Source organism: Pseudomonas sp. FG13, assembly GCF_057809755.1.
The window spans coordinates 1-43,607 of record NZ_JBMDKO010000046.1 but is presented as its reverse complement, the minus strand read 5'-3'; the positions used below and the strand labels follow the sequence as shown (position 1 = coordinate 43,607).

Below are 43,607 nucleotides of genomic sequence, written 5' to 3'. Positions count from 1 at the left end.
CGAGCAGGCTCGCTCCCACAGTGTGATGGGTGTTGTTGCAGATATCGCGGTTGGCGCAGATCAAGTGTGGGAGCGAGCCTGCTCGCGATAGCGGTGGGTCAGCTTGCACTGATGTTGGATATGCCGCCTTCGCGAGCAAGCCCGCTCCCACAGAGGGAGCGGGTGTCAGCGTGCTCCAAGGGGTAGTCTTTCAGACCGTGTCGCGCGCCACCTGGGGGCGTGTTTCGACGACCTTTCCGATTGACTGTTCAAACCGGTCCAGGACCATGTCGACTTCACCCTCGGTGATGGTCAGGGGCGGCAGGAATCTGAGGACCGCGCCGTGGCGTCCTCCGGTTTCCATCATCAAGCCATTGTCGAAGCACTTGAGCTTGATGGCGTGTGCCAGGGCGCCATCCGCCTGGCCGGCGCGTTGGGTGGTGGTCGGTTGGGTGATTTCCACGCCGATCATCAAGCCGCGACCGCGGATGTCGCCGATGAAGGGAAACCGCCGCGCGATCTCCTGGAGACCGTTCTCCAGCCGCTTGCCCATCCGGGCGGCATTCGCGACGAGGTTGTCTTTCCTGATCTGGCGCATGGTCGCAGCCCCGGCGACCATCGCCACCTGATTGCCACGAAACGTCCCTGCATGCATTCCCGGGCCCCAGGTGTCCAGGTGTTCGGCATAGACCACGACAGCCAGGGGATAGCCGCCACCGATGGCTTTTGACAGCACCAGGATGTCCGGCACGATACCCGCGTGCTCGATGGCAAAGGTGCTGCCGGTACGGCCCAGGCCGGTCTGGACTTCGTCGACGATCAACAGGATGTCCTGCTCCAGGGTGATTTCCCGCAGCGCCCGCAGCCAGTTGGCCGAGGCCGGGATACAGCCGCCTTCGCCTTGCACCACCTCGACGATCACCGCCGCCGGTTTGGCAACGCCTCCCTCAGGGTCCGACAGCACGGTGCGGATATAGTCGATGGACAACTGATCGGTGTGTGCGCCATCGGTACCGAAGGGGCAGCGGAATCGATAGGGGAACGGCAGGAAGTGCGTGCCCTGGGCGATAAGGCCGTCACCGGTTTTTGGCGACAGCTTGCCCATCGCCGACAGGGCCCCTGCGGTCATTCCGTGATACCCGCCGTGAAAAGCCATCAACGGCGAGCGCCGGGTGTAATGGCGTGCCAGCTTGATGGCGGCCTCGACCGCATCCGAGCCGCTGGGCCCGCAGAACAGGATCTTGCTGGTCTCGCACATGTTCGCCGGCAGCATCGAGAACAGCTCCTGCACGAACGCATGCTTGGCCGGTGTCGCCAGGTCGAGGGCCTGCTGCAGATGATCGCTGGCGAGAAACGCCATCACGGCGTCGCGGACTTCCGGCGGGTTGTGCCCCAAGGCCAGGGTTCCGGCGTTCGACAGGCAATCGAGAAATTCCTGGCCGCTGGCGTCCTTGATCCGCATCCCCTTGCCGCTGACAAATAGCCGCTGGAAAGTCTGCGCATAGGTTCGCGCATTCGACTCGATATTTTCGAGGTAACTGAGTGCTTCCATGTTCGATCATCCGTTGGCTATGGAAAGGGAGGGGCGCAGGACATCCGCAGGTTCTGCGCAAGACCCTGTGGGAGCGAGCCTGCTCGCGATAGCGGTAGGGCCGTCGCATCGAGGGTGCATGTACCGCCGCTATCGCGAGCAGGCTCGCTCCCACAGGGGGTGGTATTCGCAAGTCCGGGCCATTTCAGCAGGCCTCTGAATTTATCGCGAGCTTTCTGGCCGGCACCTGTCCCCGTTTCCCACGCCAGACACAAAACCGGCCCCAGGGTTAAATAACCGAATCAAATCTGCCGCGTCCCCGAACGGTTCGTTCACTTTTGCCAGGCCTCCAAAGAACCTATGCATGCCTTCAAGCCCCGGGAAAACCTACTGCTGGCGACTCTGTGTGCGGCGCTGCTGAGTGGCTGCGTATTGGGCCCGGATTATCGGGTGCCGGCCGTCCCGGTTGCGACCCAGTGGCAGGCCCCCTTGCCCCATGGTGCGTCCGTGGCCGCCTTGGCTGACTGGTGGCAGCAGTTCGACGACCCGGCATTGGCCGAGCTGCTGCGCCTGGCCGAAGCCGACAGCCCGTCGATGGATCAGGCATGGGCCAATATCGCGCTGGCACGGGCGACCGCAGACAGCGATGCGGCCGATGCCATGCCCAGGGTCGATGGCCGGTTATCCAAAGGTCGTGGCGGCCAACAGACGGGGACCCAGCGCCTGGGTGGTTCAGGTGCTTCCGCCGAGCTGGACGCGGCATGGGAGATCGACCTGTTCGGCAAGCTGCGGCGCAATAACGAAGCGGCCCGTTCGCGGGTCGAGGCGCGGGTGGACGACTGGCATGACGCTCGGGTCTCACTGGCGGCACAGGTGGGCGACTACTACGTGCAATACCGTGGCTGCCAGAAACTGGTGCTGGCCTACAGGGATCAGGCTCAGTCGCAACAGGACACGACGCGCATCACCCGTCAGTCGTTCAGTGCCGGCTTCACGTCGTCCGCCGACGCCGCCCTGGCCGATGCCAGTGCCGCCAGCAGCGCGGCAGCTTTGGTCCAGCAGCAAAGCGAATGCGAGGTGTTGCTCAAGAGCCTGGTGGCGCTGACCGGGGGCGATGAAGAGCGGCTGATCGGCGTGCTCGGCAAGACCCCGGCGCAACTGCCGGAGCCCGCCGGACTCAACGTGCTGCAGATTCCTGCCGACATGCTGCGCCAGCGCCCGGATGTAGCCTCCAGCGAACGAGAGCTGGCGGCGGCAAATGCCGAGATCGGCGTGGCCCAGGCCGACCGGCTGCCGAGCCTGAGCCTGTCCGGCACCTTTTCGGTCGGCAACACGGTGGGGCAGCACAACCGTTCCTGGTCGCTGGGCCCGGTGTTGTCGGTCCCACTGCTAGACGGTGGCAAACGTCGCGCGGCGGTGGACGGTGCCAGGGCTTCTTACGACGCGGCCCTCGCGGTTTATCGCCAGACGCTGCGCACCAGTGTCATGGAAGTCGAACAGGCGCTGGTACGCCTCGATGCGGCGCGGCGACGGGAGTCCGATGTCGAGCGTTCCACCGCCGGCTTTCGTGAGTCGTTCGAGGCCATCGACCGCAATTGGCAGGCTGGCAGCGTCAGTCTGCTCGACCGCGAAACCGCGCGCCGCCAGGCGCTGACCGCGGAAATCGAATTGATCACCTTGCAACAGGATCAGGTTCGCTACTGGATCGCCCTGTACAAAGCTCTGGGCGGCGGATGGCAAGCCAGTCAGCCCCTGGCTCGGCACCCGACATCGAATGGAGAAGGCGTGTGAGGCCGACGTTGCGAAAAATCCTGCTGACCATCGTCGTGCTCGCGGTCGTGGCGATCCTGCTGACGTTTCGCCGTGGCGCCGAGCCGGTCGCGGCCGCCCCCAGCATCAGCAGCCTGAGCGTGGAGGTGGTCCAGGTCCGCCCCCAGCTCTGGCCGCAACTGTTGTTCGCCAACGGTGCACTGGCACCCTGGCAGGAGGCCGTCATTAATGCCGAGACCAGTGGTCTGCGTATCGCCAGCCTCGATGCCGATGTAGGCAGCCGGGTAAAGAAGGGTCAATTGCTGGCGACGCTGGCCTCTGACACGGTGCTTGCCGAGGAAAGCAAGCAGAAGGCATTGGTCGCCCAGGCAGTGGCGAACCTGGAACAGGCCCGGTCCAATGACCGACGTGCCCGGGTCGTCGGCCAGGGCGGCGCCTTGTCGGAGCAGCAGCGCGAAGACTATCGCATCAAGGTAGCGTTGGCCGAGGCTGATCTGGCCGGAGCCCGGGCGGAATTGCAGAGCACCCGGATCAGGCTCCGGCAGACCCGCATCGTGGCAGTGGACGACGGCATCATCTCCGCGCGCACCGCGCTGCTCGGCAAAGTGTTGTCCGCCGGCGACGAGCTGTTTCGCCTGGTACGCGACGGTCGCATCGAATGGCAGGCCGAGCTGGACGCCCGCCAGTTGGCCCAGGTCCAGGCCGGTCAGGTTGCCCGACTGACGCTGCCTGGCGGGCAGAGCCTGGAAGGGCAGGTACGGTTGGTGTCGCCTACCTTGAGCACCAAGACCAGCCGCGCTCTGGTGTACATCTCCCTGCCCACCGGCAGCCCCGCCCAGGCCGGCATGTACGCCAGCGGTCAGATCGAACTGGCACCCCGCGAAGCCCTCACGGTGCCGGACACGGCGGTGATCCTGCGTGATGGCCGCTCTTATGTGTTCACCCTCAACGACGACATGCATGTGGTCCAGCGACCGGTGGTGGTGGGCAGGCGAATGCACGAGGCGGTGGAGATTCTCAGTGGCCTGGATGATCAGGCAGCCCGTATCGTGCGCGCCGGTGGCGCCTTCCTCAATGACGGCGCGAGTGTGACCCTCGTGCAATCCCAGGTCGCTCAGCCATGAATATCTCAGCCTTGTCGATCCGTTATCCGGTCCCGGCGGTGATGCTGTTCATTCTGCTTACGCTCTTCGGTCTGTTGGGCTTTGGCAAGCTAGCCATCCAGGACTTTCCGGACATGGACCTGCCGGTGGTGGTGATCAGCGCCTCGTTGGAGGGGGCGGCCCCCGAACAGCTGGAAACCGAGGTGGCGCGCAAGATCGAGGACAAGCTCACGTCCTTGCGCCTGCTCAAGCATGTGACGACCGTGATCACCGACGGGGCCGTCAGCATCAGCGTCAGTTTCGACATCGACAAGGACGGCAACGAGGCGCTCAACGAAGTGCGCAACGCGGTCGACAGCGCCATGCCGCAGTTGCCGGCCAGCCTGGATACGCCTTCGGTTTCGCGGCTGACCACCAGTGCGTCGCCGCTGCTGACCTATGTCATCGCCTCCGACGCCCTGGATGAGGAAGCGCTGTCGTGGTTTGTCGATAATGAGCTGAGCAAACAGCTGCTGTCGGTGCCGGGCGTGGCCTTGATTTCACGTATCGGCGGGGTTGATCGGGAGGTCCAGGTCAATCTCGATCCGGCCTTGATGGCCGGGTTGGGCATTCGTGTCGCGGACGTCGCTGCGCAGCTGAGGGCGATGCAAAAGGACAATTCCGGTGGCCAGGGTAATCTGGGCAGCGGCCAGCAGGCCGTGCGCACCCTGGGGGCCATCGATGATCCGGCTGTTCTCGGCACCATCGATATTCCCAGCGGCGATGGGCGTCTGCTGGCATTGAACCAACTGGCGGACATTCGCGACACCCACGCCGAGCGCAGCAGCCGGGCTTTTCGCGATGGCAAGCCGGTGATCGGTTTTCAGATCACCCGGTCACTGGGGTTCTCCGATATCGGTGTGGCCAACGACGTGCGCAAGCGCATGACCGAGTTTGTGCAGCAGCATCCCAATGTGCGCATCGACGAGGCCAGCGATACGGTCAAGGCCGTGCTCGCCAACTACCACGACTCGATGAACCTGTTGTACGAAGGCATGCTGTTGGCGGTGCTGGTGGTCTGGTGGTTCCTGCGGGACTGGCGCGCCACGCTGATCGTCGCCACCGCGTTGCCGTTGTCGATCATCCCCACCTTTGGCGTGATGTACTTGGCCGGGTTCACGCTCAATGCCGTCTCCCTGCTGGCCCTGGCGCTGGTCATCGGCGTGTTGGTGGACGATGCCATCGTCGAAATCGAGAACATTGCCCGGCACCTGCGCATGGGCAAGACGCCGCTTCAGGCGGCCACCGAAGCTGCGGACGAGATCGGCCTGGCGGTGCTCGCCACGACCGCCACCCTGGTCGCGGTGTTTCTGCCCACGGCCTTCATGGGCGGGGTGGCTGGCAAACTGTTTCGCCAGTTTGGTGTGACCGCCTCGGTGGCGCTGTTGTTTTCGCTGCTGGTGGCCCGGGTCCTGACCCCGATGATGGCGGCCTATTTCCTCAAGGCCAAGACCGATACCGAGCACGACGGCCCGTTGATGACCCGCTACCTGGGCTGGATCCATGCCAGTCTGTCCCGCCGCAAAACCACGATGGTCCTGGCCAGCCTGTTTTTTATCGGAGCCCTCGCACTGGTGCCGTTGTTGCCCACCAGTTTCCTGCCGGCCCAGGACGTCGGTCGCAGCCGGATAACCCTGGAATTGCCTCCCGGTACGACGCTGGAGCAAACCACCGGGATGGCGTTGCAGGCCAGCGAAAGGCTGAGCGAGATGCCCCAGGTCAAGCATGTGTTCATCTCGGTGGGGACGGCCAGCAATTCGGGGGCCGGGCCGGCCGATATAACCGGCGCCGGCGATGCCATCCTGACGGTGGATCTGGTGGACCGGAACCAGCGCGATCTCAAGCAGGTGCAAGTCGAAGCGCAGATGCGCGAGGTGCTGCGTACATTGCCCGGAGTACGGATCAATGTCGGGGGCGACGGGAGCGGCGAGAAACTCAATATCGTCCTGGCCAGCGACGACGGAGACCTGTTGGAGCGAACGGCAAGTGCGCTGGAACCGCAACTGCGCGAGCTGCACGGGATCGGCAACGTCACCTCCAGCAGCGCCCTGCAACGCCCGGAAATCCAGATGCGCCCGGACTTCGCCCGCGCGGCGGAGTTGGGGATCACCAGCCAGGAGATCGCCGATACCTTGCGCATGGCGACCTACGGCGAATATTCCTCGCAACTGGGGAAAATCAATTTGTCGCAGCGCCAGGTCGATGTGCGGGTACGGATGGATTCGCTGCTGCGCGACGATTTGCAGAGTATCAACCAGCTACGGGTGACCGGCCGTGACGGCCAAGTCGCCCTGTCCTCGCTGGGAGAGATCAGCATGGGCAGTGGACCGGCGCAGATCAGTCGGCTCGATCGCTTGCGCAATATCACCCTGTCCATCGAACTCAACGGGCGCAACCTGGGTGAAGTCATGGCCGAGGCCAGCCAACTACCGGCGATGCGCAATCTTCCACCCGAGGTAAAAAGGGTGGAGCAGGGCGAGTTGCAACTGATGACTGAGTTGTTCGGGAGCTTCAGCCTGGCCATGGCCATCGGTGTGTTCTGTATCTACTCGGTCCTGGTGTTGCTGTTCCACGATTTCCTGCAGCCGGCCACGATTCTATCGGCGCTGCCGCTCTCCTTGGGCGGCGCTCTGGTGGCGTTGTTGGTATGCAATTTCAGCTTTTCCCTGCCATCGGTCATCGGTTTGCTGATGCTGATGGGGATCGTGACCAAGAACTCCATTCTGTTGGTGGAGTACGCGATCATGGCTCGCCGCGATTATGGCCTGGGTCGATATGACGCGTTGGTGGATGCCTGCCACAAGCGTGCCCGCCCCATCCTGATGACCACCATCGCAATGGGCGCAGGCATGCTGCCCACCGCGCTGGGCATGGGTGAAGACCCCAGCTTCAGGCAGCCGATGGCTGTGGTGGTCATGGGCGGCTTGCTGACTTCGACGCTGTTGAGTCTGTTGGTGGTGCCGGTGATTTTCACTTATGTCGACGATGTGTTGGAGTGGTTGAAACACCGCACGCGCAGGTCAACGGGCAAGACAGTGGAAGGCGGGAATGCGAGGGTGTAAATCATCCCCCAACACCCGCTCGATTGCAGTGACCGAGCAAAGGTTGGGGGGACGTTTTATACAGCTTGGCGAATAGCGGGGGCACCATTCCACTCGATGCCCGATGGCGTGGCATCCATCGAGTGCATCCAGCGGATGAGCGAGCGGCGTCCACCAATGCCCATTTTTATGGCAGCACGTTTCAGATAACTTTCGACGGTGTTGACTTTCAGGTTGAGTTGTTCCGCCAGCTCCGGGGCAGTGCGACCGGCCAGTAAACCTACACACACTTCGGTTTCACGGGAGGACAAGCTCAATCCGGACAAAGCCAGTCGGTCGGCGAATCTCTGGCGTAGTGCTTCCATCCCGCCGTTTTCCGGACCTTCCAATGGGAGGCAAGCATCCTGTCGGTTGACCTCAGCTGGCACCAGGGCGGCAACATGCTCTTCGACCATGGGCAACAGAAGGGAGGAAAAATCTTTCAGCAGCGCATGTTCCTGTGCAGTAAAGCCGCTGGAGAAAGGTGAGCGGTAGACGGAAAGAACGTAGCGGATGCCGTTTTTTCGGGTGGTCAGGTGCAGTTGGGTGGTGGTGTTGTGACGGGGAAGGCTGTCCGATTGTTCACGATTGAGCAGACAGCGAGAAAAATTGGGGACTTTGTGAGGAGTCGAATCCTCGAAGAAAATATCATCGGCCAGGAAAAAAGGCTTTGCGGTATGAGCATCTATGACAGCGTCGATGCAGGCGCTGTCCATACCAACGCCGCCTATGCTGGAAGTGCTGGGTTCAGAAATATGGCTCGATCCTATCCTTTGCTCGGTAATATGCGTTGCATCGACAGGTATTTCGGTAAGTATCAGATCGTGCAACAAACGAGGAAAGTTGCGGCTTCCAGTACTGGCAATCACTTTGCCAACATGCGGGAATAGTCGTTGTAGGTTCATCCTTTCTCCAATTTCATGCCAGAGTCTTGGTGTTATAGATGCAGCTCAGTATGCATGTGTTTTTTTGCTGGAATGTTTCGGTCGGTGAATGTTTGGTCGATATCAAAGGGTTTATGGGAGGTGTCTGACGAACGGCTGGCCATAAGGAATTGTTCGTGGACGGTGATTGTCTGGATGGCATTCTTTCTGAGCACTTCTGTATAAGTGCCAGGCGTGCATGGCAGGGTGCCGTAGATGATGGTTTCTCCCTTTGAGCCCAACGCAGTGTTGTGCCTGGCAACGGTCCATCCGGAGCGTTTCAGGATTTTTTCCATCATGGTGTCAACGACAATTTCATAGGTGTCTATATTTTGCAGTTGTGCAAACTTTATCATTGACAGGAAAAGTGCCACCGTGCGAACGTCTATGTTGGCCTGGGTGACTTCTCCTGCTGAGGCTTTATCTGCCGAAAGTGCAAATCGGGTGGCTTCCCAACAGTGATTTGAGTGCGGCCTGATGTTGCCTTCGGGGAGAATGAAACTTAGAGCGCCACTCATGAGAGTCGGTTTGTTGGATGGGCGTAAACGTACACAGCCGGTGACACGTTCATGGGTGTGAGTATAAATATAGAATGCGTCAGGATCGTCATATTCATCCCATTCGTAATCGGTGCCCTGATAACTTTCAATGTCCCACTTCTTTCTGTCGATGAAGGCGGTTTTACGAATGGCAAGTATCTGCTGTAGCGTCTGGGGTGGGATTTTTGAGTAGGAAGCGATGCGGGTAGATACGCCGGAAAGATGATGAATACAGGAGGAGTAGTTCATGGATGACGTTTCTTGGTTGTGGGTGAAGCTACTGTTAACTTTGCACTAAATCATTTCAACTGTCCTAAAGTACAGTGTGTGATTTTGTAGAGTGTATAGTCTAATTAGTTGCTGGATAAATGCGATGAATAGTGTTCGGAAAGAGGATGGGAGAGGGTGGTTTAGTATCGTCTAGAGTCCAAAAAAGTACCGGATTGAAATAAGCGCTAGATGTCGTTGAGAGGCAGCAAGGCGGCGGATCCAGGCAGGGAGTGAGTGTCTGTTTTTTTGACGGTAGCCTAAAAGGTCGATAACACACTGATAGCTCTTGGGTCGAAAAATTGACGCCAGGATCAAGGTAAGTAACCAGCTTGTAATAGAGGTGTGGGAGCGTTCTTAAATAGCAGGTCGCAGCCCCTGCTGGATGTTTAAACGACTGTATGAGTAGTAGGTGGAAAGTACAATCGAGTGCTGGCGTGACTTTAGTGTAACTGCTCTAAGTACGGGGAAATTGGTCTGATGTCATACAACTAAAAAGTTGATGTTGTGTGTAGAAGACCTTTCCAAACCTGAAAAAGACGAGCCATCGCGGCTCCTGGCATGGATGACCTTATGTCTTATATCGCGTTTTCACTGATGACTGTCTTGCTGGTTCCAGGACCGACAAATTCATTGCTGCTGCAAACCGGGATAAAGAGAGGGTTGAACGCCCGCTCCATGAGGTTTGTCGTGGCCGAATGGCTGGCTTATGTCATTCAGATGACGATATGGGGGGTGTCCATCGATCTTTTGATGACTGATCATTCCTGGGTGGTCATTGCGACCAAATGCTTTGCAGTGTGCTTTTTGTTTTATATTTCCCTGAAACTGTGGTTTTCGGTAAAGGATCATCTTCCTGGCAACTCGGTGGGTATCAATGTGCCTGACCTGTTTGTGGCGACGTTGACCAATCCGAAAGGGCTGTTCTTCGTTTCCTTTGTTGCACCGACTGGAACGTTTCTGTCGCTGAACAACTACCTGCCATTCATGATGCTGTTCACGGCTATTATCTTTCCGGTCGGACTGGTCTGGATCGCGATCGGCGCCTTTTGTGGACGTAAGCTCCACACCATTGTTTCCGGCCGGCTTTTGAGTCGGGCTATTTCGTTGGTGATTGGTTTGTTCGCATGCGGGATGCTTTTCAACATCGCATCACAGGTTTTGTTCGCCTGAGTGTGTGTTCGGTAATGTCGGGCATGGCGTCGGGTCTCGACAAGACCGTCGCCGGCATCGTAGGGGCTATGAGGAAGGGGAGTTAAACGAAGTTAAGCTGCACCGCTTTGATCATTGCTTGTTTGACATTGGTGCAATCCATTTTCTCGGTCATCTGTTTTGCATGAAACTTCACCGTTCGCTCGGTGATGTTCATGATCAAGCCTATCTCCTTGTAGTTTTTCCCCAGTGCGAGCCAGCGCAGGAATTCAATTTCCCTGGGGGATAGTTTCAAGTTGCTTTCACTGGCGATTTCCATGGGCCGATATTGATTGGCGATGACGCTGAGAGTTTTGATGATGAACAGGTTCGAGCGGACGATGGTGGGGAAGTCGGGATCATTCTCTTCTGAAGACAGATGAAGGGAGCCGAATGCTCGACCGGGTTCATGGATGGGAACGGTGTAACCCTGTTTGATGCCGTAGGAGGCTGACTGGTCGAATATCTCGGGGTTGTTGTCTATTTCCGCCGGTATTTCATTCCAGAAAAAAGGTATAGCGGTGATGGCCGTATTAGCCATGACCGGATCTGATTTGTAGAGTGAGTTCTTGCGGTAGGTGTCCACCCATTCGGATGGGTAGTTGCTATAGATGGAAACCTTGGAGTTGTTGGACGGTGTGGGCTCCAGATGGACGTAGGCGAACTTATCGATCCCCAGCTTGGAAAATATCCATCCCAGTATCTCGGTGTACTCCTCTTCGCTCACGCCCGAGATGTTGTTCTCCACCTCTTGGATTAAATTGAATAGATGACTTGAAATGGGCTTGAGCATGATGAGCGAGCTCGAAAGTTTGAATGTAGGACTTTGACGTAGCCAGGCTCTATACCTTTAGAGTCGCCAAATGGGAGTGAAAGTTTTCAGAGCCGGCTCAACAACGACACGAACAGGTCGGGGCTTTGCTCAGTGCTACGAAGGCGCTCGGGGCGAGAGGCATCTCCCTGTTCATCAGGGGGATTATCAAGGGGTGGTCATGCTGTTCCAGCACCCCATGATGTTGCTGCTTTGATCGATGAATCGATGTCATTGTGCCTCCTGGCAAGTACGGCCTCACACCATGGGCAGCGAGACCGCTAGTTAAACTATATGTACTGAAACGATTAACTGGGAGGTAGTATAGACAGCTTTTCCGATACAGCCAGTGACATTGAAAAAGCTTTAATTTTCAGGCTGCAATGCCCTTTTCAGGAACCCTGCCGTTCGACTCTGGGCACAGTCGACCACCTGGCCTGGCGTTCCGCAAACCACCATTTTCCCACCCTGGGAACCCGCTCCCGGGCCAATATCGATGACCCAGTCGCTTTGCGCCACCACCCGCATGTCATGCTCCACCACGACCACCGTATGACCGTCATCCACCAGGCGATTCAACTGCACGAGCAGGCGATCCACATCCTGGGGGTGCAGTCCGTTGGTCGGTTCATCCAGTACGTACAACGTAGCCCCTCGGGCTTTGCGCTGCAGTTCCGTTGCCAACTTGATGCGTTGCGCCTCGCCGCCGGACAGTTCCGTGGCCGGTTGGCCCAGGCGCAGGTAGCCTAATCCGATATCCTGCAGGATCTGCAACGCGCGTTTTGGCGCCGCTTGCCCGGCAAATACCTCGAGCGCCTGGTTGACGGTCAATTGCAATACCTGTGCGATGTTCAATCCCTGCCAGTTCACGGTCAGCGTCTGCGGGTTGTAGCGCGCACCTTGGCAGGTCGGGCAGGGTGCATACACGCTGGGCATGAACAGCAACTCGACACTGACAAAGCCTTCACCTTCGCAGGTTTCGCAACGGCCCTTGGCGACGTTGAAAGAAAACCTTCCGGCATCGAATCCCAGTTCACGGGCCTGCTCCGTCGCGGCAAACAACTTGCGCACGTGGTCGAACAAGCCGGTGTAGGTGGCGAGGTTGGAGCGCGGCGTGCGGCCAATGGGTTTCTGGTCCACCCGGACCAGACGCTTGATGGCGTCGAGTCCGGCGGTGACACGTCCGCCGCTGGCTTGTTCGGGTTCGTCTTCCAGGCTTGCCTCATCCGGTTCGGCGTCGTGGCTGGCCAGGCCCAGGTGGGTACCTACCAGGTCCAGCAGGGCTTGGCTGACCAGACTGGATTTACCAGAGCCGGAAATGCCGGTCACGGCGGTGAAGCAACCGAGGGGAAACGCTGCGCTCAGGTTATCGAGATTGTTGCGGGTGATGCCCTCCAGGCGCAACCAGTCGTCCGGCGCTCGAGGACTGCGCGAGACATGAGTCTTTTCGGCAAAGAGATAAGCGCGGGTTCGCGACTCGGGTACTTGGGCAAGCCCACCAGGCGGGCCGCTGTAGAGAATCTTGCCACCCTGTTCACCCGCATCCGGGCCCACGTCGACCAGCCAGTCGGCGCGGCGCATGGTGTCCAGGTCGTGTTCGACCACGAACACGGAATTGCCAGCGGCCTTGAGACGTTGCAGGGCGTCGAACAGCGCCTCGCTGTCGGCAGGGTGCAGGCCGGCGGAAGGCTCGTCCAGCACATAGATTACCCCGAACAGCTGGGAGTTGAGCTGGGTTGCCAGGCGCAGGCGTTGCAGCTCGCCGGAAGACAGCGTCGGGGTGCTGCGCTCCAGGGCCAGGTAGCCCAGGCCGAGGTCGATCAGGGTGACGATCCGCTCCAGCAATTCGGCGGCAATGCGTTGCGCGGCCAAGCGTTTTTCCAGGGACAGATTGGGCGTATGGCGCGCGTCCGGCCCGCCTGCGTGGGGGCTTTCGCCCCTGGCAGCCCGTTGCTCGCGAGCCTCTCGGGTTTGCCGGTGCGTGAGGACGTCGGTCGATTCTTCGGGTTGCTCCAGATAATCCGCAGCCGTTACACCCTTGAGCACATCGGCCAGTTCCAACAGGGAGAGGTGCGACAGCTCGGCAATGTCCAGGCCGGCGAACGTGACGGTCAGTGCCTGGCGCTTGAGGCGTTTGCCGGCGCATTCGGGGCAGGCACTGGCGCGCATGTATTGCGCCACGCGTTTGCGCATCTGGGCACTTTGCGAGTGCATGAAGGTATGCAGCAGGTAGCGCCGGGCGCCACTGAAAGTGCCCTGGTAACTGGGTTCGAGTTTGCGTTTGAGGGCGGCGCGGGTCTGGGCCGGCGTAAGCCCGGCGTATACCGGGACAGTGGGAGTCTCTTCGGTGAAGAGGATCCAGTCGCGCTGCTTTTTCGGCAGGTCGCGCCATGGGATATCGACGTCGTAGCCCAGGGTCACCAGGATATCCCGCAGGTTCTGCCCCTGCCAGGCCATCGGCCAGGCTGCGACTGCGCGCTCGCGGATGGTCAACGAAGGGTCCGGTACCATGGACTCCTCGGTCACTTCGTAGACTCGCCCCAGGCCATGGCATTGCGGGCATGCGCCCTGTGGCGTATTGGGCGAGAAGTCCTCGGCATAGAGCATCGGCTGGTCGGCCGGATAGCTGCCCGCCCGGGAGTACAGCATGCGAATCAGGCTCGACAAGGTGGTGACGCTGCCCACCGAGGATCGCGCACTGGGCGTACCGCGTTGCTGCTGCAAAGCCACCGCCGGCGGCAGCCCCTCGATGCTGCCCACGTCCGGCACGCCCACCTGGTCGATCAGACGCCGCGCATACGGCGCGACGGATTCGAAGTAGCGACGCTGGGCCTCCGCGTAGAGCGTCGAGAAGGCTAGCGACGACTTGCCCGAGCCCGACACGCCGGTAAACACCACCAGGGCATCGCGCGGGATATCGACATCAATGTTCTTGAGGTTGTGTTCGCGCGCGCCACGCACCCGGACGAAACCGCTGTACTCGAGTGGTGGGGCAGAGCTATCCAGGCTGGCGCGTGGGGGCATCGGGTGTTCCTTGTGGTTCAGTGCGACCTTAACCCGTCAAGGTGGCGCGGCGAAACTGCATCGCTCGACGAGTGCAAAATGCAATCTGAGTCACAGCGATGAAAATCATGCGACAGGCTTCAGCGGTTTTCGTGCGATAAAAATTTACTAGCGCTGAGAGAAATGCGAAAAGCTTCTCAGTTTTCCCATGGATATGGACTTCTCATGCCTCGATCGAAACGCCTCATTACGCTGTTTGTCGCGCTGCTGGGCGTTGCCGGGCTGTGGTACATGTGGATACTCGCCAGCGCCAAGCTGGAATGGGGTGGTGCCAGCCCGGACCGGCAACAGCTCGGCGCGGTGAAGGATACCCGACTGCGGGCGATGACCCAGTACTGCACGGGCGTCGCCGTGACCGGGCAAAGCACCTGGCTGGTCGGGCGCCTGGACGGTGACGCCAACCAGTTGAAACCCGGCGCCGAGGTGGTGAACCTGGACGCTGTGGTCTATGGCAGACCTAAAGCGCCAGAGCCGGGAGGGTATTACGCCAATCTAATCGTCCGTGAAGAAGAAACCTCCTTCATTTCACGCCTGGATGCCCAGGGGCAGTTCCAACTGGTGGCTCACGTCAGCGGCGCGGCTTGCCTGGTCGCCAGTCCGGACGGCGCCAGTGTATTCCTGCTGACCGGCCTGGACCGGCCTGAAGGTGCCAACGCCGACGACGTCAGCCAGACCGTGGTCTTGCGCAGCGACGATCAGGGCAAGCACTGGACCTGGTTGAGCAAAGGCTGGTTTGCCGGCGCCGACTCGTTGGCCTGGAATCTGAAGCCGTATTTTCACGGCGCGGATGAAGTCTGGGCCTGGGGCCAGCCGGCCACTGCCGATGACTTCGGCGGCGAGACGACCCCGGGTGTCGTTCCCACCGGGGTCTTCTATTCTGCCGATCGTGGCATGAGCAGCACACCGATCGTGGCGTCCGAGTCGTTGCTGGTGTCCGCTGAGTCAGTGCACGAAAAACACCCCGGCATCACTGAATGGCGCACTGACCTGGGCGAGCAAGGGGAGGTGCGAACCAACGTCCTGCAGTTGGATGACCGGCATGCGTTCATCTGGGTGTCCCAGCGCTTCTGGGCCAGCAACCCCGACGGCGTCAGCAACAACCTTGCGTTCAACCTGACTACCCGTGCCCGTTTGCAGCGTGAGGCGGGGGAGTGGCGGGTAGTGGAGGTACAGCGTGAGGACAATCTGTTTGTCAGCATGCTGATCCAGAACGACAGCGGACGGGTCATCGGACTGATCGACCAAGGCAACGGTGGCCGCGACGTTATCGCCGAACTGGACACCGGCGCGCTGACTTGGCGCACCTTGAGCGAGTTGCCTAGCCCGTTTGCACCCCTGGCCTCGGAGAGCCGGGTGCGCGAGGAGCATTTCTGGGTTGGGCAAAACAGCCTGCTGATCAACACCACCAGCGCATACCACCCGCCGCGCTGGCTCTACTGGTGGTCGGACGCGACCATTTCGGCCGACGGGGTGTTCTACTCCAACGACTGGGGCCAGTCCTGGAAACGCCTGGCCATTGATGGCTACCTGGGCATCGTCGGGTTTCAGCCGGCACAGGACCGGGTGATCTGGGGCAACGGCAATTGGTTCGACAATCATGATGGCGGGCTTTATTCCTATGGCTTGCACTGAATGATTGTCTGATTTGCGTTGTCTGGCCTGGCGCTTCGCGAGCAGGCTCGCTCCCACAGTGGATTTTCGGTGGTGCGGTATTGATGCCGGACGCCGGACCTGTGGGAGCGAGCCTGCTCGCGATGGCGGTGGCACATTCACCAGGGATGCAGACTGGATCGACGCCTTCGCGGGCAAGCCCGCTCCCACAGTGGATTTGCGGTGAATGCAGCATTGACGCCGGGCGCTGGACTTGTGGGAGCCGGGCTTGCCCGCGATAGCGGTGGCAGGGTCAATATGGGGTCAGGCTGAGGTCGGGGGCCATCCTTAACGAATGACCGCTGTTCAGTGGGATGTACCCTCGACAAACTCGATCTTGTTGCCGACGTTGTACTTACCCGAAGGCTTGTTCATGGGCAGGCGCTTGATTTCCTCGAGTGTATTGCTGTCATACACGATCAGCGCACCGTCGGTGTCCCAGATGCTCAGCAGCAGATAACGGCCGTCACGGGTGAACTCGACGTGGGCGGCGGTCTTGCCGGGCATGGGACGCAGGGTGTGGGCGATTTCCAGGGTCTGTTTGTCGATCAGGTGGATGGCATCGTTGCCCTGGGCGAAGAACACGTCGGTCCAGGCGTAGCGGGAATTGGCATGGCTGCGCAGGAAGAAGCCCGGCCCCAGGGTCGGTATCTGCTTGATGACTTTCCAGGTATCGAGGTCGATCACCGACACCAGTCCCTTGCTGATGTTGGGCGTCGCGAACAGCCAGCGCCCGTCGCGTTTCCAATAGGTGCCCGAGCCCAGATGAGGCATCCCCGGCAAGGCGATGTCGGTCACCACGCGGCCGCTGTCCAGGTCGATCACCTGTCCGCCCTGGGCCTGGCGGGAGGTGGCGAGTAACTGGCGATAGTCGGGCGAGAAGGAGAAATCATCCAGTTGGTCCTGTACCTCGATACGCCTCGGCACGAAGTCCGGCTTCGGACCGGTGGACAGCTCCCAGACCTCCTTCACATCCTTCAAGGCGACAATGAAACTGTTGCGCGGCGGAGCGGTGTAGACCGCGCTGACCCGCGAGGCCTTGCCATCGCGGCCCACCGTCTCGATCATCTTCACCAACGACAGGTCCCGGGCATCCAGCACCGCGAGATTACCGGGCAGGTAATTGCCCACCAGCACCCAGCGCCCGTCCTTGCTCACCGCCAGGTTGCGGGTATTGAGCCCGGCGCGCACCTCGGCGATCAACTTTAGGTTGTGCAGGTCATACAGGCTGATCCAGCCGTCCCGGGAGGCTAGATAGACGAAGCGCCCGTCAGGGGAGAACTTCGGTCCGCCGTGCACGGCAAAGTGCGAGGCGAAGCGGGCCAGCACCTCGAAGCGATCGCCATCGACGATGTCGACATGATGGTCACCGGCTTCCACCACCACGAACAGGTTCAACGGGTCGGCGTTGTGCTGGGGTTTATCGGGCAGGCTGGCGACATCCGCCAGCACTCGGTGGCTTTGGCGGATGTCGTCTTCGCTCCAGCTCGGCTCGACGGCGAGCGAGCGCTGGAGATATAGCGTCAGGCCGTCGATCCGCGCAGGCTCGAGCACCGCGCCGAACGCTGCCATCTGGCTGGCCGGGCGACCCTTTTCGATTACCTGGCGGATTTCGTCGGGTTTGATCCGGCTCAGGCTCTGGGGCAACAGCGCGGGCCCGGCGCCGCCGATGCGATTGGCGCCATGGCACTATTGGCAGTGCTGCTGGTAATCGCGCTCGGCCTGTTCCAGGTCCGGCCCGCCGGTCACGTTGGCATGGGCTGCGCCGACCCACATCAACGGCATCACCCACCAGCGCCTCATGGCGCTACCTTCGACAGTTGAGGCCGGGTGGGTAGGGGCAGCAGGCGTGCCGGATGATGCAGCGGTTGGTGGGCGAACAGCCCGACCACCTGGCCGATCACCGTCAGGGTCGGCAGGCCTTCGGCGCAACTTCTTGCCAACTCCGGCAGTTGCGCGAGGGTGCCGCGCAGCACTTGCTGGTCGGGGCGGGTGCCGTTGCTGACCAGTGCCGCCGGGGTGTCAGCTGCCAGGCCGGCCTCCATCAACCGCGCGGCAATGGTGCCCAGGTTCGACAGCCCCATGTAGAACACCAGGGTCTGGCTGGCCTCCGCCAGGCTTTGCCACGGCAGGCCCAGGTCGCCTTCGCGTTGCAGGTGGCCGGTGATGAAGCGACAGGAGTTGACCAGGTCGCGATGGGTCAACGGGATGCCGGCGTAGGCACTGCAACCGGACGCGGCGGTGATGCCAGGTACCACTTGGCAATCGATGCCACGGGCCAGCAGGTACTCCAGCTCCTCGGCGCCACGGCCGAAAATGAACGGATCGCCACCCTTGAGCCGGACCACCCGTTGACCCTGGTCGGCGAGATCGGCGAGCAGTTCGTTGATTTGCGGTTGGGGCAGGCTGTGGCAGCCAGCCGCCTTGCCGACATAATGCCGGGCGCACGGCAGGGGGATCAGGCCGAGCAATTGCGGGCTGATCAGGCGGTCATAGACCACCGCATCGGCCTGCATCAACAGGCTCCAGGCACGCAGCGTCAACAGGCCAGGGTCACCGGGGCCGGCGCCAACCAGAGCGACTTCGCCCGGTCTGAAAGGGGATTGTAGCGCCGCGGGTAGAACGAGGGGGACGGGCATGAGGTTTCCTTGGTTCGGACTCAAATTATCGGGTGCAAGGCATCGCCACGCTGGGAATCGCATCCAGGCCAATTTCCTTGTCGCTGAGATGGCAACCGGGATCCTGACCCCACAGGTCGCCATCGGCCCAGGCCCGGGTACGGGTGTTGCCGTTGCAGATGGCCAGCCAGCGGCATTGTCCGCAGCGACCGCCGACAGCTCGCGGATGCTCGCGCAGTTTCAGCAGCAGCGCGTCGGGGCGGTCCAGCCAGAGGGCCTTGAACGGCGTCTGGCGGATATTGCCCACCGAGTGCTGCCACCAGTAGGTGTCGGGGTGGACCTCGCCGGTGTTGTCGATATTGGCGATACCGCTGCCCGAAGCGTTACCGCCCCAGGCCCGCAGCATCCGCTCCAGTTCGCCATAACGATGGGGCTGACGGCGGGCGACCCATTGCAGCAGCAGGATTGCATCGGCGTCGTTGTTGCCGCTGACGAAATCACTTTCGCGGCCCTGTTCGATGTCGCGCCAGGCCCGCTCGAAGATCATCGTCATGGCCTCGCGACTCATCTGCTGATGGGCATCGAGCTTGCGGCTGCGCTTGCCCCGGCCGCTGTAGTTGAGGTGCGACAGGTAGAACTTCTGCACGTCGTACTCATTCATCAGGTCCAGGAGCCGGGGCAGTTGGGCATGGTTCTGCTGGGTCAGGGTAGTGCGCAGTCCGACCCGGATTCCCTGCTCACGGCAGAGCCGGATGGCGGCCATGGAGCGGGCGAAACTGCCCTTGAGCTGGCGGAAGGCATCGTGGGTCGCTTCCAGGCCATCGATGCTGATGCCGACGTAGTCGAAGTTCGCGGCGCGGATCTGCTCGATGTTGCTCGGGTCGATCAGCGTGCCGTTGGTGGACAGGGCGAGGAAGAAGCCTTTGTCGCGGGCATGGGCGCTGAGCTGGAGCAGGTCTTCGCGCAACAGCGGTTCGCCGCCGGAGAGGATCAGTACGCGCACACCGGCGTCATGCAGGTCGTCGATGACCTTGAGCGCGGCAGCAGTGTCCAGCTCGTCACGAAACACGCTGTCGGCCGAGGTGGCGTAGCAGTGCTTGCAGGTCAGGTTGCAGCGCCTGAGCAGGTTCCAGATCACTACCGGCGCCCGGCTGCTGCCCGCGGGGGCGGTGCGTGGAGCGGGGCACTGGCCGGCCAGGGCGCGCAGATAATGGCTGATCCTCAACATGGTCGCTCCTTCCGATACACGATTCTCGATCTATGTGCTCAGTGCACAAACCTGTAGGAGCAAAGCTTGCTCGCGATAGAGGTGGAACAGCCAATAGCGGTCGACTGACTTGCCCCAATCGCGAGCAAGCTTTGCTCCTACAGGTCCTGGTTTAACTGACAGGCATCAGGCGCAGGCCGGTTTTCTTCAGGATGCGGCTGCTCACCAGCATGTCGTCGGCGGCACAGGCATCTCCCAGCAGGTAGCGCAGATGGTCGCGGTAACTGTCGATTTCCGCGCGGCTGCGGCCGTGGACCATCGCGAACAGGTTGTAGCGCCAGCCAGGCCTGCGCGGGCGCCGGTAGCAGTGGCTGACGAAGGGCTGCGCGCCCAGCAACGAACCGAGGCGCGGCATGTCGGCGTCGGCGACGTCCCAGACGGTCATGCCGTTGTGGCGATAGCCCAGGCGGTAGTGGTTGGGAACGGCGGCGATGCGGCGGATGGCACCTTCGGCTTGCAGACGTTTGAGTAGGTCGAGGGTGGATTCCACACTCAGCTCCAGTTGCTCCGCGAGCCAGGCCCACGGGTCTTCCAGCAGTGGCAAGCCTTCCTGGGTCAGTTCGACCAGGCGCCGCGCCAGAGATGTTTCATTCAACCGCGGTGGCGCTTGCAGCGATGGTTCAGACGGGGAAATACAGGCCGACATGGTAAGTCTCCTCCTTGGGCAGGTTCAGTGGCACCAGGCCGGTCAGGCGCTCGATGCGCAGCAGGCTTTCGCTGATGGCCTGTTCGCTGGCGCAGGCCAGCACGAACCACATGTTCAGGTGATGCTCGCGGCGATAGTTGTGGGCCACCTCGGGCATCGCCGCGAGCCGCTCGGTAACGGCTTCGAAGCGGGCTTCGGGCACTGCCAGCGCTGCCAGGGTGAACGCGCCGCCCAGGCGATCTACATCGAACATCGGGCCGAAACGGGTGAGCACGCCGTCGTTGAGCAGTTCGTGCAGCCGGTCGAGCAGTTCGTCGCTGCTGCTGCCCAGCTCTAGGGCCAGTGCCTGCCAGGGTTGGCGCACCAGCGGCAGGCCCAACTGCAGGCGGTTGATCAGGCGGCGGTCGAGGTCATCCATCGATACGGGTTCCTGCCGGTGGGGTGAAGCGACCGCCGCACTGCTTGAACAGGTGGGTGCTGAACAGTAGTTGGTGAGGCAGATCGTCCAGCAGATGCTCGGCCAGCAATGCCTGGACCTGGGCCTCGACCCGGTCTCGCTGGCGGCCATGGATCATGCAAAACAGGTTGTACTGCCACTGGGGCAGCCGCCGTGGCCGCTGGTAGCACAGGTTGATGCCCGGGGCCTTGCCGAGGCGGCGACCGACTTCATCGACCAAGGCGTCCGGCACGTCCAGCACCAGCATGGCGTTGGCGGCAAAACCCAGGGCGCGGTGGTTGACCACCAGGCCGACCCGGCGGAACAGGCCTTGTCCCTGCCATTGCCCTATCCGGTCGAGCACCTGTTGTTCGTCGGCGTCGACCTGTTCGGCCAGGGCCTGGAAGGGGCGCGGCGTCAGCGGCAGGCCGCTCTCCAGAAGACGGCGCAGGGCCAACGACTGGTGTTCGCTCAAAGGCTGGTTCATGAGGAGGCCTCCAGGGCAAAGCCCAGGTTGATGCGGTAGGCGGTGAGCATGGGCAGGTCCAGCGGTATCAGGCCGGTGTCGTGCTCCAGTTCCCGGAGAATGTTGTCCAGATGAGCGCGGTCGGGACCGGTGAGGACGAACCACAGGTTGTAGCGATGCTCCCGCGCATAGTTGTGGTTGACCTCGGGATACTGGCTGACGCGGGCGGCCACCTGTTGCAAGCGGTCCTCGGGCACGGCCAGGGCCGCCAGGGTGCTGGTACCGGCCCGGGTGTGTTCGAACACCGGGCCGACCCGGTACAGGGTGCCGGCTACTTGCAGGTGTTGCAGGCAGTCAAGGACCTGGGCTTCGCTGCAGCCGAGGGCGTCGGCCATCGCCCGATAGGGTTCGGCGCACAACGGCATGCCATGCTGGAAACGGTCGATCAGGCGACGGGCCAGTGAGTTCTCCGTCATGGTCAACACCCCGGTTTATGCGCGCGGCTGCTAAAGAAAATGCCGCTGGGACTGAGGGCGGGCAGGGTCGCCAGGCGTTCGAGCCGGTAGGGGTCCCAGACCTGTACGTCGTTGCCATCCCGAGCCGACAGCCATAGCTGGTCGCCGCGAGCGGTGAATTCCATGTGCAACACTGCAGGCCCCGGCCGCAGATCAGCCACGATGGCGTGGGTCTGAGTGTCGATGACCTGGACCCGGTCGTTGTCCGGATAGGCGAAGTTGACCCACAACTGCCGTCCGTCCGGGCGCACCGTGACAAACACCGGCTGACCGGCCACGGCGATGGCGTCGGTCTGCTGCCAGTCGCGGGCATTCATCACCAGCACCTGGTGATGCCCGACGGCGGGCACGAAAGCCTGTCCGTCGGCCATGGCCCAGCCTTCCAGATGGGGCATCTTGTAAACCGGGAGCCGCGCCTGACCGCGCCCGTAATGCCCCAGCACGCGCTTCACGCCGCGTTCCGGATGCCACAGGTCGAGCTGCGCCATGCCGTCCTCGCCGAACAAACCCGCCATGTAATAGCGGCCCTCGGGGGTGATCAACGCGTCATAAGGCTGCTGGCCAATGGCGGTAAAACGCTCGATGCGTGGTACCTGGCCCTGGCTGAAGTCGGCCGTCCAGATTTCGCCCGTGTCGAACAGGCTGAACACGAAGCGCTGTCCCGGTGCGTCCACCAGGCCGACCACCCGGGAACGTTTGCTGCCGTCCGGCAAGGGTGTGGCCGGGATGTCGGCGACCTGTTCCAGAGTCCGGGCGTCGAACACCTTGACGCCGCCGGGTTCGTAGTTGGAGACAGCAATCAGCTTGCCGTCCTGGCTGATCGCGCCGCCTATGCTGTTGCCGCCCTGGAGGATGCGCCGTTCGATCCTCAGGGTCAGCAGGTCGACCTTGCTCAAGCCGCCGTCACGACCGAACACGTAGGCATAGCGCTGGTCACGGGAAAACACCACTGAAGCATGGGAGAGGTCGCCCAGCCCTTCGACACGACCGAGCACGGTGCGGCCGTCGCTTTCGATGACCTGCATGCTGCCGCTGGCGCGTTCCACCACCACACCGAGGTCACCGGTGCCGCGCAGCGGTGCCTGGGCGCAGGCCGACAGCAACAGCACAGCGGCTGTATAGGACAGGAGGGAACGGATCATGGGTCGGTTTTTCCTTGCAGGAGCCGGTCCACCAGCCAGCGGATGTCGTCAGGCCCGAGCAGCGGTGCCCAGCCGGGCATGGCACTGCCGGGGCGACCTTGGGTGACGGTGGCGATGAGGCTGTCGCGGGATTTTCCGGCCAGGGCGGCCTGGGTCAGGGGCGGGCCGAGGCCGCCGGTCAGGTACAGGCCGTGGCAGGCGCCACAGTCCTGGTCCAGCAGGTGTTGCAATTGGGCCTGGCGCTGAGGCCCGGGGGCGGCAAGCGCGCAGGCAGAAAAGGTCAGGAGCAGTGTCATCATCCAGGTTGCAGCGCTGTGTCGTTCCATGACGTCCTCCTGAATTGAAAGGGTGCGAGCAACAACGATTATCTGTGGCTAGGGGGGTGATCTGTGGCTAAGGGATTGATTTGTGGCGTGGGGATAAATCCCCTCGCCACAGGTCCACTTGCTACAAATCCCTCGCTACAAAGTGTCTCTCGCAGGGTTACTTAAGGCTCAACACCCACGCCGCGAGGATCTTGGCTTCCTCTTCAGTCACCGGGTTGGCCGGCATCGGCATGGGTCCCCAGTTACCTTGCGTGCCTTCCTTGATGTGCTTGGCGAGCACGTCCTGTGCCCCGGGGACGCTGGCGTTTTTTGCCGCGACGTCCTTGAGGGCCGGGCCGACCACCTTGGTGTCGATGGAGTGACAGGCCGAGCAAGGTTTGCTCTTGAACAGTGTCGGGCCATCCTCAGCCAGCGCCGGTTGCAGGCTGGAGAGGGCGGTCAGTGCCAACGCGACCAGAATAGGTCTCATGGTTTTTCCTCTTATTGATGGAGCTCAATAGATGTCATGTTGGGTGTTGTAGACGTTGAATTTCCCGGTCGGGGTGATCAGGCGCTTGTCCTTGATCACGTCCTTGACCTTGAGGGTCTTGTCGTCGATCACCACCAGTGCCGACTCGTCCTCCTGGCCGCTCCAGACCGAAAACCAGACCTCGTCGCCGGCCTTGTTGTATTCCGGTTGCACCACGCGCAGGGCGCCTTTCTTGATGCCCGCGTACTCGGCAATCGGCAGCACGGTGTAGCCGGCGTCGAGCTTGTCGATGTCGAACACCGCCACCGACTGGCTGAGCTTGGCGTCGGGGCTCAAGGTGGTGTCGACATACAGGTGACGGGACTGGGGATGGGTCTTGATGAATAGCGAACCGCCGCCCTGGCCCTGCAGCGAGCCGACCTGTTTCCAGGCATATTGAGGGTGCTTGAGCGGGTCGGTCCCGATCATCGAAACCCCGGCATCGCCCAGGTGACTGGTGGCCCAGACCGGCCCGTACAGCGGATGATTGAAGTTGGCGCCGCGCCCCGGATGCGGGGTCTTGCCGACGTCCACCAAGGCGGTGAGCTTGCGCTCCTTGGAGTCGATCACCGCCACCTTGTTGGAGTTGTTGGCCGCCGTCATGAAGTAGCGATGGCTGCTGTCCCAACCGCCGTCATGGAGGAATGGCGCGGCGTCGATGCTGGTGATGGTGAGGTTCTTGATGTCCTGGTAATTGACCAGCATCACCTTGCCGGTTTCCTTGACGTTGACGATGAACTCCGGCCATTCGTGAGAGGCGATGATGGCCGCCACACGCGGCTCGGGATGGTATTGCTGGGTGTCGACGGTCATGCCTCGGGTCGAGACGATCTGCTTCGGCTCCAGGGTTTCGCCGTCCATGATGGTGAATTGCGGCGGCCAGTAGGACCCGGCGATGGTGTACTTGTCTTCGTAACCCTTGAACTTGGAGGTTTCCACCGAGCGGGCCTCAATGCCCACCTTGATTTCCGCGACCTTGGTCGGCTCTTTCGGCCACAGGTCGATCATGTCGATCTTGGCGTCCCGGCCGATCACCAGCAGGTAGCGTCCCGAGGCGGAGATGCGGGAAATATGCACCGCGTAGCCGGTGTCGATCAGCTTGACGATTTTCTTGGTGTCGCCATCGATCAAGGCGATCTTGCCGTCATCGCGCAGGGTGACGGAAAACAGGTTCTGCAGGTTGAGGCTGTTGAGCTGCCGGGTCGGCCGATCCTCAGGCTTGACCAGCACTTTCCAGGTCTTGAGGGTTTCCGCCATGCCCCATTCCGGTGGCGTCGGCGGGGTGTGCTGGATGAACTTGGCCATCACCGTGATCTGGTCTTTGGTCAGCGCATTGGAGGTGCCCCAGTTCGGCATGCCGGCGGCCGAGCCGTAGGTGATCAGCGCTTCCAGGTAGGCCTGGCCACGTGCCTGGGTGATGTCCGGGGTCAGCGGTTTGCCGGTGGCGCCCTTGCGCAGGACGCCATGGCAGCCGGCGCAGCGCTGGAAGTAGATTTCCTTGGCCGCGTCGAAGTCGGCCTGGCTCAGATCCGGCGCGCCTTCGGTCTTGACCATGCGCGGTTGGTCCGGGGCGGCGGATTGGTCGGCAAAGGCGTGGGGTGCGGCCAGTGCCGTACACAGCGCCGTGACCCTCAAGACCCACGATTTTTTGTGGCTGATCAGCATTCCATTTCTCCTCAGGCATGACCCGCGCTGCGCTGTAATGGATGTTCGGCGCGCAGGTTCCGGGTGCGATGCAAGGCTATTCCCTGGTCGCTGATTACTCGCTTGACGTCGATCAAGTTTGCCCGCCGAGCGCCTTGCCAGGTTGTCGCAGGGCCCCGTAGCGTGAGCGGTAATCGTATTGTTCGCGCAGGACACGCCATGAACCTGAGTCTGCTCTCACCCCATCCGGACGAACCCTTCTATCAACCCCAGGACAACGAACAGGCACTGTTCGAACAGGCCTGGCAGCACGGCATGCCGGTGCTGATCAAGGGGCCGACGGGCTGCGGTAAGACCCGTTTTGTCCAGCACATGGCCCACCGCCTGAAACTGCCGCTGTACACCGTGGCTTGCCACGATGACCTGAGCGCCGCCGACCTGGTGGGCCGCCACCTGATCGGCGCCCAGGGCACCTGGTGGCAGGACGGGCCGCTGACCCGGGCGGTGCGCGAGGGCGGCATCTGTTATCTGGACGAGGTGGTCGAGGCACGGCAAGACACCGCAGTGGTGTTGCACCCGCTGGCCGACGACCGTCGGCAGTTGTACCTGGAGCGCACCGGCGAAGTGCTCCAGGCACCTCGATCCTTCATGCTGGTGGTGTCTTACAACCCGGGCTATCAGAACCTGCTCAAGGGCATTAAGCCCAGCACGCGCCAGCGTTTCGTGGCGATGCGTTTCGGCTATCCGTCCGTGGCGGATGAAGAACGTATCGTCGCCCGTGAGGCGGGCGTGAACCTGGAGCTGGCCGCCCAGGTGGTACGCTTGGGCCAGGCTTTACGCAGGCTCGATCAGCATGACCTGGAAGAAGTGGCCTCGACCCGCCTGTTGATTTTCGCCGCGCGGATGATCGGCGCCGGCATGAATCCGCGCCAGGCCTGCCTGGCCTGTCTGGCCGAGCCGTTGAGTGATGATCCGCAGACCGTCGCCGCCTTGATGGATGTGGTCGATGTCCACTTCGGCTGAAACCACTGTTATGCCCCGGCGTCTGCCGGGGGATCTGGCGATGTGGTTCTTCATTCTCGCCGAGCTCTCGGTGTTCGCGCTGCTGATGCTGGCGTTTGCCGTCGCCCAGGCGTTGTATCCGCAAATCTTCAGCGAAGGCCGGCAATTGTTGGATCGCTCCACGGGGTTGGCGATGACGCTGAGCCTGCTGACCGCCGGGCTGTTCGCCGCGCTGGCCCTGGAGCAGATCAAGCTGGATCGGCCGCGCCGGAGTGCTCTGCTCCTGTGCGTGGCGTTGCTGTTTGCATCAGGCTATGTGGGTATCAAGCTCAGCGAATATGCCCATCTCTCGGCCAGTGGCCTGGGCCTTGAGCACAATACCTTCTTCACCTTGTACTGGATCCTTACCGCGTTCCATTTCCTCCACGTACTGCTGGGCATGATGATCCTCGGCTGGTTGGCCGAGGTCTGTCGGCGACGGCGCTATGGTGCCCGGCAGTACAGCGGCCTGGAGTCCGGCGTGTTGTACTGGCACATGGTGGACCTGGTGTGGGTGCTGCTGTTTCCACTGGTCTACATCCTGGATTGAGCCGAGGCGCTCGTGTCGAATTCCCTTGTTCTGATTCTTTGCTGGACGGCATTGGCCGTGCTGAGCGGCGGTACCGTCGCCCTGGGCCAGTTCGCCGGTTCCGCTGTCGTCTCCGTTGCCCTGCTCAGCGTGGCGGTCACCAAGGCCTGGCTGATCGCCGACGGCTTCATGGAGCTGCGCCATGCGCCGCGATTGTGGCGGTGGTTGGTGTTGAGTTGGGCGGTGGTGTTGGCGACCGTTATAGGGATCGTCATCTCATTCACGAGCTGATCGTTCCCACGCTCTGCGTGGGAATGCATCCCGTGACGCTCTGCGTCACCTTCCAAAAGCGGAACGCGGAGCGTCCCTGACGGCGTTCCCACGCAGGAGTGTGGGAACGATCAAAACGATTAAGCTCATCTACCCGGAACAACCCACTAAAACCATCGGAGATTCTTGATCGCCATCAAGCGGTTCCAGGCCCCTCGCTTCCTAGAATGAACACGCCAAGCAATGAGGAAGTGACCATGTCAGATACCTTCACCAAAGGCATGGCCAGGAATATTTATTTCGGGGGAAGCGTGTTCTTTTTCCTGATATTCCTGGCCCTGACCTACCACACGGAACAGACCTTTCCGGAGCGCAGCAACCAGGCGCAATTGACTGAATCGGTGATACGCGGCAAGGGCGTCTGGGAGCGCAACAACTGCATCGGCTGCCACACGCTGCTGGGCGAGGGCGCGTACTTCGCGCCGGAGCTGGGCAACGTGGTCAACCGCCGCGGCGGCGAGGAAGCCTTCAAGCCGTTCCTGCAGGCCTGGATGAAAATGCAACCCCTGGGGGTACCCGGGCGCCGGGCCATGCCGCAGTTCCACCTGAGCGAGCAGGAGGTCGACGACATCGCCGAGTTCCTCAAGTGGAGTTCGAAGATCAATACCAATGGCTGGCCGCCAAACAAGGAGGGCTGAGAGATGAGCATGGCTAATCCGCATCTGAAATTCGCCTCGCAGGCCGTCGCCAAACCCTACTTCGTGTTTGCCCTGATGCTGTTCCTGGGGCAGGTGCTGTTCGGTTTGATCATGGGGCTGCAATACGTGGTCGGCGACTTCCTGTTCCCGCTGATTCCTTTCAACGTGGCCCGCATGGTCCACACCAACCTGCTGATCGTCTGGCTGCTGTTCGGCTTTATGGGCGCGGCCTACTACCTGATACCGGAGGAGGCCGACCGCGAGCTGCACAGCCCGATGCTGGCGCGGGTGCTGTTCTGGGTGTTCGCCGCGGCCGGGGTGCTGACCATCCTGGGTTACCTGTCGGTGCCTTACGCCACCTTGGCCAGGATCACCGGCAACGACCTGCTGCCGACCATGGGCCGCGAGTTCCTGGAGCAGCCGACCATCACCAAGATGGGCATCGTGGTGGTGTGCCTGGGCTTTCTCTACAACATCGGCATGACCCTGCTCAAAGGGCGCAAGACCACCGTCAGCATGGTGATGATGACTGGCCTGATCGGCCTGGCGGTGTTCTTCCTGTTCTCCTTCTACAACCCGGAGAACCTGGCCCGCGACAAATTCTACTGGTGGTGGGTGGTGCACCTGTGGGTCGAAGGCGTCTGGGAGCTGATCATGGGCGCGATGCTTGCCTTCGTGCTAATCAAGGTCACCGGCGTGGACCGGGAAGTGGTGGAGAAATGGCTCTACGTGATCATCGCCATGGCCTTGATCACCGGGATCATCGGCACCGGTCACCACTTCTTCTGGATCGGCGCGCCGGAGGTTTGGCTGTGGGTGGGTTCGATCTTCTCGGCAATGGAGCCGCTGCCGTTCCTGGCGATGGTGATCTTCGCGTTCAGCATGGTAAGAAACCGTCGCCGGCAGCACCCGAACCGCGCCGCGACCTTGTGGGCCAAAGGCACCACGGTCACCGCGTTCTTCGGCGCGGGGGTATGGGGTTTTCTGCACACCCTGGCACCGGTCAACTACTACACCCACGGTTCGCAGCTGACGGCGGCCCACGGCCACCTGGCCTTCTACGGAGCCTACGCGATGATCGTAATGACGTTGATCAGCTACGCCATGCCTCGTTTGCGCGGTCTGGGCGAGGCGGCGGACGAGCGCTCCCAGCGCCTGGAAATCTGGGGCTTCTGGCTGATGACCTTGTCGATGGTGATGATCACCTTGTTCCTCACTGCGGCCGGTATTGTCCAGGTGTGGTTGCAACGCTGGGCGGCGGACGGCAGTGCCCTGCCATTCATGGCCACGACCGATCACTTGCGTCCGCTGTTCTGGGCACGGCTGGTCAGCGGGGTTGGCTTCCTGCTGGGGTTGCTCTGCTATCTGTTGAGCTTCAAGCAGCGCGGGCGTGCGGCTCAACGCATTCCGGCAGCGGTGGTGTCTTCGTGAGTGATCACAACAACTGAAGCCGACCCATTATTTGTGGCGAGGGGATTTATCCCCGCTGGGCTGCGCAGCAGACCCAAAAAATCTGAATTGCAGTCTGCCTGACACACCTCAGCGGTGGATCTAAGGGCTGCTGCGCAGCCCAACGGGGATAAATCCCCTCGCCACAAGAGGAGAATAACCGTGGCATTCACCCTCGAACTGGAAGAGTGGGTCGGCAGTGTCTGGCACCGTTTCATCACGCGGCGTGCCAGTGCCGATTTTCCCGAGGCACGGGTTGAGCTGAGTGATCGGCAGCGATCCCTGCAAGTGCTGTTTCACGCCACCGGCGGCGCTCGTCACCAGGGGGTTGAGGCGGTCAGTGATCGCGACCTGCTGTTGCGCCGCAACCTGCTCCAGCAGATCGCCGGCACCTGCAAACAAACGCCGCTGGCCTGGTGCGATGCTGATAACTTGCGTCTGCCCGCGAGCCTGGCGGTGTTTCCCGATGCCGGCTTGAACGAAGAGCTGTATCGCTGGCTGGCCTTGCTGGCTGCGCAGTCGGGGCCGATGAAACACTGGGGGCGGGACAATCAGCGTTGGACCCAAGCCGTGTTGCGGCGCTACCCGGCGTTACGTCCTCGCTATCGGCGGCTGGTGGAGGCACACCTGTCCCTGCGCCCCGATCCGGCGGAGCTGAACCCGGACGAAGCCTTGCTGGAGCGCGCCCTGCGCCAGGCCTTGCGCGACCCCGGCAGTGTCGAGCATTTTCCCCGCAGCGAACGGGCGGCCTGGCCGTTACCGCTGTGGCTGTATCCACCCCGGCATTTGGGCAATCCCCAGACCGGCAATCTTGAGGAATCCGAGCAATACTTGGCGACCCCGCCGGGTGAGCAGCAGGGCGGACGCAAACGCGCCGAGCGGATCGACGAAACCACCCGGGACGGAGGGCTGCTGATCGTTCGCCTGGAAAACCTGTTCAGTTGGACCGAGCACGTGGACCTGGATCGCTGGTCCGACGACAGCGAGGACCCAAACGCGGCACGGGTCGCCGAAGACCTGGACCAGTTGACCCTGTCGCGCACACGGTTGCGCAAGGGCGGCGGCTTGAAGCTGCACCTGGACCTGCCGCCGGCGGATGTGGATGACGTGCCATTGGGCGAAGGCATCTGGCTGCCGGAATGGGACTATCGCAAGCATCGCCTGCAGGACGATTTCGTCAGCCTGCAAACCTTCATTCCCAGGGATTGCGAACCCCAGCCCCTGCCGTCACGCCTGCGAACGCCAGCCCAGCGCTTGCGTCGCCAGTTCGAACACCTGCGTAACGACCGACAATGGTTGCGCCAGCAAACCCAGGGCTCGGAGCTGGACTTGCAGGCCTGGCTGGATTTCCACGTCGAGCGCCAGCACGGCCAATGCAGCGAGCGCGGCTTGTTCATCGAGCAGCGCCAGACCCGTCGCGACCTGGCCTGCCTGTTGCTGGCCGACCTGTCGATGTCCACCGACGCCCACCTCAACGACGAGCACCGAGTGATCGATGTGATCCGCGACAGCTTGCTGCTGTTCGGTGAAACCCTGTCGGTACTCGGGGACGATTTCGCGTTGTACGGCTTCTCGTCGTTGCGCCGCCATCATGTGCGGATGCATGAGCTCAAGGCCTTTAATCAACGCTACGACGACCACACCCGTGGCCGTATCCAGGCGCTCAAGCCCGGCTACTACACGCGCATGGGCGCGGCGATCCGCCAGGCCACACAACGGCTGGCGGGCTGCAAGCGGCGGCGCAAACTGCTGTTGCTGCTCAGTGATGGCAAACCCAACGACCTGGACCTCTACGAAGGACGCTACGGCGTGGAGGACACCCGCCAGGCCGTGCTGGAAGCGCGGCGCCAGGGACTGACGCCGTTCTGCATCACCATCGATCGCGAAGCGGGGGACTACTTGCCGTACATGTTCGGCGGCAACGGCTACACCTTGATCCGCCAGCCCGAACAGCTGCCGCTGCGTCTGCCGCAGTTGTACCGGCAATTGACCCAGGACTAAGGCCTCAGACGATGTCGCGGGGTAACCAGAAGAACATGACGATGCAGAAAATCGTCAACCCGACGCAAAACCAGGTGAAGCGTCGCAACCGGCGCTCCGTGGCTACCGCGGTGCTGTCCGGCAAGGGCATGCCGCATTGGCGACACTCGGGTTCATCCGCCGGGTTGGCCTGTTGGCAGTACAAGCAAGTGGCCTGGGCGCTCATTCGAACTGCTCCAGGCGCAGGCGGTCGAGAATGGCGATCTGGCGGCCGTCCTGGGTGATGATCTTTTCGTCGATCAGCCGCCGGATGATCCGCGAGAAGGTTTCCGGCTGGATGGACAGGTGGCCGGCGATCAACTGCTTGGCCATTGGCAGTTCGAACTGGCTGTCCACGGTCTGCAGGCGAACCAGTTGCGTCAGCAGGTAGCGCACCACGCGGTGCGTGGCGTTTTTCAGCGACAGGGTTTCGATCTCGTTGACCCGCTGGTGCAGGCGCACGCAGAGCTTGCCGAGCAAGGCAAAGGTCAGCCGGCTGTTGCTTTGCAAGAGCCGCATGTAGGTGGCGTTGGAGAGGCGATACAACTGGGTCGGGCAGACGGCATCGGCGGACGCGACATAGTTGGATGTGTCCATCAGCATCATGGCTTCGGCGAACGTCTGGCGCTCGCCAATCACTTCGAACACTTTCTCCTGGCCATCCGGGGTCAGGCGATAGATTTTCACGGCTCCGGCAATCACGAAGTAAAACGCCTGCGCCGGTTCCCCTTGGCGAAACAGCGGGTCGCCTTTGTCGATGTTTAGCAATTGGCTGGAACCCATCAGTTCGTCGAGCTGTTCGTCATTGAGCGGTTCGAACAGATGATGACTGCGCAGAATCTGGTGATGGACGCGGTGGAGCACCATGGCGTGAATCCTTGTGGTAAGCGAAAAATCGGTCGGGGTCAGACGAGGTTCAGCGAAAGGCCGCTCGCCAGCGCCACGACGCAGGAGAGCAGGAGGAACCAGATGAGAGGGAGGGCAATAGGTTTCATGGGGTTCTCGGCAAAAGGGGTATGCCGTGCCTGAGCAAGAGCCGGGCCATGCTTGCCGGCCTTGTGTGTCGGCGGTTTCCGTTGATCAGGGTCAAAACTACCTCGGTCTTGCCGGGTAAAAATAACCACGAAACGGTCATAAATACCCTGTCCACCTGTGGGAGCGAGCCTGCTCGCGATAGCGATGTGTCAGCCGACTCGATGCCAACTGCCAGGCCGCTATCGCGAGCAGGCTCGCTCCCACAGGAGAAAGAGGGTTGTTCTTTAGAAGGGGGAACGCGCTTCGTGCGGTTTCGGCAAGCCCCTTGCAAGTCCCCGTTCGAAGCGGACCGCCGGGGCTTGCCTGATCTGAGACAAGCCCCGTCAATGCCGATAGCCGATCATTCGGATCTGATTGTGGACCCTCGTTCCTGGGCCATTCCCGGGAGGGGTTAAGGAGTGAAGTATGCAAGTGCTTGACCGTCGCAAGGCCATGGCCATCCTGCCTTTATGGCGTCTGGCGTTCCGGCCGTTTTTCCTCGCCGGCTGTGTGCTTGCGTTGTGTGTCGTGCCGTTGTGGCTGGCAGTGTTCAGCGGGCGGCTGTCGGCCTGGCAACCGGCGGGAGGCTGGTTGGCCTGGCACCGCCATGAGCTGCTGTTCGGCTTTGGCCTGGCGATCATAGCCGGGTTCCTGCTGACGGCGGTGCAGACCTGGACGGGGACGCCAGGGCTCAGCGGCAAGCGCCTGGTGGCATTGGCGCTGGTGTGGCTGGGGGCGCGGCTGGCCTGGCTGGTCGATGCACCCTGGCCGTTGCTGGCGGTACTGGAAGTGGGTTTCGCCCTGGCGGTGGCGGCGCTGATGGGCGTCACGCTATGGCGCGTGCGGCAGAAGCGCAATTACCCGATCGTGCTGGTGTTGCTGTTGTTGGCCGCCGCCGATGGGTTGTCTGTGTACGGCCTGGTTCAACAGGATGACGGCGTGCAACGACAAAGCGTGCTCACCGGCCTGTGGCTGGTGGCGGCGATGATGGGGCTGATCGGCGGACGGGTGATTCCGTTCTTTACCCAGCGCGGATTGGGGCGCGTCAAGGGCGTTGCGCCCTGGCCGTGGCTCGATCGATTGCTGTTGGCCGGTTCGGCCCTGGTGGCGCTGCTCTATGCCAGCGGTGCGTCGTTGTCGGCCAATGCCTGGACCGGCCTGGTGTTTGCCGCACTGGCGACGGGACATGGGATTCGCTTGATCCGTTGGCATGATCGGGATTTGTGGCGGGTGCCGATGCTGTGGTCGTTGCACCTGGCCTACGCCTGGCTGGCGTTGGCTTGCCTGGGCATGGCGCTGTGGCATTTCGGTGCGCCGCTGAACCCGAGCCTGGCGGTGCACAGCCTGACCATCGGCGCCATGGCCGGACTGATCCTGGCGATGATTGCCCGCGTCAGCCTTGGCCATACCGGGCGTCCCCTGGAACCGCCGCTGGGCATGACCCTGGCGTTCATCCTGCTCAATCTGGCCTGCCTGAGCCGGGTGTTGCTGGTGCTGGTATTCCCGTTGGGCGCGTTGTGGCTGGCGGGGTTGTGTTGGACGCTGGCGTTCGGGCTCTATGCCTGGCGTTATGGGCCAATGCTCTGCCGGGCTCGGGTGGATGGGCATCCGGGATGAGCCGAATGAACGGAGACGATCGATGATGTATGGGGTCCTGCTGGTCACGCATCTGTTGGCGGCCATTGCTTTCATTGGCACGTTGTTCTTCGAGGTCTGCATCTGGCACACCGCCCGCCGGCCACTGGCCCAAGGCACCCGGGATGCCGCCGACCAGGCTATCGCCCAGCGTTCGCGCCGGGTGTTGCATGGTGTGGTGCTGTTGTTGTACGGCGCCGGCATCGGCCTGGCCTGGCAGCATCGCGGGGCGTTGAGCCAGCCGCTGAGCAGCAGCTTCGGCCTGCTGCTGAGCCTGAAGATCCTGCTGGCCCTGAGCATCATCGGGCACTACCTGCTGCTGGCCTACTGGCTCAAGCGCGGCCGCCTGAACCCGGCCCGTGCCTGCTGGCTGCGACGCAGCATCCTGGGGCATATGCTGGTGATCGTTGTGCTGGCGAAGGGGATGTTCTACTGGCAGTTCTGACTAAACGCAGGTAGTGGAGGATTCTTCTGTGGGAGCGAGCCTGCTCGCGATAGCGGAGGGTCAGTCAGCGCTGAGTCAACTGACCGACCGCTATCGCGAGCAGGCTCGCTCCCACAGGGTCAGGGGTTGGTGGGCTAGTGGTTGGAAGGGCTCATCGCCTTGACGAACAACACGTTGTTTTCCAGGTGAATGTGCTGCATCAGGTCGTCACGCAGTTCCACCAGGCCGCGATACAAGGCGCGCCAGGTGTTGCAGGCGTCGGCGGGCGGGGTGATCTGGTCGGTCAGGGCGAGCATGGTTTCCAGGGCCTCGCCATGCTGGTCATGTTCGTAGCGCAGTACCTGGATCGGCGCCGAGGCCCGTTCGCCGAGGCCTTGTTGCAGCATTGGAAAGAGCACCTGTTCTTCCTTGAGCATGTGGCCTTCGAGTTCCTGATACAGGTCCTGGAGGTGATCGGCCAGGCCATTCGGGCAGCTGGGGCGGGCACCATGCACCTGCTCGACGCGGCGAGCCAGGCGGATCAGTTCCGGCAGTTGTTCACGGTGGCGGGCGTGGTAGCGCTCCAGGATGTGAGCGATCAGCTTAGCCTGGGGTTCGTCGCGCCAGTCATGGCCTAGCTCCCCGGCGGCTCGTAGCGTCTTGAGGGCGTCGGCGATCAGCAGCGGGTTCAGGCCTTTGCCCAGCGCGGCTTCACGCAAGGTCTTTTGCCCGCCGCAACAGAAATCGAGGCTGTAATGATGGAAGGTACGGGTGGCACCGGGAATGTCGCAGGCCAATTGGCCCAGGCTTTGTTCCAGCAGTTCGAGGCTCATCATGTTTCCTTGGGTTGAATCCCGCTAGGGACAGATGATTCGGCATTGCAGCCGACGTGCCATTTTTAACTGATTGATATTAAGAGTATTTATTTCGTTATCGGGTGATTATGACCCGAGTGGGAAAGGGTCAAACCAACCCTGGAGGGTCATCATTACCATGCTGCGTGAAAGCCTGGCCGCCGACCTGATCGTCGAGTTGCCCAATGCCGTGCGGTTGCAGCGTCTGGTGCAGACCCTGCGCGAATATTTCAACAGTGGTGCCGTGGGGTTGCTGCGCCTGGACGATGACAGCCTCCGGCCCGTAGCCACCGTTGGCTTGGTCCATGAGGCACTGGGCCGTCGTTTCGTGATTGCCCAGCATCCGCGCCTCGCGGCAATCATGGCCTCGCGCGAGCCCACCTGGTTCGAGCCCGACAGTCGATTGCCGGACCCTTATGACGGCTTGCTCGATCACCACGTCGGTGAACCGCTTCCGGTGCACGACTGCATGGGTGTAAGTCTGTACGTGGAAGGGCGCCTCTGGGGCGCGATCACCCTGGATGCGTTGCACGCCGGCACCTTCGACAGCCGTGCCCGCGAGGAACTCAAGCGTTGCACCCTGCAGATCGAGGCGGCGGTGCGGGTGACCCGGCTGGAGCAGGAGAACCGCAGTCTGCGGGCTTCGCGCAGCGATTCGCCGGACCTGCACTTGCCCGTCGAAGAGGGCGAGGTCCTCGGTCGCAGCGAGGGCCTGCAACAGTTGCTCAACGAACTGGACGTCCTGGCCGATTCCGAACTGCCGGTGTTGCTGCTGGGGGAAACCGGCGTCGGCAAGGAGCTGTTCGCGCGGCGCCTGCACAGGCTGTCCCGGCGCAGTCACAAGCCACTGATTCAGGTCAATTGCGCGGCATTGCCGGAATCCCTGGCGGAAAGCGAGTTGTTCGGTCACGTCAAAGGCGCGTTTTCCGGTGCGACCACCGACCGCGCCGGGCGTTTCGATGCGGCCAATGGCGGCACGCTGTTTCTCGATGAGGTCGGTGAGTTGCCGCTGAGCGTGCAGGCCAAGTTGCTGCGCACGCTACAAAACGGCGAGATCCAGCGCCTGGGCGCGGATAAGCCGCTGCACGTCGATGTACGGATCATCGCCGCCACCAACCGACATCTGCCCGACAGCATTCGCGACGGGTTGTTTCGCGCCGACCTGTATCACCGCCTCTCAGTCTATCCGGTGCCGATTCCGCCGCTGCGCGAGCGCGGTCACGACGTGCTGATGCTGGCGGGGCATTTTCTCGAACTGAACCGCACGCGACTGGGTTTGCGCGGCTTGCGCCTGTCTCCTGCCGCCGAGCAGGCGCTGCTGGCGTATAGCTGGCCGGGCAACGTGCGGGAGCTGGAGCATGTGATCAGCCGCGCGGCACTGAAGCAGCTCAGCCGGGGCGCCAGTCGCAGCTTGATCATGACGCTCGAACCACAGGTGCTGGACCTCGACGTCAATGCCAGTGTCTCCGGTGCACGGGTTCTGCTCGAACAGCCCGAGGCGTTGATCGATGCGCCGCTCCAGCCCTTGAGCGAAACCGTCGATGCGTGCCAGCGCCAGGCGATTCTCCAGGCCCTGGACCGTTGCGGGCAGAATTGGGCCGGGGCGGCTCGGCTGTTGGAGGTGGACCCGAGCAACCTGCATAAACTGGCGCGGCGGTTGGGGCTCAAGTAGAGACAGGGGGGACCGAGTCGCTTTCATCGCGAGCAGGCTCGCTCCCACAGGATTTGCGCTGGACCTGTGGGAGCGAGCCTGCTCGCGATAGCGTCGGCAAGATCACCACAGGAACCCGCATTGACGACGATCAAGGTCGGCCTACGTCATAGCACCCACACTGGGCCAAACCCCTGTGGAGATCACTCTCATGCCCCTGTCCCTGGCAAACATGCGCCGCCAGTACACCCGCGAAGGCCTGGACGAAGCCCATGTCCCCGATGATCCGCTGGCGCTGTTCGGGCTATGGATGCAACAGGCCCGGGAAACCGAAAGCCCGCCGGTCGAGGCCAACAGCATGGTCCTGTCCACTGTGGACGAGCAGGGCCGTCCCCATGCCCGGGTGCTGCTGCTCAAGGGCTTCGGCGAAGACGGTTTCACGTTCTTTGGCAACTACGACAGTGGCAAGGGCCAGGATCTGGCAGTCAACCCCTGGGCGGCGATGACCTTCTTCTGGCCGGGCCTGGAACGTCAGGTGCGCATCGAAGGGCAAGTCCGCCGACTCGACCCGGCACTGTCGGATGCCTATTTCCATTCACGCCCACTGGCTAGCCAGCTTGGAGCATGGGCGTCGCCGCAAAGCCAACCGCTGGACAATCGTGCCGCGTTGGAGCGCTTGCTGGCACACGCCGAGCAACGCTTCGCCGGCCAAGCGGTGCCGCGCCCCGGATATTGGGGCGGCTATTGCCTGCGACCGGAGCGGCTGGAATTCTGGCAGGGTCGCCCCGATCGCTTGCATGACCGTCTCGACTATCGCCGGCAGGTTGGCGACTGGCAGTGCAGCCGCCTGGCGCCCTGAGCGCCAGGGGAGGTACCTCCATGGAGGAATAGGCCCGGCACGGATTGCGGTTCAGGCTGGGCCATCTTTTCTGACAGGACGGCTGATCATGGCCCATCTGACGCAACGCCTCTTCCAACCGCTGAACATTGCGGTGCTCACCATCAGCGATACCCGCAGCTTCGACACCGACACCTCCGGCCAGACCCTCGTCGATCAGCTGCAGACTGCCGGTCACGTATTGATCGACCGGGGGCTGGTGAAAGACGACATCTACCAGATCCGCGCCCAGGTTTCGCAGTGGATCGCCGACCCCAAGGTGCAAGTGGTATTGATGACTGGCGGCACCGGTTTCACCGCCCGCGATAACACGCCACAAGCGGTGGCACCGTTGCTGGACAAGCAGGTGGACGGCTTTGGCGAATTGTTCCGTCAGGTCTCGCTGGCGGAGATTGGTATGTCCAGCCTGCAATCCCGCGCATTGGCCGGCATGAGCAACGGCGTGCTGGTGTGCTGTCTGCCGGGTTCGCCGGGCGCTTGCCGGACTGGTTGGGAGCAGATCCTGGCCGGGCAGTTGGACAGTCGCACCGGGCCGTGCAACTTCACCCCTCATCTCAAGCCCCAGGCGGGCGTCGAGCCGGTGGCCTGCGAGACGCGCTCATGAGCGGCCGCGGATGTGGATCGGCGTGCGACAGCGGTACGCTGATGCCGGTGGATGAAGCCATCCGTCACCTGCTCGACCAGGCACCGCCGCCACCACCGATCCAGCGGATCGGCCTGGACCAGGCCCTGGGTCGTGTGCTGGCTGCCGATGTGCTTTGCCCGATGAACCTGCCTGCCTGGGACAACAGCGCCATGGACGGTTACGCGCTGCGGGCCGCCGATCTGTCTCCCGCCGGGGGATACCTGGCGTTGAGGGGGCGAATCGCCGCCGGCGACGGGCCGGGTGAGCCGTTGCGGGAAGGCCAGGCGGTACGGATTTTCACCGGCGCACCAGTGCCGCCGGGTGCCGACACCGTAGTACCCCAGGAGAGCTGCCGGGAGGAGGGCGAGCGGGTCTGGGTGCCGTCGGTCAGCCAAGGCGACCATGTGCGCAAGGAGGGTGAAGAGCTGCGCCGAGGCGAACGATTGTTCGAGGCCGGTACGCGCTTGCGGGCCCAGGAGCTGGGGCTGCTGGCCGGCGCCGGGATCGCTCAGGTGGAGGTCTATCGTCCATTGCGGGTCGTCCTGCTCAGCAGCGGCGACGAACTGCGGGAGCCGGGTGAGCCCTTGGCGCCAGGGCAGATCTATAACAGCAACCGCCGCAGTATTGCCGCCTTGTTGCGTGGCTGGGGTTTCGAGGTGCATGACTTCGGCGTCATGCCCGATCGACTCCAGGCCAGCCTGCAGGCGCTGGGCCTGGCAGCTGCTGACTGCGACGTGCTGCTGACCTCCGGCGGCGTCTCCGTGGGCGAGGAAGACCATCTCAAGCAAGCCATCGAGCGTCTCGGCAGCATCGACCTCTGGCGCCTGGCGATACAGCCGGGCAAACCCCTGGCCTTCGGCGAGGTGGCCGGTACCCCCTGGATCGGCTTGCCGGGTAATCCGTCGGCGGCGCTGATCACGGCGCTGGTGGTGGTGCGTCCGTTTCTGTTCCGCGCCCAAGGCATGAATCAGGTATTGCCCGTGCCCTTGCACTTGCCGGCCGGTTTCGACTGGTTGCAACGCAATCGTCGCCGCCAGTACCTGCGGGCCCGGCTGGTGCCGGACGCCGAAGGTCATCTGTGCGTGGTGCCGCACCCTCAGCAAAGCTCGGCCATGTTGACCGCCGCCTGCTGGGCCGATGGACTGGCGGTGGTGGAGTGCGAGGCGCAGGTGCACAAGCACGACCGGGTGATGTACCTGCCGTTCGCCGAGCTGATGCATTGACGGCAATTGATTGCCGTCAAGGTCGCCGGCTGACGGCTGGCTAGACTGGCGGCGCCCCAGGTTTTCTCACGAGGATGCCCCATGCAATTGGTTTGCCCGGCAGGGAATCTGCCTGCCCTCAAAGCGGCGGTGCGCCAAGGCGCCGATGCCGTCTATGTCGGCTTTCGCGATGACACCAATGCCCGGCATTTCGCCGGGCTGAACATGGACGACAAACAGTTCGACGCAGCTGTCGCACACATCCGCCAGCATCAACGCAAGCTCTATGTCGCCGTCAACACCTACCCGCAACCCAAGGGGTGGGAACGCTGGCAACGAGCGGTGGATCGTGCCGCCGATTTCGGCGTGGACGCCCTGATCGCCGCCGACCCCGGCGTGCTCGGCTACGCCAGCCAGCGCCATCCGAACCTGGCGCTGCATCTGTCCGTCCAAGGCTCGGCGACCCACGCCGCCGCGCTGGCGTTCTACGCCCAACGCTATGGCATCCGCCGTGCGGTGTTGCCTCGGGTGCTGTCCCTGGCCCAGGTCCGGCAGGTGGCGGCGGGCAGCCCGGTGCCCATCGAGGTCTTCGGCTTCGGCAGCCTGTGCATCATGGCCGAGGGACGTTGCCACCTTTCCTCTTACATCACCGGCGAATCACCGAATCTCTGTGGCGTCTGCTCGCCGGCGAAGGCCGTGCGCTGGAGTGAAGACGCCGAGGGGCTGAGCGCACGCTTGAGCGAAGTGCTGATCGACCGCTACACCCCACAGGAGTCGGCCGGTTACCCGACCCTGTGCAAGGGCCGCTTCCTGGTGGGCGGCAAGCGCTTCCATGCGTTGGAAGAGCCCACCAGCCTGGACACCCTGGACCTGCTGCCGGAGCTGACGGCCATCGGCGTCGAGGCGGTGAAAATCGAAGGCCGCCAGCGCAGCCCGGCCTACGTGGAACAAGTGACCCGGGTCTGGCGCGCCGCGCTGGATGCTCACCGGGCCGCGCCGCAGCGTTTCCGCGTTCGCGAAGAATGGCGCCAGGTGCTGGCCGGTCTGTCGGAAGGCAGCCAGACCACCCTGGGCGCCTACCATCGATCATGGCAATGAGGAAGGCCAGATGAAGCTCAGCCTGGGACCGGTCCTGTTCTACTGGGACAAAACACAACTGGGAAATTTCTACGCCGAGATGTCGGCCTTGCCGCTGGATGTGATCTACCTGGGGGAAACGGTGTGCTCCAAGCGCCGGGCCTTTTCCCTGGACCAATGGCTGGGGTTGGCGCGTGAACTACAGGCGTGCAGCCAGGCCCAGATCGTGCTGTCGAGTCTGACGCTGATTGAGGCAGCCTCGGAGTTTTCCACGTTGCGTCGCCTGTGCGACAACGGCCAATTGCTGGTGGAGGCCAACGACATGGGCGCCGTGCAAGTGCTGTCCGAGCGCAAACTGCCGTTTGTCGCTGGCCCGGCGCTGAACCTGTACAACGGTCACGCCCTGGCGCAGTTGCTCGACAGCGGCATGATCCGCTGGGTGCCGCCGGTGGAGTGTTCGGCGGCGCTGGTCAGCGATGTGCTGGAGCAAGTGCGGGAAATGGATCGCGACGTACCCGAGCTGGAAATCTTCGCCTACGGTCATCTGCCCCTGGCTTACTCGGCGCGCTGCTTCACCGCCCGGGCGGAAAACCGGCCCAAGGACGACTGCCAGTTCTGTTGCATCAACTACCCCGACGGCCTGGCGTTGAGCAGCCAGGAAGGCCAGCAACTGTTCACCCTCAACGGCATCCAGACCATGTCTGGCGAGGTGAGCAACCTGCTGGCCGATTACAGCGCCCTGCAGGCATGCGGTGCCGACGTGCTGCGCCTGAGCCCGCGGGCCCAGGGCATGGCCGAGGTGGTCAGTGCCTTCGACCGGGTCCGCCGGGGCGAGGCGCCACCGTTGTTTGTGGAAGGGTGTAACGGCTACTGGCATGGTCACGCCGGCATGCTGAAAGTAGAGGAGGCGGGGCTGTGCTGAGTCCGAAGAAGTGGATGCTCAAAGGTGCTGATCGCTTGCTGCCGCTGATCGGCAAGGTGCCGTTCGTGGTCCAGCGACTGGCGTTGCAGCAGGCGCTCAATCGGTGCCTGGCCGAACCGCTGCGCGATGGCGGGTTCGATGTGCTGCGTGATCGCTGGCTGTGTCTGCGAGTGCCTGACCTGGGCTTGCGCTGGTACCTGACGCTGGGGCGCGAGGGGCTGCGCATTGCCGGACGGGCCGAAGCCCAGGTCACCATCAGCGGCAACTGGCGCGAGTTCCTGTTGCTGGCCAGCCGCCAGGAAGACCCCGATACGCTGTTCTTCCGACGGCGGCTGGTCATCGAAGGCGATACCGAACTGGGGTTGGCGCTGAAGAACCTGATCGACAGTCTCGACCCGGACGTGTTACCGCCCTGGTTGTGGCGCAACCTGGAGCGGGCGGGAAAAGGCCTGGCAACGGTGGGATGAGATGAAGGCACTTGATGATTTGCCCCTGGTGTACTCCTGCTCCGGCTGCTCCAACGTGGCCCAACTGGCCAATACCGTCGCCCTGCGCCTGGACCGCGCAGGCCTGGCCGAGATGTCCTGCATCGTCGGGGTAGGTGGGCATGTCGCGGCGCTGGTCAACAAGGCACGCTCGGGACGGCGGATCATCGCGCTGGACGGCTGCCCCTTGCAATGCGTGCAGGGCTGTTTGCAGCAACACGGGTTGAAGGCGGATGTGCCTGTGATCCTGAGCCAGTTGGGCTTGCGCAAGCGGTATGGAGTCGACTGCACGGAAGAGCAGGGGGAAGTGCTGTTTGAGTATCTGGTGACGATGATGGAGGGTGTGCCAGAGACAGACTAGAGGGCACAACATGATCCTTGGCGAGGGAGCGGGCTCACTCGCCAAGGAACTGTCGTCGTTGCGCTATTGCTGATAGTCCGCCAGCGCATCCTCGGCCAGGATGCGAATGTTGCGCCGCTCCATGGCGATCAGGCCGCCGTCCACCAGGCGATGGAGAATGCGCGAGAAGGTTTCCGGCTGGATGCCCAGCTTGGAGGCCACCAAGCGCTTGGAAACCTGCAGCACCACCTGGCCGTCGCGGGGATCGCGTTCCTGCAACAGGAAATTGATGACACGCCGGCTGGCGCTGGCCAGGGTCAGGTTGTCGATGTCCTTGAGGCGCTGGTGCAAATGCATGCTGATGCTCGCCAGAATCGCCAGGCAGACCTTGGGTTGGTCTTCCAGGGCCTTGCGATAATGGGTGCCTTCGATACTCACCAGCACGCTGTCCTTGATCGCGGCCGCGCTCACCGGATAACAACGGGCCTGGCTGAACAGCAGCGCCTCGGCGAAGGTCTGGCCGGGCTGGATGATCTCCACCAGGTTCTCCTGGCCCTCGCCGGTGACCCGGAACAGCTTCACCTGGCCGCTGATCAGCAGGAAAAACCGTTTGGCCGGGTCGCCCTGGTGCATGAGCGTGCTGTTGCACTCCAGGCGCTTGAGCACGGCCAGGTTGCACACGTCTTCGAAGACGCGCTCCGGCAAGTGACTGAACAAGTGGTGACGGCGCAACATTAGAACGATGGAAGGGTGAGTCAGCATGGCGTACCTCCGCGTACCGTCATGGTAGAACCCCGCGCACCGTCGGCCTATGCCTCGGCAGGCCTACCTCTGAAGAGGGATGGATTGGTCATATGGCGAACTCAGCCTCTGTGGGCTTGCTCGCGAAAGCGGTGTGTCTGCTCGCGGGGATGTTGGCTGTGCTGACGCCATCGCGAGCAGGGCTCGCTCCCACAGGGG

Annotated in this window: 40 protein-coding genes and 1 pseudogene; 21 read left to right on the top strand and 20 right to left on the bottom strand. The window is 62.4% G+C overall.

All coding sequences use genetic code 11. The features are described 5' to 3' along the window. Positions 1 to 190 precede the first annotated feature (190 nt). Positions 191 to 1,531, bottom strand: a complete 1,341-nt coding sequence (locus tag ACODTO_RS24810; protein ID WP_489107207.1) for a diaminobutyrate--2-oxoglutarate transaminase family protein — start codon at positions 1,529 to 1,531, stop codon at positions 191 to 193. Positions 1,532 to 1,870: 339 nt separating this feature from the next. Between ACODTO_RS24810 and ACODTO_RS24805 the strand changes: the two genes are divergently transcribed. Genes ACODTO_RS24805 through ACODTO_RS24795 form a run of 3 tightly spaced genes read left to right on the top strand, consistent with a single transcriptional unit; the run spans position 1,871 to position 7,484 of the window. Further along, complete coding sequence (locus ACODTO_RS24805; RefSeq protein ID WP_489107206.1) at positions 1,871 to 3,301, top strand: efflux transporter outer membrane subunit; 1,431 nt, start codon at positions 1,871 to 1,873, stop codon at positions 3,299 to 3,301. An 8-nt stretch (positions 3,302 to 3,309) separates the two neighbouring features. Then, positions 3,310 to 4,404, top strand: a complete 1,095-nt coding sequence (locus ACODTO_RS24800; protein ID WP_434007080.1) for an efflux RND transporter periplasmic adaptor subunit — start codon at positions 3,310 to 3,312, stop codon at positions 4,402 to 4,404. Continuing rightward, positions 4,401 to 7,484 carry an efflux RND transporter permease subunit gene (locus ACODTO_RS24795; RefSeq protein WP_175363866.1) on the top strand — a complete coding sequence of 1,028 codons (3,084 nt, stop codon included), beginning with the start codon at positions 4,401 to 4,403 and terminating at the stop codon, positions 7,482 to 7,484. The genes ACODTO_RS24800 and ACODTO_RS24795 overlap by 4 nt, the downstream gene beginning before the upstream one ends. A gap of 56 nt (positions 7,485 to 7,540) precedes the next feature. On the opposite strand, the gene ACODTO_RS24790 is transcribed toward ACODTO_RS24795, so the two are convergent. Beyond that, the gene (locus tag ACODTO_RS24790; RefSeq protein WP_139643615.1) at positions 7,541 to 8,407 is read right to left on the bottom strand and encodes a helix-turn-helix domain-containing protein; all 867 of its coding nucleotides are present in this window, start codon (positions 8,405 to 8,407) and stop codon (positions 7,541 to 7,543) included. Between the two features lie 32 nt (positions 8,408 to 8,439). After that, positions 8,440 to 9,213: an acyl-homoserine-lactone synthase gene (locus tag ACODTO_RS24785; protein ID WP_139643611.1), complete on the bottom strand. Its 774-nt coding sequence runs from the start codon at positions 9,211 to 9,213 to the stop codon at positions 8,440 to 8,442. Positions 9,214 to 9,804: 591 nt separating this feature from the next. Here ACODTO_RS24785 and ACODTO_RS24780 point away from each other — a divergent pair. Then, entirely contained in the window at positions 9,805 to 10,404 is a 600-nt protein-coding gene (locus ACODTO_RS24780; protein WP_139643608.1) for a LysE family translocator, read from the top strand. A gap of 82 nt (positions 10,405 to 10,486) precedes the next feature. Here the strand turns inward: ACODTO_RS24780 and ACODTO_RS24775 are convergent, their stop codons facing one another. Both ACODTO_RS24775 and ACODTO_RS24770 read right to left on the bottom strand, forming a co-directional pair. Further along, complete coding sequence (locus tag ACODTO_RS24775; protein WP_139643606.1) at positions 10,487 to 11,215, bottom strand: LuxR family transcriptional regulator; 729 nt, start codon at positions 11,213 to 11,215, stop codon at positions 10,487 to 10,489. 384 nt (positions 11,216 to 11,599) lie between these two features. Then, a complete protein-coding gene (locus ACODTO_RS24770) occupies positions 11,600 to 14,257 on the bottom strand; it encodes an excinuclease ABC subunit UvrA (protein WP_489107205.1) in 2,658 nt (885 codons plus the stop codon). A gap of 204 nt (positions 14,258 to 14,461) precedes the next feature. On the opposite strand from ACODTO_RS24770, the gene ACODTO_RS24765 reads away from it, so the two are divergent. Continuing rightward, positions 14,462 to 15,928 carry a hypothetical protein gene (locus ACODTO_RS24765; protein ID WP_489107204.1) on the top strand — a complete coding sequence of 489 codons (1,467 nt, stop codon included), beginning with the start codon at positions 14,462 to 14,464 and terminating at the stop codon, positions 15,926 to 15,928. Positions 15,929 to 16,252: 324 nt separating this feature from the next. Here ACODTO_RS24765 and ACODTO_RS24760 read toward each other — a convergent pair. From ACODTO_RS24760 to ACODTO_RS24710, 11 genes and pseudogenes are all read right to left on the bottom strand, one after another. Next, positions 16,253 to 17,749: pseudogene (locus ACODTO_RS24760) on the bottom strand (cytochrome D1 domain-containing protein). Next, positions 17,746 to 18,585, bottom strand: a complete 840-nt coding sequence (gene cobA, locus ACODTO_RS24755) for a uroporphyrinogen-III C-methyltransferase (protein WP_175363863.1) — start codon at positions 18,583 to 18,585, stop codon at positions 17,746 to 17,748. The pseudogene ACODTO_RS24760 and the gene cobA overlap by 4 nt, the downstream one beginning before the upstream one ends. A 25-nt stretch (positions 18,586 to 18,610) precedes the next feature. Then, positions 18,611 to 19,792, bottom strand: coding sequence for a heme d1 biosynthesis radical SAM protein NirJ (gene nirJ / locus ACODTO_RS24750; RefSeq protein ID WP_489107203.1), 1,182 nt, complete (start codon positions 19,790 to 19,792; stop codon positions 18,611 to 18,613). 151 nt (positions 19,793 to 19,943) lie between these two features. Next, positions 19,944 to 20,477: a siroheme decarboxylase subunit beta gene (ahbB, locus tag ACODTO_RS24745; protein WP_139643586.1), complete on the bottom strand. Its 534-nt coding sequence runs from the start codon at positions 20,475 to 20,477 to the stop codon at positions 19,944 to 19,946. Further along, a complete protein-coding gene (locus ACODTO_RS24740; protein ID WP_139643583.1) occupies positions 20,452 to 20,895 on the bottom strand; it encodes an Lrp/AsnC family transcriptional regulator in 444 nt (147 codons plus the stop codon). The genes ahbB (ACODTO_RS24745) and ACODTO_RS24740 overlap by 26 nt, the downstream gene beginning before the upstream one ends. After that, positions 20,888 to 21,400: a siroheme decarboxylase subunit beta gene (gene ahbB, locus ACODTO_RS24735; RefSeq protein ID WP_139643581.1), complete on the bottom strand. Its 513-nt coding sequence runs from the start codon at positions 21,398 to 21,400 to the stop codon at positions 20,888 to 20,890. Before ahbB (ACODTO_RS24735) ends, ACODTO_RS24740 begins: the two co-directional genes overlap by 8 nt. After that, complete coding sequence (locus tag ACODTO_RS24730) at positions 21,397 to 21,855, bottom strand: Lrp/AsnC family transcriptional regulator (RefSeq protein WP_175386265.1); 459 nt, start codon at positions 21,853 to 21,855, stop codon at positions 21,397 to 21,399. The genes ahbB (ACODTO_RS24735) and ACODTO_RS24730 overlap by 4 nt, the downstream gene beginning before the upstream one ends. Before the next feature lie 2 nt (positions 21,856 to 21,857). Next, entirely contained in the window at positions 21,858 to 23,036 is a 1,179-nt protein-coding gene (locus ACODTO_RS24725) for a cytochrome D1 domain-containing protein (RefSeq protein WP_489107202.1), read from the bottom strand. After that, positions 23,033 to 23,362 (bottom strand): c-type cytochrome, encoded by a 330-nt coding sequence (locus tag ACODTO_RS24720; RefSeq protein WP_175386261.1) that lies wholly within the window; start codon positions 23,360 to 23,362, stop codon positions 23,033 to 23,035. Before ACODTO_RS24720 ends, ACODTO_RS24725 begins: the two co-directional genes overlap by 4 nt. Positions 23,363 to 23,519: 157 nt before the next feature. Continuing rightward, positions 23,520 to 23,831: a c-type cytochrome gene (locus ACODTO_RS24715; protein WP_175363857.1), complete on the bottom strand. Its 312-nt coding sequence runs from the start codon at positions 23,829 to 23,831 to the stop codon at positions 23,520 to 23,522. A 24-nt stretch (positions 23,832 to 23,855) separates the two neighbouring features. After that, a complete protein-coding gene (locus ACODTO_RS24710) occupies positions 23,856 to 25,535 on the bottom strand; it encodes a cytochrome D1 domain-containing protein (RefSeq protein WP_489107201.1) in 1,680 nt (559 codons plus the stop codon). Positions 25,536 to 25,733: 198 nt separating this feature from the next. Between ACODTO_RS24710 and ACODTO_RS24705 the strand changes: the two genes are divergently transcribed. The 6 genes from ACODTO_RS24705 to ACODTO_RS24680 all read left to right on the top strand — a co-directional run bounded on the left by ACODTO_RS24705 (position 25,734) and on the right by ACODTO_RS24680 (position 31,502). After that, positions 25,734 to 26,537: a CbbQ/NirQ/NorQ/GpvN family protein gene (locus tag ACODTO_RS24705; RefSeq protein ID WP_489107200.1), complete on the top strand. Its 804-nt coding sequence runs from the start codon at positions 25,734 to 25,736 to the stop codon at positions 26,535 to 26,537. Beyond that, a complete protein-coding gene (locus ACODTO_RS24700; RefSeq protein ID WP_139643562.1) occupies positions 26,521 to 27,105 on the top strand; it encodes a cytochrome c oxidase subunit 3 family protein in 585 nt (194 codons plus the stop codon). Before ACODTO_RS24705 ends, ACODTO_RS24700 begins: the two co-directional genes overlap by 17 nt. A 12-nt stretch (positions 27,106 to 27,117) precedes the next feature. Beyond that, complete coding sequence (locus ACODTO_RS24695; protein ID WP_139643559.1) at positions 27,118 to 27,375, top strand: cytochrome C oxidase subunit IV family protein; 258 nt, start codon at positions 27,118 to 27,120, stop codon at positions 27,373 to 27,375. Between the two features lie 236 nt (positions 27,376 to 27,611). After that, positions 27,612 to 28,052 carry a c-type cytochrome gene (locus ACODTO_RS24690; protein ID WP_024779141.1) on the top strand — a complete coding sequence of 147 codons (441 nt, stop codon included), beginning with the start codon at positions 27,612 to 27,614 and terminating at the stop codon, positions 28,050 to 28,052. Between the two features lie 3 nt (positions 28,053 to 28,055). Continuing rightward, entirely contained in the window at positions 28,056 to 29,483 is a 1,428-nt protein-coding gene (locus ACODTO_RS24685; RefSeq protein ID WP_175363854.1) for a cbb3-type cytochrome c oxidase subunit I, read from the top strand. A 180-nt stretch (positions 29,484 to 29,663) separates the two neighbouring features. Then, complete coding sequence (locus ACODTO_RS24680; protein WP_489107199.1) at positions 29,664 to 31,502, top strand: nitric oxide reductase activation protein NorD; 1,839 nt, start codon at positions 29,664 to 29,666, stop codon at positions 31,500 to 31,502. Between the two features lie 4 nt (positions 31,503 to 31,506). On the opposite strand, the gene ACODTO_RS24675 is transcribed toward ACODTO_RS24680, so the two are convergent. Together ACODTO_RS24675 and ACODTO_RS24670 are read right to left on the bottom strand one after the other, a co-directional pair. After that, on the bottom strand, positions 31,507 to 31,707 hold the full coding sequence (locus ACODTO_RS24675) for a protein DnrP (protein ID WP_139643550.1): 201 nt from the start codon (positions 31,705 to 31,707) through the stop codon (positions 31,507 to 31,509). Further along, positions 31,704 to 32,387, bottom strand: coding sequence for a Crp/Fnr family transcriptional regulator (locus ACODTO_RS24670; protein WP_175363852.1), 684 nt, complete (start codon positions 32,385 to 32,387; stop codon positions 31,704 to 31,706). The genes ACODTO_RS24675 and ACODTO_RS24670 overlap by 4 nt, the downstream gene beginning before the upstream one ends. 573 nt (positions 32,388 to 32,960) lie before the next feature. On the opposite strand from ACODTO_RS24670, the gene ACODTO_RS24665 reads away from it, so the two are divergent. Both ACODTO_RS24665 and ACODTO_RS24660 read left to right on the top strand, forming a co-directional pair. Next, positions 32,961 to 34,151, top strand: a complete 1,191-nt coding sequence (locus ACODTO_RS24665; protein ID WP_489107198.1) for an NnrS family protein — start codon at positions 32,961 to 32,963, stop codon at positions 34,149 to 34,151. Positions 34,152 to 34,173: 22 nt separating this feature from the next. After that, complete coding sequence (locus ACODTO_RS24660; RefSeq protein ID WP_175363850.1) at positions 34,174 to 34,614, top strand: hypothetical protein; 441 nt, start codon at positions 34,174 to 34,176, stop codon at positions 34,612 to 34,614. 134 nt (positions 34,615 to 34,748) lie between these two features. On the opposite strand, the gene ytfE is transcribed toward ACODTO_RS24660, so the two are convergent. Further along, positions 34,749 to 35,426, bottom strand: a complete 678-nt coding sequence (ytfE, locus tag ACODTO_RS24655) for an iron-sulfur cluster repair protein YtfE (protein WP_139643538.1) — start codon at positions 35,424 to 35,426, stop codon at positions 34,749 to 34,751. Positions 35,427 to 35,586: 160 nt separating this feature from the next. Here ytfE and norR point away from each other — a divergent pair, with 160 nt between their 5' ends. The 8 genes from norR (at position 35,587) to ACODTO_RS24615 (ending at position 42,668) form a co-directional block, all read left to right on the top strand. Beyond that, the gene (gene norR, locus ACODTO_RS24650; RefSeq protein WP_175363895.1) at positions 35,587 to 37,119 is read left to right on the top strand and encodes a nitric oxide reductase transcriptional regulator NorR; all 1,533 of its coding nucleotides are present in this window, start codon (positions 35,587 to 35,589) and stop codon (positions 37,117 to 37,119) included. Positions 37,120 to 37,309: 190 nt separating this feature from the next. After that, on the top strand, positions 37,310 to 37,957 hold the full coding sequence (pdxH, locus tag ACODTO_RS24645; RefSeq protein ID WP_139643530.1) for a pyridoxamine 5'-phosphate oxidase: 648 nt from the start codon (positions 37,310 to 37,312) through the stop codon (positions 37,955 to 37,957). 88 nt (positions 37,958 to 38,045) lie between these two features. After that, positions 38,046 to 38,600, top strand: coding sequence for a molybdenum cofactor biosynthesis protein B (gene moaB, locus ACODTO_RS24640; RefSeq protein ID WP_175363897.1), 555 nt, complete (start codon positions 38,046 to 38,048; stop codon positions 38,598 to 38,600). After that, positions 38,597 to 39,844: a molybdopterin molybdotransferase MoeA gene (locus ACODTO_RS24635; RefSeq protein ID WP_489107197.1), complete on the top strand. Its 1,248-nt coding sequence runs from the start codon at positions 38,597 to 38,599 to the stop codon at positions 39,842 to 39,844. Before moaB ends, ACODTO_RS24635 begins: the two co-directional genes overlap by 4 nt. Positions 39,845 to 39,925: 81 nt before the next feature. Continuing rightward, positions 39,926 to 40,921 (top strand): ubiquinone anaerobic biosynthesis protein UbiU, encoded by a 996-nt coding sequence (ubiU, locus tag ACODTO_RS24630; protein ID WP_139643523.1) that lies wholly within the window; start codon positions 39,926 to 39,928, stop codon positions 40,919 to 40,921. 10 nt (positions 40,922 to 40,931) lie between these two features. Beyond that, entirely contained in the window at positions 40,932 to 41,822 is an 891-nt protein-coding gene (locus ACODTO_RS24625) for a U32 family peptidase (protein ID WP_139643520.1), read from the top strand. Then, positions 41,816 to 42,289 (top strand): ubiquinone anaerobic biosynthesis accessory factor UbiT, encoded by a 474-nt coding sequence (gene ubiT / locus ACODTO_RS24620; protein WP_489107196.1) that lies wholly within the window; start codon positions 41,816 to 41,818, stop codon positions 42,287 to 42,289. The genes ACODTO_RS24625 and ubiT overlap by 7 nt, the downstream gene beginning before the upstream one ends. 1 nt (position 42,290) lies before the next feature. Next, positions 42,291 to 42,668: a putative zinc-binding protein gene (locus tag ACODTO_RS24615; protein ID WP_175386239.1), complete on the top strand. Its 378-nt coding sequence runs from the start codon at positions 42,291 to 42,293 to the stop codon at positions 42,666 to 42,668. 63 nt (positions 42,669 to 42,731) lie between these two features. Here the strand turns inward: ACODTO_RS24615 and ACODTO_RS24610 are convergent, their stop codons facing one another. Further along, positions 42,732 to 43,409, bottom strand: coding sequence for a Crp/Fnr family transcriptional regulator (locus ACODTO_RS24610; RefSeq protein WP_175363900.1), 678 nt, complete (start codon positions 43,407 to 43,409; stop codon positions 42,732 to 42,734). Positions 43,410 to 43,607 lie beyond the last annotated feature (198 nt).

Coding starts and splice junctions, on each gene's coding strand:
- ACODTO_RS24810 (WP_489107207.1), bottom strand. CDS start 1,531: ATGGAAGCACTCAGTTACCTCGAAAATATCGAGTCGAATGCGCGAACC.
- ACODTO_RS24805 (WP_489107206.1), top strand. CDS start 1,871: ATGCATGCCTTCAAGCCCCGGGAAAACCTACTGCTGGCGACTCTGTGT.
- ACODTO_RS24795 (WP_175363866.1), top strand. CDS start 4,401: ATGAATATCTCAGCCTTGTCGATCCGTTATCCGGTCCCGGCGGTGATG.
- ACODTO_RS24790 (WP_139643615.1), bottom strand. CDS start 8,407: ATGAACCTACAACGACTATTCCCGCATGTTGGCAAAGTGATTGCCAGT.
- ACODTO_RS24785 (WP_139643611.1), bottom strand. CDS start 9,213: ATGAACTACTCCTCCTGTATTCATCATCTTTCCGGCGTATCTACCCGC.
- ACODTO_RS24780 (WP_139643608.1), top strand. CDS start 9,805: ATGTCTTATATCGCGTTTTCACTGATGACTGTCTTGCTGGTTCCAGGA.
- ACODTO_RS24775 (WP_139643606.1), bottom strand. CDS start 11,215: ATGCTCAAGCCCATTTCAAGTCATCTATTCAATTTAATCCAAGAGGTG.
- ACODTO_RS24770 (WP_489107205.1), bottom strand. CDS start 14,257: ATGCCCCCACGCGCCAGCCTGGATAGCTCTGCCCCACCACTCGAGTAC.
- ACODTO_RS24765 (WP_489107204.1), top strand. CDS start 14,462: ATGCCTCGATCGAAACGCCTCATTACGCTGTTTGTCGCGCTGCTGGGC.
- cobA (WP_175363863.1), bottom strand. CDS start 18,585: ATGCCCGTCCCCCTCGTTCTACCCGCGGCGCTACAATCCCCTTTCAGA.
- nirJ (WP_489107203.1), bottom strand. CDS start 19,792: ATGTTGAGGATCAGCCATTATCTGCGCGCCCTGGCCGGCCAGTGCCCC.
- ahbB (WP_139643586.1), bottom strand. CDS start 20,477: ATGTCGGCCTGTATTTCCCCGTCTGAACCATCGCTGCAAGCGCCACCG.
- ACODTO_RS24740 (WP_139643583.1), bottom strand. CDS start 20,895: ATGGATGACCTCGACCGCCGCCTGATCAACCGCCTGCAGTTGGGCCTG.
- ahbB (WP_139643581.1), bottom strand. CDS start 21,400: ATGAACCAGCCTTTGAGCGAACACCAGTCGTTGGCCCTGCGCCGTCTT.
- ACODTO_RS24730 (WP_175386265.1), bottom strand. CDS start 21,855: ATGACGGAGAACTCACTGGCCCGTCGCCTGATCGACCGTTTCCAGCAT.
- ACODTO_RS24725 (WP_489107202.1), bottom strand. CDS start 23,036: ATGATCCGTTCCCTCCTGTCCTATACAGCCGCTGTGCTGTTGCTGTCG.
- ACODTO_RS24720 (WP_175386261.1), bottom strand. CDS start 23,362: ATGGAACGACACAGCGCTGCAACCTGGATGATGACACTGCTCCTGACC.
- ACODTO_RS24715 (WP_175363857.1), bottom strand. CDS start 23,831: ATGAGACCTATTCTGGTCGCGTTGGCACTGACCGCCCTCTCCAGCCTG.
- ACODTO_RS24710 (WP_489107201.1), bottom strand. CDS start 25,535: ATGCTGATCAGCCACAAAAAATCGTGGGTCTTGAGGGTCACGGCGCTG.
- ACODTO_RS24705 (WP_489107200.1), top strand. CDS start 25,734: ATGAACCTGAGTCTGCTCTCACCCCATCCGGACGAACCCTTCTATCAA.
- ACODTO_RS24700 (WP_139643562.1), top strand. CDS start 26,521: ATGTCCACTTCGGCTGAAACCACTGTTATGCCCCGGCGTCTGCCGGGG.
- ACODTO_RS24690 (WP_024779141.1), top strand. CDS start 27,612: ATGTCAGATACCTTCACCAAAGGCATGGCCAGGAATATTTATTTCGGG.
- ACODTO_RS24685 (WP_175363854.1), top strand. CDS start 28,056: ATGAGCATGGCTAATCCGCATCTGAAATTCGCCTCGCAGGCCGTCGCC.
- ACODTO_RS24675 (WP_139643550.1), bottom strand. CDS start 31,707: ATGAGCGCCCAGGCCACTTGCTTGTACTGCCAACAGGCCAACCCGGCG.
- ACODTO_RS24670 (WP_175363852.1), bottom strand. CDS start 32,387: ATGGTGCTCCACCGCGTCCATCACCAGATTCTGCGCAGTCATCATCTG.
- ACODTO_RS24665 (WP_489107198.1), top strand. CDS start 32,961: ATGCAAGTGCTTGACCGTCGCAAGGCCATGGCCATCCTGCCTTTATGG.
- ACODTO_RS24660 (WP_175363850.1), top strand. CDS start 34,174: ATGATGTATGGGGTCCTGCTGGTCACGCATCTGTTGGCGGCCATTGCT.
- ytfE (WP_139643538.1), bottom strand. CDS start 35,426: ATGAGCCTCGAACTGCTGGAACAAAGCCTGGGCCAATTGGCCTGCGAC.
- norR (WP_175363895.1), top strand. CDS start 35,587: ATGCTGCGTGAAAGCCTGGCCGCCGACCTGATCGTCGAGTTGCCCAAT.
- pdxH (WP_139643530.1), top strand. CDS start 37,310: ATGCCCCTGTCCCTGGCAAACATGCGCCGCCAGTACACCCGCGAAGGC.
- moaB (WP_175363897.1), top strand. CDS start 38,046: ATGGCCCATCTGACGCAACGCCTCTTCCAACCGCTGAACATTGCGGTG.
- ACODTO_RS24635 (WP_489107197.1), top strand. CDS start 38,597: ATGAGCGGCCGCGGATGTGGATCGGCGTGCGACAGCGGTACGCTGATG.
- ubiU (WP_139643523.1), top strand. CDS start 39,926: ATGCAATTGGTTTGCCCGGCAGGGAATCTGCCTGCCCTCAAAGCGGCG.
- ACODTO_RS24625 (WP_139643520.1), top strand. CDS start 40,932: ATGAAGCTCAGCCTGGGACCGGTCCTGTTCTACTGGGACAAAACACAA.
- ACODTO_RS24615 (WP_175386239.1), top strand. CDS start 42,291: ATGAAGGCACTTGATGATTTGCCCCTGGTGTACTCCTGCTCCGGCTGC.
- ACODTO_RS24610 (WP_175363900.1), bottom strand. CDS start 43,409: ATGCTGACTCACCCTTCCATCGTTCTAATGTTGCGCCGTCACCACTTG.